Origin of the sequence: Pseudomonas mandelii (assembly GCF_024138395.1) — a bacterium.
Classification (GTDB): Bacteria; Pseudomonadota; Gammaproteobacteria; order Pseudomonadales; family Pseudomonadaceae; genus Aquipseudomonas; species Aquipseudomonas mandelii_E.
In genome coordinates, this window is the sequence record NZ_JAMYDU010000011.1 from 1 (window position 1) to 57,671 (window position 57,671).

44 protein-coding genes, 3 tRNA genes and 2 pseudogenes (1 of these 49 running past the window's edge) are annotated in these 57,671 nt (G+C 59.0%); 20 read left to right on the forward strand and 29 right to left on the reverse strand.

All coding sequences use genetic code 11. The features are described from left to right. Window positions 1–189: 189 nt before the first annotated feature. The 9 genes and pseudogenes from NHU87_RS17260 to NHU87_RS17300 all read left to right on the forward strand — a co-directional run. Window positions 190–356, forward strand: a pseudogene (locus tag NHU87_RS17260) (ABC transporter substrate-binding protein); the annotation flags it as partial. Window positions 357–613: 257 nt separating this feature from the next. Further along, entirely contained in the window at window positions 614–2,239 is a 1,626-nt protein-coding gene (locus NHU87_RS17265; protein ID WP_253551041.1) for an ABC transporter substrate-binding protein, read from the forward strand. 301 nt (window positions 2,240–2,540) lie between these two features. Further along, a complete protein-coding gene (locus NHU87_RS17270; RefSeq protein ID WP_253551043.1) occupies window positions 2,541–4,142 on the forward strand; it encodes an ABC transporter substrate-binding protein in 1,602 nt (533 codons plus the stop codon). Window positions 4,143–4,314: 172 nt separating this feature from the next. Beyond that, entirely contained in the window at window positions 4,315–5,748 is a 1,434-nt protein-coding gene (locus NHU87_RS17275; protein WP_253551045.1) for an OprD family porin, read from the forward strand. 75 nt (window positions 5,749–5,823) lie between these two features. After that, window positions 5,824–7,419: an ABC transporter substrate-binding protein gene (locus NHU87_RS17280; RefSeq protein WP_253551047.1), complete on the forward strand. Its 1,596-nt coding sequence runs from the start codon at window positions 5,824–5,826 to the stop codon at window positions 7,417–7,419. A gap of 73 nt (window positions 7,420–7,492) precedes the next feature. After that, complete coding sequence (locus NHU87_RS17285; RefSeq protein ID WP_007900379.1) at window positions 7,493–8,503, forward strand: ABC transporter permease subunit; 1,011 nt, start codon at window positions 7,493–7,495, stop codon at window positions 8,501–8,503. Window positions 8,504–8,513: 10 nt separating this feature from the next. Next, the gene (locus tag NHU87_RS17290; RefSeq protein WP_253551049.1) at window positions 8,514–9,425 is read left to right on the forward strand and encodes an ABC transporter permease subunit; all 912 of its coding nucleotides are present in this window, start codon (window positions 8,514–8,516) and stop codon (window positions 9,423–9,425) included. A gap of 10 nt (window positions 9,426–9,435) precedes the next feature. Further along, window positions 9,436–10,404 (forward strand): ABC transporter ATP-binding protein, encoded by a 969-nt coding sequence (locus NHU87_RS17295; RefSeq protein ID WP_253551052.1) that lies wholly within the window; start codon window positions 9,436–9,438, stop codon window positions 10,402–10,404. After that, a complete protein-coding gene (locus NHU87_RS17300) occupies window positions 10,404–11,375 on the forward strand; it encodes a peptide ABC transporter ATP-binding protein (protein ID WP_253551054.1) in 972 nt (323 codons plus the stop codon). The genes NHU87_RS17295 and NHU87_RS17300 overlap by 1 nt, the downstream gene beginning before the upstream one ends. Window positions 11,376–11,557: 182 nt before the next feature. Here the strand turns inward: NHU87_RS17300 and NHU87_RS17305 are convergent, their stop codons facing one another. Together NHU87_RS17305 and NHU87_RS17310 are read right to left on the reverse strand one after the other, a co-directional pair. Further along, the gene (locus tag NHU87_RS17305) at window positions 11,558–11,770 is read right to left on the reverse strand and encodes a hypothetical protein (RefSeq protein WP_253551056.1); all 213 of its coding nucleotides are present in this window, start codon (window positions 11,768–11,770) and stop codon (window positions 11,558–11,560) included. Between the two features lie 328 nt (window positions 11,771–12,098). Beyond that, entirely contained in the window at window positions 12,099–13,682 is a 1,584-nt protein-coding gene (locus NHU87_RS17310; protein ID WP_223516427.1) for a peptide chain release factor 3, read from the reverse strand. 489 nt (window positions 13,683–14,171) lie between these two features. On the opposite strand from NHU87_RS17310, the gene NHU87_RS17315 reads away from it, so the two are divergent. From NHU87_RS17315 to NHU87_RS17335, 5 genes are all read left to right on the forward strand, one after another. After that, complete coding sequence (locus NHU87_RS17315; RefSeq protein WP_253551058.1) at window positions 14,172–14,888, forward strand: ABC transporter permease; 717 nt, start codon at window positions 14,172–14,174, stop codon at window positions 14,886–14,888. Between the two features lie 20 nt (window positions 14,889–14,908). Continuing rightward, a complete protein-coding gene (locus tag NHU87_RS17320; protein ID WP_253551060.1) occupies window positions 14,909–15,802 on the forward strand; it encodes a glycine betaine ABC transporter substrate-binding protein in 894 nt (297 codons plus the stop codon). Window positions 15,803–15,814: 12 nt separating this feature from the next. Next, window positions 15,815–16,468, forward strand: coding sequence for an ABC transporter permease (locus NHU87_RS17325; protein ID WP_253551062.1), 654 nt, complete (start codon window positions 15,815–15,817; stop codon window positions 16,466–16,468). Then, the gene (locus NHU87_RS17330) at window positions 16,465–17,622 is read left to right on the forward strand and encodes an osmoprotectant ABC transporter ATP-binding protein OsmV (protein WP_253551064.1); all 1,158 of its coding nucleotides are present in this window, start codon (window positions 16,465–16,467) and stop codon (window positions 17,620–17,622) included. Before NHU87_RS17325 ends, NHU87_RS17330 begins: the two co-directional genes overlap by 4 nt. 467 nt (window positions 17,623–18,089) lie before the next feature. Further along, complete coding sequence (locus NHU87_RS17335) at window positions 18,090–19,253, forward strand: type III PLP-dependent enzyme (protein ID WP_008067252.1); 1,164 nt, start codon at window positions 18,090–18,092, stop codon at window positions 19,251–19,253. Window positions 19,254–19,388: 135 nt separating this feature from the next. Here NHU87_RS17335 and NHU87_RS17340 read toward each other — a convergent pair whose 3' ends face one another. After that, window positions 19,389–20,105 (reverse strand): tetratricopeptide repeat protein, encoded by a 717-nt coding sequence (locus NHU87_RS17340; RefSeq protein WP_253551295.1) that lies wholly within the window; start codon window positions 20,103–20,105, stop codon window positions 19,389–19,391. 57 nt (window positions 20,106–20,162) lie between these two features. Then, a complete protein-coding gene (locus tag NHU87_RS17345; protein ID WP_123721297.1) occupies window positions 20,163–20,843 on the reverse strand; it encodes a Fe2+-dependent dioxygenase in 681 nt (226 codons plus the stop codon). A gap of 206 nt (window positions 20,844–21,049) precedes the next feature. Here NHU87_RS17345 and NHU87_RS17350 point away from each other — a divergent pair, with 206 nt between their 5' ends. Both NHU87_RS17350 and NHU87_RS17355 read left to right on the forward strand, forming a co-directional pair. Continuing rightward, window positions 21,050–23,308: a TonB-dependent receptor gene (locus NHU87_RS17350; RefSeq protein WP_253551066.1), complete on the forward strand. Its 2,259-nt coding sequence runs from the start codon at window positions 21,050–21,052 to the stop codon at window positions 23,306–23,308. A gap of 229 nt (window positions 23,309–23,537) precedes the next feature. Beyond that, entirely contained in the window at window positions 23,538–26,066 is a 2,529-nt protein-coding gene (locus NHU87_RS17355; protein WP_253551068.1) for a PepSY domain-containing protein, read from the forward strand. 138 nt (window positions 26,067–26,204) lie between these two features. On the opposite strand, the gene NHU87_RS17360 is transcribed toward NHU87_RS17355, so the two are convergent. The 4 genes from NHU87_RS17360 to ptsP form a co-directional block, all read right to left on the reverse strand. Then, entirely contained in the window at window positions 26,205–27,746 is a 1,542-nt protein-coding gene (locus tag NHU87_RS17360; RefSeq protein WP_253551070.1) for an alkaline phosphatase D family protein, read from the reverse strand. Between the two features lie 165 nt (window positions 27,747–27,911). Beyond that, window positions 27,912–29,651 carry a PTS fructose-like transporter subunit IIB gene (locus NHU87_RS17365; protein WP_253551072.1) on the reverse strand — a complete coding sequence of 580 codons (1,740 nt, stop codon included), beginning with the start codon at window positions 29,649–29,651 and terminating at the stop codon, window positions 27,912–27,914. Window positions 29,652–29,662: 11 nt separating this feature from the next. Next, window positions 29,663–30,604, reverse strand: a complete 942-nt coding sequence (gene pfkB / locus NHU87_RS17370) for a 1-phosphofructokinase (RefSeq protein ID WP_253551074.1) — start codon at window positions 30,602–30,604, stop codon at window positions 29,663–29,665. Next, complete coding sequence (ptsP, locus tag NHU87_RS17375; RefSeq protein WP_253551076.1) at window positions 30,604–33,465, reverse strand: phosphoenolpyruvate--protein phosphotransferase; 2,862 nt, start codon at window positions 33,463–33,465, stop codon at window positions 30,604–30,606. The genes pfkB and ptsP overlap by 1 nt, the downstream gene beginning before the upstream one ends. 300 nt (window positions 33,466–33,765) lie before the next feature. Between ptsP and cra the strand changes: the two genes are divergently transcribed. Beyond that, window positions 33,766–34,761, forward strand: a complete 996-nt coding sequence (gene cra, locus NHU87_RS17380) for a catabolite repressor/activator (RefSeq protein ID WP_253551078.1) — start codon at window positions 33,766–33,768, stop codon at window positions 34,759–34,761. Between the two features lie 3 nt (window positions 34,762–34,764). Next, a complete protein-coding gene (locus NHU87_RS17385) occupies window positions 34,765–35,541 on the forward strand; it encodes a TatD family hydrolase (protein WP_253551080.1) in 777 nt (258 codons plus the stop codon). A gap of 120 nt (window positions 35,542–35,661) precedes the next feature. On the opposite strand, the gene NHU87_RS28665 is transcribed toward NHU87_RS17385, so the two are convergent. The 5 genes and pseudogenes from NHU87_RS28665 to NHU87_RS17405 all read right to left on the reverse strand — a co-directional run bounded on the left by NHU87_RS28665 (window position 35,662) and on the right by NHU87_RS17405 (window position 41,698). Next, complete coding sequence (locus tag NHU87_RS28665; RefSeq protein WP_437180836.1) at window positions 35,662–36,591, reverse strand: methyl-accepting chemotaxis protein; 930 nt, start codon at window positions 36,589–36,591, stop codon at window positions 35,662–35,664. Continuing rightward, window positions 36,568–37,659: pseudogene (locus tag NHU87_RS28670) on the reverse strand (methyl-accepting chemotaxis protein); the annotation flags it as partial. The gene NHU87_RS28665 and the pseudogene NHU87_RS28670, both read right to left, overlap by 24 nt. Before the next feature lie 358 nt (window positions 37,660–38,017). Next, window positions 38,018–38,854 (reverse strand): regulatory signaling modulator protein AmpE, encoded by an 837-nt coding sequence (ampE, locus tag NHU87_RS17395; protein ID WP_253551084.1) that lies wholly within the window; start codon window positions 38,852–38,854, stop codon window positions 38,018–38,020. A 2-nt stretch (window positions 38,855–38,856) separates the two neighbouring features. Continuing rightward, complete coding sequence (ampD, locus tag NHU87_RS17400; RefSeq protein ID WP_253551086.1) at window positions 38,857–39,426, reverse strand: 1,6-anhydro-N-acetylmuramyl-L-alanine amidase AmpD; 570 nt, start codon at window positions 39,424–39,426, stop codon at window positions 38,857–38,859. 64 nt (window positions 39,427–39,490) lie between these two features. Next, the gene (locus NHU87_RS17405) at window positions 39,491–41,698 is read right to left on the reverse strand and encodes a DUF1631 domain-containing protein (protein ID WP_253551094.1); all 2,208 of its coding nucleotides are present in this window, start codon (window positions 41,696–41,698) and stop codon (window positions 39,491–39,493) included. Between the two features lie 364 nt (window positions 41,699–42,062). On the opposite strand from NHU87_RS17405, the gene nadC reads away from it, so the two are divergent. Next, on the forward strand, window positions 42,063–42,911 hold the full coding sequence (gene nadC / locus NHU87_RS17410) for a carboxylating nicotinate-nucleotide diphosphorylase (protein WP_253551097.1): 849 nt from the start codon (window positions 42,063–42,065) through the stop codon (window positions 42,909–42,911). Between the two features lie 51 nt (window positions 42,912–42,962). Here nadC and NHU87_RS17415 read toward each other — a convergent pair whose 3' ends face one another. Continuing rightward, the gene (locus NHU87_RS17415; RefSeq protein ID WP_253551099.1) at window positions 42,963–43,268 is read right to left on the reverse strand and encodes a DUF6388 family protein; all 306 of its coding nucleotides are present in this window, start codon (window positions 43,266–43,268) and stop codon (window positions 42,963–42,965) included. A 284-nt stretch (window positions 43,269–43,552) separates the two neighbouring features. Between NHU87_RS17415 and NHU87_RS17420 the strand changes: the two genes are divergently transcribed. After that, window positions 43,553–44,098: a hypothetical protein gene (locus tag NHU87_RS17420; protein WP_253551101.1), complete on the forward strand. Its 546-nt coding sequence runs from the start codon at window positions 43,553–43,555 to the stop codon at window positions 44,096–44,098. Between the two features lie 9 nt (window positions 44,099–44,107). Here NHU87_RS17420 and NHU87_RS17425 read toward each other — a convergent pair. From NHU87_RS17425 to ftsH, 15 genes are all read right to left on the reverse strand, one after another. Further along, window positions 44,108–44,183 (reverse strand) — tRNA-Thr (locus NHU87_RS17425). A 213-nt stretch (window positions 44,184–44,396) separates the two neighbouring features. Continuing rightward, window positions 44,397–46,502 carry a polyribonucleotide nucleotidyltransferase gene (gene pnp, locus NHU87_RS17430; RefSeq protein ID WP_253551103.1) on the reverse strand — a complete coding sequence of 702 codons (2,106 nt, stop codon included), beginning with the start codon at window positions 46,500–46,502 and terminating at the stop codon, window positions 44,397–44,399. Between the two features lie 195 nt (window positions 46,503–46,697). Further along, entirely contained in the window at window positions 46,698–46,967 is a 270-nt protein-coding gene (gene rpsO / locus NHU87_RS17435; RefSeq protein WP_003176135.1) for a 30S ribosomal protein S15, read from the reverse strand. A gap of 142 nt (window positions 46,968–47,109) precedes the next feature. Beyond that, window positions 47,110–48,027 (reverse strand): tRNA pseudouridine(55) synthase TruB, encoded by a 918-nt coding sequence (gene truB, locus NHU87_RS17440; protein ID WP_253551105.1) that lies wholly within the window; start codon window positions 48,025–48,027, stop codon window positions 47,110–47,112. A 3-nt stretch (window positions 48,028–48,030) separates the two neighbouring features. After that, window positions 48,031–48,432, reverse strand: coding sequence for a 30S ribosome-binding factor RbfA (rbfA, locus tag NHU87_RS17445; protein ID WP_253551107.1), 402 nt, complete (start codon window positions 48,430–48,432; stop codon window positions 48,031–48,033). A 159-nt stretch (window positions 48,433–48,591) separates the two neighbouring features. Continuing rightward, window positions 48,592–51,120, reverse strand: a complete 2,529-nt coding sequence (infB, locus tag NHU87_RS17450) for a translation initiation factor IF-2 (protein ID WP_253551109.1) — start codon at window positions 51,118–51,120, stop codon at window positions 48,592–48,594. A 27-nt stretch (window positions 51,121–51,147) separates the two neighbouring features. Beyond that, window positions 51,148–52,629 carry a transcription termination factor NusA gene (gene nusA, locus NHU87_RS17455; protein ID WP_008024459.1) on the reverse strand — a complete coding sequence of 494 codons (1,482 nt, stop codon included), beginning with the start codon at window positions 52,627–52,629 and terminating at the stop codon, window positions 51,148–51,150. A 47-nt stretch (window positions 52,630–52,676) separates the two neighbouring features. After that, the gene (gene rimP / locus NHU87_RS17460; RefSeq protein ID WP_010463487.1) at window positions 52,677–53,135 is read right to left on the reverse strand and encodes a ribosome maturation factor RimP; all 459 of its coding nucleotides are present in this window, start codon (window positions 53,133–53,135) and stop codon (window positions 52,677–52,679) included. Window positions 53,136–53,273: 138 nt separating this feature from the next. After that, window positions 53,274–53,350: transfer RNA gene (locus tag NHU87_RS17465), tRNA-Met, on the reverse strand. Window positions 53,351–53,446: 96 nt separating this feature from the next. After that, window positions 53,447–53,532: transfer RNA gene (locus NHU87_RS17470), tRNA-Leu, on the reverse strand. Window positions 53,533–53,554: 22 nt separating this feature from the next. Next, window positions 53,555–53,938, reverse strand: a complete 384-nt coding sequence (gene secG, locus NHU87_RS17475) for a preprotein translocase subunit SecG (protein WP_253551111.1) — start codon at window positions 53,936–53,938, stop codon at window positions 53,555–53,557. 4 nt (window positions 53,939–53,942) lie between these two features. Continuing rightward, window positions 53,943–54,698, reverse strand: coding sequence for a triose-phosphate isomerase (tpiA, locus tag NHU87_RS17480; protein ID WP_253551113.1), 756 nt, complete (start codon window positions 54,696–54,698; stop codon window positions 53,943–53,945). Window positions 54,699–54,764: 66 nt separating this feature from the next. Continuing rightward, a complete protein-coding gene (gene glmM / locus NHU87_RS17485; RefSeq protein WP_253551115.1) occupies window positions 54,765–56,102 on the reverse strand; it encodes a phosphoglucosamine mutase in 1,338 nt (445 codons plus the stop codon). Between the two features lie 16 nt (window positions 56,103–56,118). Beyond that, window positions 56,119–56,970, reverse strand: coding sequence for a dihydropteroate synthase (gene folP / locus NHU87_RS17490; RefSeq protein ID WP_253551125.1), 852 nt, complete (start codon window positions 56,968–56,970; stop codon window positions 56,119–56,121). 8 nt (window positions 56,971–56,978) lie between these two features. After that, window positions 56,979–57,671, reverse strand: the final stretch of a protein-coding gene (gene ftsH / locus NHU87_RS17495; RefSeq protein WP_052965666.1) for an ATP-dependent zinc metalloprotease FtsH. The gene runs 1,218 nt beyond the window's last position; the window shows 693 of its 1,911 coding nt (coding positions 1,219–1,911); its start codon lies beyond the right edge, outside the window; it ends in the stop codon at window positions 56,979–56,981.

A 57,671-nucleotide genomic window follows, 5' to 3' on the forward strand; every position in this document is an offset into this window, starting at 1 on the left:
TGCCCTGATGAAAAATCAGAGCGAATACCAGCCGACCTGAAGTTGCGGGGTTGTCCTGCAACATAGAATCTCCCACACTGGGTCAGCGTACGCCTGAGAGAAATTGGTCGGCTGTCAGGTTGTCTTCGCGGGCAAGCCTCGCTCCTACAATGAAGCGGTATGTCCCGCCCCTCGCCACTCGATGCGAGCCAGCAGCGGGTCAAACTGTACCAACAGGCACAGCAACTCTCGAGTAACAGGCGCCGATTACCGATTGCGAATTCGACAGTGTTCCAGTCACTGCGCAAGGAAGTCACCGACTTCAAGATCAGCCCTTTCGGCTTACTCCCTTCTATGGAGTGGGTATAAATAAGTAACACCAGGCGCCAACCCGGTGCGCCAAACGCCTCGGCTGCCCCTTGCCGGTGCGCGATTTGCACCGTAAAAAACCTGCGCAAACGGTCAAATGCGCACGTATTTATACATATGCGACATTAAGGTACGTTCGTGCCACTGTTTAAGGTTTGTGGCCATTCAGGATCTTGCATTGGGTATGGCCCCTGCATAAGTATCCGCAGGTCGACTCACGAGGTCGTCCTCTAATTCCAAAAATGACAACAATCATGAGGCCACCATGCTTAAACACGCGGTCATTCCGTTTTTAGTCGGCGCAAGCTTATTAGCCAGCGCACCTTTCGCCGTCGCTGCGACTAACCTGGTGTTTTGCTCCGAAGGGAGCCCGGCCGGTTTCGACCCTGGTCAGTACACCACCGGAACCGACTTCGACGCCTCTGCAGAAACCATGTTCAACCGCCTGACCCAGTTCGAGCGCGGCGGCACCGCTGTTATTCCTGGCCTGGCGACCAAGTGGGACATCTCCGATGATGGCCTGACTTACACCTTCCACCTGCGTGATGGCGTCAAGTTCCACACCACTCCGTACTTCAAGCCAACTCGTGAGTTCAACGCCGACGACGTGCTGTTCACCTTTAATCGAATGATTAACAAGGATGACCCGTTCCGTAAGGCGTACCCGACTGAATTCCCGTACTTCACCGACATGGGGATGGACACCAACATCACCAAGATCGATAAAGTCGACGACCATACCGTCAAGTTCACCCTCAAAGAAGTTGATGCCGCGTTCATTCAGAACATGGCCATGAGTTTCGCCTCGATCCAGTCCGCCGAGTACGCTGCCCAGCTGCTCAAGGAAGGCAAAGCCGCCGACATCAACCAGAAGCCGGTCGGTACTGGCCCGTTTGTGTTCAAGAGCTACCAGAAAGACTCCAACATCCGCTACACCGGGAACAAGGACTACTGGAAGCCTGACGATGTGAAGATCGACAACCTGATCTTCGCCATCACCACCGACCCGTCGGTGCGTATTCAGAAGCTGAAAAAAAACGAGTGCCAGATCACTCTGTTCCCACGTCCGGCCGACTTGAAGGCGCTGAAGGAAGACAAAACGCTGAAGGTGCCTGACCAGGCTGGTTTCAACCTGGGCTACATCGCCTACAACGTGATGGACAAGATCAAGGGCAGCGATCAGCCGAACCCGATGGCCCAGTTGAAAGTGCGTCAGGCACTGGACATGGCCGTCAACAAACAGCAGATCATCGACTCGGTTTACCAGGGCGCCGGCCAACTGGCGGTCAACGCCATGCCACCGACCCAATGGTCTTATGACACCACCATCAAGGATGCGCCGTACAACCCTGAGAAAGCCAAAGAGCTGCTCAAGGAAGCCGGCATCAAGGAAGGCACCGAGATCAACCTCTGGGCGATGCCGGTTCAGCGTCCGTACAACCCGAACGCCAAGCTGATGGCCGAAATGCTGCAGTCCGACTGGGCGAAGATCGGTATCAAGGCCAAGATCGTGACCTATGAGTGGGGCGAGTACATCAAGCGCTCCAAGGGCGGCGAAAACGGCGCGATGCTGATTGGCTGGAGCGGCGACAATGGTGACCCGGATAACTGGCTCAACGTGCTGTTCGGTTGCGACTCGTTGCAGGGCAACAACTTCTCCAAATGGTGCGACAAGAAGTTCGACGGCATCGTTAAAGAAGCCAAGCGCACGACTGATCAGGCCAAGCGCACTGAACTGTACAAACAGGCGCAACACGTCCTCAAAGATGCCGTTCCAATGACACCTATCGCTCACTCGACGGTGTTCCAACCCATGCGCAACAACGTGCAGGACTTCAAGATCAGCCCGTTTGGCTTGAACTCCTTCTACGGCGTCAGCGTCAGCAAATAAGGTTTGGCAACGGCGACGTCATTCACGTCGCCGTTGCTTTATCTGCCGAGAAAGTAGGAATTACCTGACAGCTAAATCCGCCGCGTACCGCAGCAGAGGTTTAGGACGCGTCGCCTTTTCCTACGAGTCTTTCAGACTCTACACATTTACTGCCAGACCCACGGCTCATACCGTCGGGATCTGACCAGTTCATGCGTGGGCTCTCGGTAATCGCTGCACGCGATGGTTTGAGATCAATGAAGCCTCAGCGTCCCTGAACGGGACGGGCTCATTGATAAAACACTAAACAAGAGGGAGTGTCATGCGCCATACCTTGGTTTTATCCGCATTGCTGGGCACCGGCCTGCTGGCCGTCACTTCCATTAGCCAGGCCGCCAGTAACAGCCTGGTGTTCTGCTCCGAAGGCAGCCCGGCGGGTTTCGACACCGCGCAATACACCACGGCAACCGATAACGATGCCGCCGAGCCGCTGTACAACCGATTGGCAGAGTTTGAAAAAGGCGCCACCAACGTCGTACCGGGCCTGGCCACCAGCTGGGATATTTCCGAGGACGGCCTCAAGTACACTTTTCACCTGCGCGAAGGGGTGAAATTTCACACCACCAAATACTTCACCCCGACCCGCGATTTCAACGCCGATGACGTGCTGTTCACCTTCAATCGCATGCTCGATCCGCAGCAACCTTTCCGAAAGGCTTATCCAACCGAGTTCCCGTATTTCAACGGGATGAGCCTGAACAAGAACATCGCCAAGGTCGAGAAGACCGGGCCGCTGACCGTGGTGATGACGCTCAACAGCGTCGACGCCGCCTTCATCCAGAACATCGCCATGAGCTTCGCCGCGATCCTCTCCGCCGAATACGCCGACCAGTTATTGGCCTCCGGCAAGCCGAGCGAGATCAACCAGAAGCCGATCGGTACTGGCCCGTTCGTGTTCAAGAGCTACCAGAAAGATTCCAACATCCGTTACAGCGGCAACAAGCAGTACTGGGACCCGAGCCGGGTCAAGCTCGACAACCTGATTTTCGCCATCAACACCGACGCCTCGGTGCGCGTGCAGAAGCTCAAGGCCAATGAATGCCAGATCACCCTGCACCCGCGCCCGGCCGATGTGACCGCGCTGAAAAACGATCCGAAACTGCAACTGATCGAGAAACCCGGGTTCAACCTCGGTTACATCGCCTATAACGTACGGCACAAACCGTTCGACCAGCTCGAAGTGCGCCAGGCGCTGGACATGGCGGTGAACAAGCAAGGCATTCTCAACGCCGTCTATCAAGGCGCCGGTCAACTGGCGCAAAACGCCATGCCGCCGACCCAATGGTCCTACGACGACACCATCAAAGACGCCGCCTACAACCCGGAAAAAGCCAAGGAGCTGCTCAAGGCTGCCGGTGTGAAGGAAGGCACCGAAATCACCCTCTGGGCGATGCCGGTTCAGCGTCCGTACAACCCCAATGCCAAGTTGATGGCCGAAATGCTTCAGGCGGATTGGGCGAAGATCGGCCTCAAGGTCAAGATCGTCAGCTACGAATGGGGCGAGTACATCAAACGCACCAAGAACGGCGAACACGACATCAGCCTGATCGGCTGGACCGGTGACAATGGTGACCCGGACAACTGGCTCGGCACGCTGTACAGCTGCGATGCCATTGGCGGCAACAACTACTCGATGTGGTGTGATCCGGCTTACGACAAGCTGATCAAGCAGGCCAAGGTCGTCACCGATCGTGACCAGCGCACCGTGCTCTACAAACAGGCGCAACAGTACCTCAAGCAGCAGGTGCCGATCACGCCGGTCGCCCACTCGACGGTCAACCAGCCGTTGAGCGCCAAAGTTGAAGGATTCAAGGTGAGTCCTTTCGGCCGTAACGTGTTCTCGGGCGTCAGTATCGACCAATAACCGATTAGCCAAAACGCTGAGGGCGGAATTCCGCCCTCACGCAAGCGTATTGCCGTAATTCGCCAATCCGGCCTATAGCAAACGTTTGCGATGCCTGCATGAGTTCTAACCAAATAGTCGGATCACCGAAAAAGACCGGCATTAAAAAAAAAGAAAGTAAGGAGCTTCACCCATGAAACTGAGCAGCACCGCGTTATTGGCCTTGGCCATCAGCAGCGTGACCGCCACGGCTTACGCAGAACCTCAGAGCCAGGCGTTCACCCCGGTTACCGTGAAAGAGAAAAGTGCTCAAAGCGAAGCGACCGGCTTTGTCGAAGGCCAATCGATCAGCGGCACCACGCGTAACTGGTATGCCAACGAACAGTTCAAGCGGGGCGCCAAGCTCAACTACCGTCAGGGTGGTGAAACTCGCCAGACCGACCGTCGCATCAACTGGCTGCAAGGCACCATCCTCAAGTACAACTCGGGCTTCACTGAAGGCACCGTGGGTTTCAGCACCGAAGTGGCGGCCTACAACGCCATCGCTCTGGATCGTGACCGCAAGGATCTGGCATCCAATAACGGCGGCGCACCGGGCACCCGTTCTGGCGCGGGCAACAACCGTACTCTGACCGAAGAAGGTGGCGACGCCGTCGGCCAGTGGAGCAAGCTGGGCCTGGCCAACGTCAAGGCCCGTGTGTCTAACACCACCCTCACCGCCGGCCGCCAGAACTTCAGCAGCCCGATGGTCGACGTCATCGGTAACCGTGCGCTGCCTTCGAGCTTCCAGGGCGTGAGCCTGCACAGCGAAGAACTGGAAAACCTTAGCTTCGACCTCGGTACATTCGATCGCAATTCTCCGCGAACCGAACAAAGCCAGCGCAAGTTCCGCACCGAATACGCCAATGGCATCGTTGAAACCGATCACGTCAACACAGCCGGCATCACCTACACGCCATTTGCCAGCCTGACCACCAGCGTCTGGGCGACCCAGGCCGAAGACATCTGGAACCAGTACTACTTCGGCGCCAGTCATGTGCTGGGCGACAGCCAGGTTTTGAGCCTGACCACCGGCCTGAACTACTACAAAACCCAGGAAGAAGGCAAAGCCCTCATCGGCAAGATCGACAACGACACCTACTCCCTGTCGTTCGGCCTGACTCACCAGGCTCACAGCCTGACCTTCTCCTATCAGGAAGTGAACGGTAACGAGTACTTCGACTACCTGCACGAAACCAACGGCATCTACCTGGCCAACTCCCTGCTGTCGGACTTCAACGGCCCGAACGAGAAGTCCTTCCAGATCGCCTATGGCCTGAACATGGCCGAATACGGCGTGCCGGGCCTCAAGTTCAACATCTACCAGGCTCGCGGCTGGGGCATCGACGGCACTCACTACACCGGCAACGGCGGCGTGGCGGACAAGGGTTATGACGGTATCCAGAACCAGGATGGCGAACATCACTATGAATACGGCATCGGTGCTTCGTATGCCGTACAGAGCGGCCCCCTCAAGGCCACCGCTATTCGCGCGACTTACACCGCACACCGTGCCAGTGAAAACCAGGCGGATGGCAGCCTTAACGAGTTCCGTCTCGTGACCACTATCCCGTTCAACATTTTGTAAAACGCATGCCAGCGGCTGACTCATGATGAGTCGGCCGTCTGGCTTTTCTGTTCCACCGATTGCAGAGGGCTCTAGATGAAAATGCTTCCCCTACGAGCGGCCATCGCTGCCGCGTTGCTGAGTGTCGCCGTTGGCGTCTCGGCCAAACCCTTGGTGGTCTGTACCGAAGCCAGTCCGGAAGGCTTCGACATGGTCCAGTACACGACTGCAGTCACAGCCGATGCGGTGGCCGAAACCATCTTCAATCGTCTGGCGGACTTCAAGCCCGGCACCACTGAAGTGATCCCGGCTCTGGCCGAGTCGTGGGACATCAGCGACGACGGTCTGACCTACACGTTCCACCTGCGCAAAGGCGTCAAGTTTCACACCACCGATTACTTCAAGCCGACCCGCGACATGAACGCCGACGACGTGGTCTGGAGCTTCCAGCGTCAACTGGACCCGAAACACCCATGGCACAAACTGTCGAGTGTAGGTTTCCCGTACTTTGAAAGCATGGGCTTCAAAGAGCTGCTCAAAAGCGTCGAGAAAGTCGACGACAACACGGTCAAATTCACCCTGACTCGCCGTGAAGCGCCGTTCCTGGCCGACATCGCCATGGCCTTCTCCTCGATCTACTCCGCCGAATACGCCGACCAGTTGCTCAAGGCCAACAAGGCCGGCGACCTGAACAACAAGCCAATCGGCACCGGCCCGTTCGTCTTCCAGCGTTACGCCAAGGACGCTCAAGTCCGCTTCAAGGCCAACCCGGACTATTTCCGCGGCAAACCACCAGCTGATTCGCTGATTCTGGCGATCGCCACCGACAACAACGTGCGCCTGCAGAAACTCAAGGCCAACGAATGCCAGATCGCGCTGTATCCGAAACCGGATGACATCCCGAGCATCAAGAAAGACACCAACCTGAAGGTTGATGAACTCAATGCGATGACCGTTTCGTACATCGCAATGAACACCTCGCACAAGTACATGAGTGATGTGCGCGTGCGTAAAGCCATCGACATCGCCTTCGACAAGGCTGCGTACGTCAACGCGCTGTTCGGCAAAGGCAATGCGACGGTGGCGGTCAATCCGTACCCGGACACCCTGCTGGGCTACAACCACAAATTGACCAACCCGCCGCGTGATCTGGACAAGGCTCGCGCCCTGCTCAAGGAAGCCGGCGTACCGGAAGGCACCACGTTTACCCTGTTCACCCGTAACGGCGGCGGCCCGACCAACCCGAACCCGATGCTCGGCGCGCAGATGATGCAGGCCGACCTGGCCAAGGTCGGGATCAAGGTCGATATTCGTGTCATGGAATGGGGCGAAATGCTCAAGCGCGCGAAAAACGGCGAGCACGATATGGTGTCCGCCGGTTGGGCTGGCGATAACGGCGACCCGGATAATTTCCTGACGCCTATGCTCAGTTGCGAAGCGGCCAAGAACGGCGAAAACTACGCTCGCTGGTGCAATGAAAAGTTCCAGGCACTGATCGACGAAGCACGGGCTAAAGTGAACCCGGACGAACGCACGGCGCTCTACGAACAGGCCCAGGCCATTTTCAATCAGGACCAGCCGTGGATCAGCATGGCGCACACCCGTATGTTCACCGCGATGCGCACCAATGTAGAGGGCTATCACATTAGCCCCCTCACCACTAATAACTTCGCCACCACCCAGGTGAAGTAGATAAGAAACGCCCGGCATCGCTGACCCCAGCGCTGCCGGGCACGCCTAACCGGCTGATGAGGTACACCACACGATGTTTAGTTTTATTGCCCGCCGATTGGGGTTATTGATCCCCACGTTCTTCGGCATCACCTTGCTGACTTTCGCGTTGATTCGCATGATTCCTGGCGACCCCGTGGAAGTGATGATGGGCGAACGTCGGGTCGACCCCGAAATGCATGCCCAGGCAATGGAACGCCTTGGTCTGAACAAACCGCTGTATGCCCAATACCTGGACTACATCGGCAAGTTGGCCCACGGCGACCTTGGTGAATCCCTGCGTACCCGTGAAAGCGTCTGGACCGAGTTCAGCTCTCTATTTCCCGCGACCCTGGAGCTGTCCATGGCCGCCCTGTTGTTCGCCGGCATCCTGGGCCTTCTGGCCGGGGTGATTGCGGCACTCAAACGAGGATCCCTGTTCGACCATGGGGTGATGGGCATCTCCCTGGCGGGATACTCGATGCCGATCTTCTGGTGGGGCCTGATTCTGATCATGTTCTTCTCGGTGAGCCTGGGCTGGACCCCGGTGTCCGGTCGGATCGACCTGCTCTACGATATCGAGCCGCGCACCGGTTTCATGCTGATCGATACGCTGCTGGCCGATGACGTCGGGGCGTTTTTCGATGCCCTGCATCACCTGATCCTGCCGGCCATCGTGCTCGGTACCATCCCGCTGGCAGTAATCGCGCGGATGACCCGTTCGTCGATGCTCGAAGTGCTGCGTGAAGACTACATCCGTACCGCCCGCGCCAAAGGCCTGTCGCCCTCGCGAGTGGTGTTCGTTCACGGCCTGCGTAACGCGCTGATTCCGGTACTGACCGTGGTCGGCCTGCAAGTCGGCACGCTGCTGGCCGGCGCGGTCCTGACCGAAACCATTTTCTCCTGGCCCGGCATCGGCAAATGGCTGATCGAAGCCATTGGCGCACGGGACTATCCCGTGGTGCAGAACGGCATCCTGTTAATCGCCTGCCTGGTGATTCTGGTCAACTTCGTGGTGGACATCCTCTACGGCTTTGCCAACCCACGCATCCGTCATCAGCGCTGAGATCAAGACCATGACCACTCTCACTACACCGGTACCAGTCGATCAAAGCCTGCTGTACCCATCCCCGTACAAAGAATTCTGGCAAGCATTCTCGAAGAACAAAGGGGCCGTCGCCGGCCTGATGTTCATGCTGCTGGTTATTTTCTGCGCGATCTTCGCCCCATGGGTCGCACCGCATGACCCAAGCGAGCAATACCGCGACTTCCTGCTGACCCCGCCGTCCTGGCTGGAAGGCGGGCAAATCCAGTTCCTGCTCGGCACCGATGAACTGGGTCGCGACCTGCTGTCGCGGCTGATCAACGGTTCGCGCCTGTCCCTGCTGATCGGCTTGTCGTCGGTGGTGATGTCGCTGATTCCGGGCATCCTTTTGGGGCTGTTCGCCGGGTTCTTTCCGCGCGTGCTCGGCCCGACCATCATGCGTCTGATGGACATCATGCTGGCCCTGCCGTCCCTGCTGCTGGCGGTGGCGATTGTCGCCATCCTCGGCCCTGGCCTGATCAACACCATTATTGCCATCGCCGTGGTTTCGTTGCCGTCCTACGTTCGTCTGACCCGCGCCGCGGTGATGGGCGAATTGAACCGCGACTACGTGACCGCTGCGCGCCTGGCCGGTGCCGGTCTGCCACGCCTGATGTTTGTCACCGTGTTGCCCAACTGCATGGCGCCGCTGATCGTTCAGGCCACCCTGAGTTTCTCCTCGGCGATTCTCGATGCCGCAGCACTGGGCTTCCTCGGCCTTGGCGTACAACCGCCAACCCCTGAGTGGGGCACCATGCTGGCTTCGGCTCGTGACTACATCGAACGCGCCTGGTGGGTGGTGAGTCTGCCTGGTTTGACCATTTTGCTCAGCGTGCTGGCAATCAACTTGATGGGCGACGGTCTGCGCGATGCGCTGGACCCGAAACTCAAGAACGCCGCCTGAGGAGATTCAAATGTCACTGTTAGAAATCAAGAATCTCAACGTTCGCTTCGGCGACGCCAACGCCGTTCCGGTGGTCGATGGTCTCGACATTACCGTGGAAAAGGGCGAAGTGCTGGCCATCGTTGGCGAATCGGGTTCCGGCAAGTCCGTGACCATGATGGCGCTGATGGGCCTGATCGAGCATCCGGGGATCGTCACTGCTGACGCCCTGAATTTCGACGGCAAGAACATGCTCAAGCTCAGCAACCGTCAGCGTCGGCAAATCGTCGGCAAAGACCTGGCCATGGTGTTTCAGGACCCGATGACCGCGCTGAACCCAAGTTATACCGTCGGTTTCCAGATCGAAGAAGTGCTGCGCCTGCACCTGAAAATGTCCAGAAAGGACGCCCGCAAGCGCGCCATCGAACTGCTGGAAAAAGTGGAAATCCCGGGCGCCGCCAGCCGTATGAACGCCTACCCGCATCAACTCTCCGGCGGTATGAGCCAGCGTGTGGCGATTGCCATGGCGATTGCCGGCGAACCGAAACTGCTGATCGCCGACGAACCGACCACCGCACTCGACGTAACGATTCAGGCGCAGATCATGGACCTGCTGCTGGCCCTGCAGAAAGAGCAGGACATGGGCCTGGTGCTGATCACCCACGACCTCGCAGTCGTGGCCGAAACCGCCCAGCGCGTGTGCGTGATGTACGCCGGCCAAGCGGTTGAAGTCGGTCAGGTGCCACAACTGTTCGATATTCCGGCGCACCCGTACAGCGAAGCACTGCTCAAGGCCATTCCGGAACACAGCCTGGGTGCCGCGCGCCTGTCGACGCTGCCGGGCATCGTTCCCGGTCGCTACGACCGCCCGCAAGGCTGCCTGTTGTCGCCGCGCTGCCCCTACGTGCAGGACAACTGCCGCACCCAGCGTCCGGCCCTTGACCCGAAAAGCAACAGCCTCGCCCGCTGCTTCTACCCGTTGAATCAGGAGGTGGCGTAATGGCCGTCGTACTAACCGCCCGCGACCTGACCCGTCATTACGAAGTGTCCCGTGGCCTGTTCAAGGGTCATGCGACCGTGCGCGCCCTCAACGGTGTGTCGTTCGAACTGGAAGCCGGCAAAACCCTCGCCGTGGTGGGCGAATCGGGTTGCGGCAAATCCACCCTGGCACGTGCCCTGACGCTGATCGAAGAACCGTCCTCCGGCTCCTTGAAAATCGCCGGACAGGAAGTCGCCGGTGCCGACAAGGCCCAGCGCAAGCAGCTGCGCAAAGACGTGCAGATGGTGTTCCAGAGCCCGTACGCGTCACTGAACCCACGGCAGAAAGTCGGTGATCAGCTCGCCGAGCCACTGCTGATCAACACCAACCTGAGCGCCGCGGAACGTCGCGATAAAGTCCAGGCGATGATGAAACAGGTGGGCTTGCGTCCCGAACACTACCAGCGCTATCCGCATATGTTTTCCGGCGGTCAGCGCCAGCGGATCGCCCTGGCCCGCGCGATGATGCTGCAACCGAAAGTGCTGGTCGCGGACGAACCGACCTCGGCGCTGGACGTGTCGATTCAGGCGCAGGTGCTGAACCTGTTCATGGATTTGCAGCAAGAGTTCAACACCGCCTACGTGTTCATCTCCCACAACCTGGCCGTGGTGCGTCACGTTGCCGATCACGTGATGGTGATGTACCTCGGTCGCCCGGTGGAAATGGGCCCGAAAGAGGATATCTACACCCGCCCTCTGCACCCGTACACCCAAGCGCTGTTGTCGGCCACGCCGACCATCCATCCGGATCCGGACAAGCCGAAAATCAAGATCGTCGGTGAATTGCCCAACCCGCTGAACCCGCCGTCCGGCTGCGCCTTCCACAAGCGCTGCCCATACGCGACCGAGCGCTGCACCACGGAAGAACCGCTCCTGCGCCTGGTCGACACCCGCCAGGTGGCTTGCCACTACGCCGAGCAATTCCTGGATTAAAGGAACAAAAAATACTGTGAGAGCGGGCTTGCCCGCGAAGAGGCCGGCACATCCAACATATGTGGTGACTGACACTCCGTCTTCGCGGGCAAGCCCGCTCCCACAGGGATTGTGCTGCTCAACCAACCCCTTCTGCTTCGATTGCACATCAGTCCGGCAGGAGGGGTTTTTTTGTCCGTCATTTACGTTTGCGTGTCTTCCTCGTCTTCCTCATCGACGTCTGGGTCGTCCTCGTCTGCTTCGGTCGCAGCGATCATCAGTTCGCTGTGCACGCCTTGGCCGTTCAAAGCCTGTTTTTCATGGTTCTCACATTCTGCCCATGCCACCGCCGACGTGCCGAGGGACAACATCACCAAAACCTTAAGCAACATCACAATTCGTTGATAAATACTCATAGCCGATTCCATCCTTTCTTGGGTGACGCGTGGATGCCTGAAAGGTACTGAGTGAAATTTAGTTCCGATTGACCGGGTTCTCCAGACAGGACGCTACCGGGTAGCAGAAAATCCCGTTGGCGAAGAGATTGGTTTGGAATACGTGTTATGCCGAACCATTATTATTCTGGGAGCGAGCTTGCTCGCGATAGCGGTCTTTCATTCAAAAACTGTGTCGACTGACAGTCAGCCATCGCGAGCAAGCTCGCTCCCACATGTTGACCGAGTCGGGCGAAAAAAAAAGCCCCGCAGCTTTCGCATCGGGGCTTTTGGTGTTACGGCTCAGCGCTTAGTGATGCTCACGCGTCGCCCGGAATTTCACGTCCGGCCAGCGCTCTTCCATCAACGCCAGATTGACTCGCGTCGGTGCCAGGTAGGTCAGATGACCGCCACCATCGACCGCAAGGTTTTCCACGGCCTTGATCCGGAACTCTTCAAGCTTCTTCTTATCGTCGCAATCAATCCAGCGCGCGGAATAGACAGTGATCGGCTCATACGAGCACTCGACCTTGTATTCCTCTTTCAAACGGCTGGCGACCACGTCGAACTGCAGCACACCGACGGCGCCGAGGATGATGTCGTTGCTGCGCTCGGGGAAGAACACCTGAGTGGCGCCTTCTTCGGCCAGTTGTTGCAGGCCCTGACGCAGTTGCTTGGATTTCAGCGGATCGCGCAGACGCACGCGACGGAACAGTTCCGGGGCAAAGTGCGGGATGCCGGTGAAGCCCAGGACTTCGCCTTCGGTGAAGGTGTCGCCAATCTGGATGGTGCCGTGGTTGTGCAGGCCGATGATGTCGCCGGCAAACGCTTCTTCCAGTTGCTCACGCTCGGAAGAGAAGAACGTCAGAGCATCGCCGATCCGCACGTCTTTGCCGGTGCGTACGTGGCGCATTTTCATGCCTTTTTCGTATTTGCCGGAGCAGATACGCATGAAGGCGATGCGGTCGCGGTGTTTCGGGTCCATGTTCGCCTGGATCTTGAACACGAAGCCGGCGAATTTCTCTTCAACCGGTTCCACCGTGCGCTCGTTGGCGACACGGGCCAGCGGTTTCGGTGCCCAGTTGACCACGGCGTCGAGCACGTGATCGACACCGAAGTTGCCCAGTGCGGTACCGAAGAACACCGGCGTCAGTTGGCCGTCGAGGAATTCCTGTTGATTGAATTCGTGGCAGGCGCCCTGCACCAGTTCCAGCTGATCAACGAAGCGATCGTACTCATCGCCCAAATGCGCGCGAGCTTCATCGGAGTCAAGCTTCTCGATGATTTTCACATCGGTGCGCTCGTGGCCGTGGCCGGCGGTATAGACGATGATGTAATCGTCGGCGAGGTGGTAAACACCCTTGAAATCGCGGTAGCAACCGATCGGCCAGGTGATCGGTGCAGCCTTGATCTTCAGGACCGCTTCGATTTCGTCGAGCAGTTCAATCGGATCACGGATGTCACGGTCGAGTTTGTTGATGAAGCTGACGATCGGCGTGTCACGCAGACGGCAGACGTCCATCAGCGCGATGGTCCGTGGCTCTACACCCTTACCGCCGTCGAGGACCATCAATGCCGAGTCCACCGCTGTCAGGGTGCGGTAGGTATCTTCGGAGAAGTCTTCGTGGCCCGGGGTGTCGAGCAGGTTGATCATGTGATCGCGATACGGGAATTGCATGACCGACGTGGTAATGGAAATACCCCGTTGTTTTTCCATTTCCATCCAGTCGGAGGTGGCATGGCGGTCGGATTTGCGAGATTTCACCGTGCCCGCAATCGCAATCGCCTTGCCCATCAGCAAGAGTTTCTCGGTGATGGTGGTTTTACCGGCATCGGGGTGGGAAATAATGGCGAAAGTGCGGCGTTTCGCGACTTCGGCGGCCTGTTTGGTCATGGGAAATCGCCTGGCAGGTGATTCAAAAAAGGGCGGCGAGTATAGCTCAAAACGACATCTACAGACCACCGTTCGCCCTGTAGCAGCTGTCGAGCTCGCGAGGCGGCGTCCGGCGGCGAAGCCGTCGTAAAACCAGACGCTGCGGTGTATCAGATAGACCCCCGCGCTTCCACTCGACGACGGCTGCGCCGCCGAACGCCGCCTCGCGAGCTCGACAGCTGCTACATGGGTAAACCGAGATGCGGGCTGGCTAAATGCTGCTAATTATGGAACCTTTTAAAAGGTGGAGGCGTCCACTCCCCTGTTACGGCACTCGTACCAGGGGCTGAAAAATCAGCAAGTTAGCCTGACGAGGCTGCGCTTATGGCTCGATTTCATGCCGTTTTACCGGCACTGATAGAGCTGCTTTTCGCGAACACTGACTTCGGCAGCCAGGAATGGCATTGCCACACGAAGCGGTGTCCGCCGACTGAAAAAAGGAGTCCGCCTGTGGCTATCCACTATGGCAAAGGGCTGATAGGAGGCGCGCTGGTAATCGCCCTTCTGGCCCTGCTGATCCACTGGATTGGCATCAACACGATCGAACAGTACCGCGACGATTTGTTGTTTTACCTGCAAGCTCATCTGATTCTCGTCCTCGTTTCCATGCTGGCCGCCCTTGTAGTGGGCATACCCGCCGGTATCTTCCTCAGCCGCCCGACCATGGTCGGCCGCGCCGAACGCTTCATGCAGATCTTCAACATCGGCAACACCGTGCCGCCTCTCGCCGTACTGGCCATCGCCCTGGGTATCCTCGGCATCGGCAGCGGCCCGGCGATCTTCGCCTTGTTCCTCGCCTCACTGTTGCCGATTGTGCGCAACACCTATGAAGGGCTGAAAAACGTCCAGGGATCGCTCAAGGAAGCCGCCGTCGGCATCGGCATGACACCGACTCAGGTGCTGTGGCGGGTCGAACTGCCGAACGCCGTGCCGATCATCATCGGTGGTGTGCGTGTGGCGCTGGCGATCAACGTCGGTACCGCACCGCTGGCGTTCCTGATCGGCGCCAACAGCCTGGGTAGCCTGATTTTCCCCGGCATCGCCCTGAACAATCAGCCGCAACTGCTGCTCGGCGCGGCGTGCACCGCCCTGCTGGCCTTGCTGCTCGACGGCTTGGTGACACTCGCCAGCCGCCTCTGGCTCGAACGCGGCTTGCGCCCGTCTTAAGCCTCGGCAAAGGAATATTCATGAAGACATTTAGCTTTTTACTAGGCTGCGTTCTGCTGTTCGCAGGATTTGCCCAAGCCGCTGAAAAACCCGTGATTCGCATCGGCGCCCGGGTGTTCACTGAACAAACCCTGCTGGCGGAAATCACTTCCCAATACCTGCTCGCCAAGGGTTACGACACCCAGGTGACCGGTGGTCTGGGCAGCAACCTGGCCCGCAGCGCCCATGAAAGTGGTCAGCTGGATTTGATGTGGGAATACACCGGCGTATCGCTGGTGGCTTACAACCATGTCACTGAAAAGCTCGACAGCGCCCAGTCCTACGCCAAGGTGAAAGAACTCGACGCGAAAAAAGGCCTGGTCTGGCTTACCCCGTCGAAATTCAGCAACACCTACGCCCTGGCTTTGCCGGAAAACACCGCAAAAGCGTATCCGCAGATCAACACCATCAGCGAGCTGAACACGGTGCTGCAGGCTGAGGCGAAGACCAATCACCTCGTCGCCCTGGACACCGAGTTCGCCAACCGCTCCGACGGTCTCGATGGCATGGTGGATCTCTACGGCATGAACCTGACCCGCAACAACATCCGCCAGATGGACGCCGGGCTGGTCTACACCGCGCTGCGCAATGGCCAGGTCTTCGCTGGTCTGGTTTACACCACCGACGGTCGCTTGAACGCCTTCAAGCTTAAATTGCTGGAAGACGACAAGCATTACTTCCCGGACTACACCGCCGCGCCAGTGGTACGTCAGGTTTACCTCGAGGCCCACCCGAAACTCGCCGAAGAGCTCAAGCCGCTGGCCGAACTGTTCGACGACGCCACCATGCGTCAGCTGAATGCGCGGGTCGATGTCGATCATGAAAGCCCTTCATCCGTTGCTGCAGATTTCCTGCGCCAGCACCCCATCAACTGAGGAGGAAAAGCCATGGAATTTTTGAACGCCTTTTCCCATCTCGATTGGCCGCAGGTTTTGCACCTGACCTGGCAGCACATCACCCTGGTCGGCATCGCCGTGACTCTGGCGATTCTGGTCGGCGTGCCGCTGGGCATCCTGATGACACGTTTCCCGACACTCGCCGGCCCTTTGCAAGCCAGTGCCACGGTGTTGCTGACCGTGCCATCGATCGCGCTGTTCGGCCTGCTGCTGCCGTTCTACTCCAAGTTCGGTCAGGGCCTCGGCCCGATGCCGGCGATCACCGCGGTGTTTCTGTACTCGCTGCTGCCGATCATGCGTAACACCTATTTGGCGCTGACCGGCGTCGAACCGGGTATTCGCGAAGCGGCGCGTGGCATCGGCATGACCTTCGGCCAGCGCCTGCGCATGGTCGAACTGCCGATTGCCGTGCCGGTGATCCTCGCCGGTGTCCGCACCGCCGTGGTGATGAACATCGGTGTGATGACCATCGCCGCGACCATCGGCGCCGGTGGCCTCGGTGTACTCATTCTCGCTTCCATCAGCCGCAGCGACATGTCGATGCTGGTCGTCGGCGCCGTGCTGGTCAGTCTCCTGGCCATCTTCGCCGACCTGATTCTGCAATGGCTGCAACGCACGCTGACTCCAAAAGGACTCCTGAAATGATCGAACTTCAAAACCTCAGCAAGACCTTCCAAAGCAACGGCAAAGATGTGAAAGCCGTGGACTCGGTAAGCCTGACCGTCAATGAAGGCGAAATCTGTGTGTTCCTCGGGCCATCGGGCTGCGGCAAAAGCACCACGTTGAAAATGATCAACCGCCTGATCAAACCGACCTCCGGCAAGATCCTGATCAACGGCGAAGACACCACCGACCTCGACGCCGTGACCCTGCGTCGCAACATCGGTTATGTGATCCAGCAGATCGGTCTGTTCCCGAACATGACCATCGAGGAAAACATCACCATCGTTCCGCGCCTGCTCGGCTGGGACAAACAGAAATGCCACGACCGTGCCCGCGAGTTGATGAGCATGATCAAGCTCGAACCCAAGCAGTACCTGAATCGCTACCCGCGTGAATTGTCCGGTGGACAACAGCAACGGATCGGCGTGATTCGTGCGCTGGCGGCGGATGCGCCGCTGTTGTTGATGGACGAACCGTTCGGCGCGGTCGACCCGATCAACCGCGAGATGATCCAGAACGAGTTCTTCGAGATGCAACGGGCGCTGAACAAGACCGTGATCATGGTCAGCCACGACATCGACGAGGCGATCAAGCTCGGCGACAAGATCGCGATTTTCCGCGCGGGCAAACTGCTGCAGATCGACCATCCGGACACGCTTCTTGCGCACCCGGCGGATGATTTTGTCAGCAACTTCGTCGGCCAGGACAGCACCCTCAAGCGTCTGTTGCTGGTCAAAGCCGAAGACGCGGCGGACAACGCTCCCTCGGTGAGCCCGGAAACTCCAGTGGCCGAAGCACTGGAGCTGATGGATGAACTGGACCGTCGCTACGTGGTGGTTACTTGTGCCGAGAACAAAGCCTTGGGCTACGTGCGCCGTCGCGACTTGCACCGCCAGACCGGCACCTGCGCGCAATACCTGCGCGAGTTCAACGCCACCGCGGCGTACGACGAGCATTTGCGCATCCTGCTGTCGCGCATGTACGAGTTCAACCGCTCGTGGCTGCCGGTGATGGACGCCGAGCGGGTGTTCCTTGGCGAGGTGACGCAGGAATCGATTGCCGAGTATTTGAGCTCCGGCAAGTCCCGTGGGGGCAAGACCAGCATTGTTTCGCCAGCCGAGACTGCTGTCGCCTGATCTGACGTCTTCGCGAGCAAGCCTCGCTCCTACAGGTTTGGTGTCGTGCAAAAAATCAACGCACGCCACAAATCCTGTAGGAGCGAGGCTTGCCCGCGAATGGGGCACCACAGTTCCAGCCTGAAACCCCTCAAATATCCCTGCTCAGGGAACATCACACTGTCATGCAGGTCGGTTACATCAGTAGCTACCCAGGACCGCACGACGGAAGCGTGCAAAAACGCGACATTTTTTGTTGATCTCAAGCTCCTCACGCCCTAAAGTTCGCGCCGAACGTCCATGCTGGAAACGATCCATCCGGCTCAAGTACTGACGACGAGACAGCAAGGCCAAGGGAAAGCACCGCCTCCCGTGGCCTTTTTGCTTTCGGCGACATGCCTTGGGAAGTAGGCGAACCAAAGTGGGGATACGGAGGGCGTTCATTTGCACCCATTGATTACTAACGTTTGCCAGTAGGAGTTCCCAGCATGTCGATCAACGTCGAAGACTATTTCGCGCGCGATACCTTCCAGAAAATGAAGGCTTTCGCCGACAAACAAGAAACCCCGTTCGTGGTGATCGACACCGCGATGATCAGCCAGGCCTATGACGACCTGCGCGCCGGTTTCGAATTCGCCAAAGTCTACTACGCAGTCAAAGCCAACCCGGCCGTTGAAATCATCGACCTGCTCAAAGAGAAAGGCTCGAACTTCGACATCGCCTCGATCTACGAGCTCGACAAAGTGATGAACCAGGGCGTCGGCCCGGATCGCATCAGCTACGGCAACACCATCAAGAAATCCAAAGACATTCGCTACTTCTACGACAAGGGCGTGCGTCTGTACGCCACCGACTCCGAAGCCGACCTGCGCAACATCGCCAAGGCTGCACCGGGTTCGAAAGTCTATGTGCGCATCCTGACTGAAGGCTCGACCACCGCCGACTGGCCACTGTCGCGTAAATTCGGCTGCCAGACCGACATGGCCATGGACCTGCTGATCCTCGCTCGCGACCTGGGCCTGGTGCCGTACGGCATCTCGTTCCACGTTGGTTCGCAGCAGCGCGACATCAGCGTCTGGGACGCGGCGATCGCCAAGGTCAAAGTGATCTTCGAGCGTCTGAAAGAAGAAGACGGCATCCACCTGAAGCTGATCAACATGGGCGGCGGCTTTCCGGCCAACTACATCACCCGCACCAACAGCCTGGAAACCTACGCCGAAGAAATCATCCGCTTCCTCAAGGAAGACTTCGGCGACGAGCTGCCGGAAATCATCCTGGAACCAGGCCGTTCGCTGATCGCCAACGCCGGCATTCTGGTCAGTGAAGTGGTGCTGGTGGCGCGCAAATCCCGTACCGCCGTCGAGCGATGGGTGTACACGGATGTGGGCAAGTTCTCCGGCCTGATCGAAACCATGGACGAAGCCATCAAGTTCCCGATCTGGACCGAGAAGAAAGGCGAGATGGAAGAAGTGGTCATTGCCGGTCCAACCTGCGACAGCGCTGACATCATGTACGAAAACTACAAGTACGGCCTGCCGCTGAACCTGGCGATCGGTGACCGTTTGTACTGGTTGTCGACCGGTGCGTACACCACGAGCTATAGCGCAGTTGAATTCAATGGCTTCCCGCCGCTGAAATCGTTCTACGTGTAAGCGCTACTCGTGTTCAGCTGATCGTTCCCACGCTCTGCGTGGGAATGCCTCAATGGACGCGCAGCAATCGCTTCGGCAGGGACGCGGAGCGTCCCGGGCTGCATTCCCACGCAGAGCGTGGGAACGATCTACGCCTCAGGAAACACGCATTTTCCCCCGGTCCAGATCGGCACAGCGTTGCGTGTAGTCTTCGGCCAACTTACGAATTTGCGGATTCACCGCGTTCAACAGCGCCTTGCTTGCCACCCGCAAAAAATTCAGATTCCCGCCATCCAGTGCCTTGTGCAGCCAACCCAGCGCCTCGTCGATGCTCCCTTCATCTGCCAACACCGCTGCATAACTGAACTGCCCACGAAAATCCCCCCCGACCGCCGAACGTCGATACCAGTCACGGGCAGCTTGCGGGTCAGCCAGGCAAACCCGCCCCTCTTCCAGATAACGCCCCAGCAGGTTCATCGACTTTGCATGGCCCAGTTCAGCGGCGCGGCGATAAAGGCTCAGCGCTTGCACCTGATCCTCGATCACGCCACGACCAGTGGCCAGCAGATTGGCGTAGTTGTACATCGCCCAATCCAGCCCCGCTTCCGCTGCGATCCGGTAATGCCGCGCAGCCACCGAAGCATCGGCAGTGCAGCCCCAACCATGCTCATGGCATCGCCCCAGCATGTTGCGCGCCATCAAATGCCCTTGTCGGGCAGCAATGTCGAACCAGCACACCGCCAGCGGCTGATCCTGCTCAATGCCTCGCCCGTCCAGCAGGATCTGCCCGAGTAACGCCTGAGCATCGAGCACGCCTTCACGCGCGGCGATCAGGATCGCCTGAGCCGCTCGCGCCGGGCTTTCTTCGAGCATCGACTTGAGGCGGTCGCCGTCGAGGATTTCCTCGCGGCGTAACCGAAAATCCGTCACTTACACCTCGACCCAGCGACGCAACAGGTTGTGATAAGTGCCGGTCAGGCGGATCAATGAAGGGTGGTCGGGCATGTCCTGGGTCAGTTGCTGAATCGCCCCGTCCATCTCGAACAGCAAGGCGCGCTGGCTGTCTTCCCGCACCAGGCTTTGCGTCCAGAAAAACGAGGCGTAACGAGTGCCACGCGTAACGGCGTTGACCTTGTGCAGGCTGGTGCCCGGATACAGGACCATGTCACCGGCCGGCAACTTCACGCGCTGGGTACCGAAGGTGTCCTGGATTTCCAGTTCGCCACCGTCGTAGTCCTCCGGTTCACTGAAAAACAGCGTCGCCGACAGGTCGGTGCGCACTCGCTCGATGCTGCCCTTGGGCTGACGCACGGCGTTGTCGATGTGAAAATCGAAACTGCCGCCGGCCGTGTAACAGTTCAGTAACGGAGGGAAGACCTTATGCGGTAATGCCGCCGACATGAACTGTGGATTTTTCCACAACCGTTCTAGCATCGCCGCGCCGATTTCCTTGGCCAACGGATGCCCTTCCGGCAGTTGCAGATTGTGCTTGGCCTTGGCCGACTGGTAACCGGCGGTGATTTTGCCATCGGCCCAATCTGCCTGCGTCAGGGCCTCGCGAATGCGCTGCACTTCTTCTTTCGCGAACACGCCGGGAATGTGCAGCAACATGGAAAGACACCTGAGGGCAAAGGAGCGCCAATGGTATTGATTCTTATTGCCTGTGTAAAACCCGTGCGACGAATGAAACGGCAAAAACCGTAAAGGCAAATTGTAAAGAATGTAAATTAATCGCGAATAGCAACATTTCGCAATTGATACAAATACGTGTTTACCCTATATTCCGCGGCCTCAAATCCTTGGGGAGGGGAATTCACATGTCACGCCAACAACTACAATTAACGGTCGGTTCACCGCGTTTGCTCGCGTCTGCAATTGGCGTGGCGATCACTGCCAGCTCTGCGGGCCATATGGTTTTCGCAGCCGAGAAGAGTGACGAAAAAGCACCGAACAATGCGATTTCCCTGGACGCGACCAGCGTTGTGGGCGAGCAGAATGACACCTCCTACAAGACCGATACTTCGGCGTCCAAGAAGTACACCGCGCCACTGCGCGAGACGCCGAAAAGCGTCACCGTGATCCCTCAACAAGTGATTCGCGACACCGGCGCCACCAGCCTGGTCGACGCCCTGCGCACCACTCCGGGCATCACTTTCGGTGCCGGCGAGGGCGGCAACCCGGCGGGCGATCGTCCGATCATTCGCGGCTTCAACGCCGAAAGCGACACGTTTGTCGATGGCATGCGCGACCCGGCGTCCCAGAGCCGCGAGATTTTCAACGTTGAATCGATCGAAGTCAGCAAGGGCCCGGGCTCAGCCTTCACCGGCGCCGGTTCCACCGGTGGCAGCCTGAACCTGGTGAGCAAGACCCCCAAGCTGGGCAATGCCTACAACGGCGGCTTCACTTGGGGCTCGGACCAGACCAAGCGCACCACCCTCGATCTGAACCAGCAGATGACCGACACCTCAGCCTTGCGCTTGAACCTGATGAAGCACGAAGCCAACGTCGCCGGCCGTGATACCGTGGACGTCAGTCGCTGGGGTGTGGCGCCGTCCTTCGCCTTCGGCCTGGGCACCGACACCCGCTTGACCGTCGGCTACTATCACGTCGAGACCGACGACATGCCCGACTACGGCATCCCGTTGACCTTGAGCCCCAACCGCAGCAAGTACAACGTCGACAAGCCGGCCAACGTTGACCGCGACAATTTCTACGGCCTCACCGATCGCGACTATCGCCAGACCACCAATGACAGCGGCACCCTCAAGATCGAGCACGATCTGAATGAAGACCTGACTGTGTCCAACAGCTTCCGCATGTCCCGCTCGACCCTGGACTACATCGTCACCAACCCGGACGACAGCAAGGGCAACGTGGTCAATGGCAACGTGTATCGGGGTGCCAAGAGCCGTAACTCGACGTCCAGCGGCTGGATCAACCAGACCGACCTGAGCGCCAAGTTCAACACCGGATCCATTGAGCACAGCCTGGTGACCGGCCTGGAGTTTTCCTATCAGGACACCCACAACCGTCCGTACATCCTGACCTCCACCGCCAGCGGCACCCGCTGCAACCGCCCCCTGTTCAACTCCGGCGACTGCACCAGTCTGTACAACCCGACACCTGGGGATAACTGGAACGGCAGGATCACCGACAGCGCCGCGTTCACTGACACCAACACCAAAACCGCCGCGGCCTACGCGTTCGACACCCTGAAGTTCAACGAGCAATGGTCCCTGAACCTGGGCCTGCGTTATGACAACTACGAGGTCGAATCCAGCGGCTTCGCCAACGCTAGCAGCACAGCTCCAGCGGGCAGTTTCTCCCGTCAGAACACCAGCGACTTGGTGAACTACCAAATCGGCGTGGTCTACAACCCGTTGCCTAACGGCAGCATCTACGCGGCTTACTCGACCTCCAGCAACCCGGCCGGCGAAACCAGCGGCAACGGTGGCCTGGAATTGGCCGCGAACAACAGCAGTCTGGACCCGGAAAAGAACCGCAACTACGAAATCGGCACCAAGTGGGACTTCTTCGGCGACGACCTGTCGCTGACCGCCGCGCTGTTCCGCACCGAGAAAACCAACGCGCGGATCAACGATCCTGACGGCGGCACCACGCAAGTGCTGGACGGCGAACAGCAAGTCAATGGCCTGGAACTGAGCTACGCCGGCAAGCTGACGCGTAATTGGAGAGTCTTCGGCGGCTACACCTACATGGACAGCGAAGTGGTCAAGACCACCCTCGCCGCCGATGAAGGCAACCACATGCCAAGCACTCCACAGAACAACTTCACGTTCTGGTCGACTTACGATCTGGTACCGGACAAGTTGACCGTCGGTGCTGGTGCGACCTACGTCGATTCCCAGTTCGGCAACGTCGCCAACTCGGTGGAGATCCCGTCTTACTGGCGTTACGACGCGATGGCCAGCTACCGTCTGACCAAGAACGTCGACCTGCAACTCAACGTACAGAACCTGACCGACGAGCGTTACTTCGACCAGATACTCCAGAACCACTACGCCCACGTGGCAGCGGGCCGTACTGCCTTGCTGAGTGCCAACTTCCACTTCTGATCCTGTGGGAGCGAGCCTGCTCGCGAAACGGTGTCTGTCGCACTTTATCTGTGTGGCTGACATAGCCTTCGCGAGCAGGCTCGCTCCCTCACTAGAGTGGTGGGAGAAACGCCCTGGCCCCGTTCATCGAAGTGAACGGGGCTTTTGTGTGTAAAAAAGAATGCTTCTCGACAACTCACGGCATAATACGCGCCGTGACGATGACTTTTGAACGAACAAGGCGAGCGACGTGTTGAAGAAATCCCTGTTCCAGTTGCACTGGTTTTTCGGCATCAGCGCCGGACTGGTCCTGGCCCTGATGGGCATCACCGGGGCGGCGGTATCGTTCCAGGATGAAATCCTGCGGGCGTTGAACCCCTCTGTGCTGCACGTCGAGAAGCAGATTGCCGGCGTACTGCCACCTGCCGAGCTGGTAGAGAAAATCGAAGGTGCTTCGGGCAAGAAAGTCTCGATGCTCTGGGTCGAGACCGACAGCGGCAACGCCGCGCGGGTGATCTTCACGGCGCCCCCCGGTGAACGTCGCGGGCCGATGCGCTATTTCGACCCATACACCGGCGAGTTCATGGGCGATGTCACGGGCCAGGATTTCTTTGGCCTGATGTTGCAACTGCACCGGTTCCTGGCCATGGGCGACATCGGCCGACAGATCACCGGCGCCTGTACGCTGATTCTGCTGTTTTTCTGTCTGTCCGGCCTGTATATGCGCTGGCCGCGTCAGTGGAAAAACTGGCGCGCCTGGCTGACCCTGGACTGGAATAAAAAGGGTCGCAGCTTCAACTGGGATTTGCACTCGGTGGCCGGTACCTGGTGCCTGGTGTTCTATCTTTTGGCGGCGTTGACCGGGCTGACCTGGTCGTACGAGTGGTACAACAAGGGCCTGACGCGGCTGCTTTCCGATTCGCCGCAGAACGAACGAGTGCGCAGTGGTCGCGGTCCTGCGCCGAGCGGCCCGGCCCCCACCGCCGATTACGCGGCGATATGGAGCAGCATCTATAGCGTCGCCGGCCCTGGGCTTTCGTCCTACAACGTGCGTATGCCGCCCGTGGCCGGACAACCGGCAACCGTGTTCTATCTGCTGAAGAACTCACCCCACGACATGGCACGGAACCAGCTCACCCTCGATCCGGCGACCGGCATCGTCAGCCGTCATGACCGCTACAGCGACAAGAGCTTCAAGGCGCAGCTGTTGACCAGTGTCTACGCGCTGCACGTCGGCAGTTATTTCGGGATTATCGGGCGGATTATGGTGACGATTGCCGCACTGGCCATGCCGCTGTTTTTCATCACTGGCTGGTTGCTGTACCTGGACCGTCGACGCAAGAAACGTCAGATCAAGGACGCCCGCAAAGGCCTTGCGCAACCGGGCAGTGATGCGCCGGCATGGCTGATCGGCTTCGCCAGTCAGAGCGGGTTCGCCGAGCAACTCGCCTGGCAGACCGCCGGGCAGTTGCAGGCCGCCGGGTTGCCGGTGAAGGTTCAACCGTTGGCCAATGTCAGTGAACAGGACCTGCAGGATTCCAGCAACGCCCTGTTTGTGGTCAGCACCTTCGGCGACGGTGAAGCGCCGGACAGCGCCCGAGGATTCGAACGCAAAGTGCTGGGTCGTGCGTTGAGTTTCGACAGCCTGAACTATGCCGTGCTTGGCCTCGGTGACCGCCAGTATCAACACTTCTGCGGCTTCGCCCGCCGCTTGCACACCTGGCTGGGCGAGCACGGCGGCAAGACCTTGTTCGCCCCGGTGGAAGTCGACAGCGGCGACCCTTACGCCCTACGTCACTGGCAACAGCAACTCGGCCTGCTGACGGGCCAGGCACCGGTGGATACCTGGCAAGCGCCAAGCTACGACAACTGGACCCTGACCCGCCGCGAATTGATGAACCCGGGCAGCAGCGGTTCGCCCGTGTATTTGCTCGGCCTTAGCGCCCCCACTACCAGCAGCTGGCTGGCCGGTGATCTGGTGGAAGTGCTGCCGCGCAATTGTCCGTGGGCCATCGAGCATTTCCTCGACGGCCTGGGGATTGACGGTCGGGCCACGGTTGAGTTCGATGGTCTGTCGCAAACGCTGGAACAAGCCCTCGCCAGCCGCCAACTGCCCGAGAACCGCGCCCATCTGGTCGGCCTGCACGCGCAAGCACTGGCGGACGCCCTGGTGCCGTTGGCCATGCGCGAATACTCCATCGCCTCGATCGCCGCCGACGGCGTGCTGGAATTGATCGTGCGTCAGGAATTGCATGCCGACGGCAGCGTGGGCGTCGGTTCCGGCTGGTTGACCGAACATGCTCCCGTGGGTAGCAGCATCAGCCTGAGGGTACGACGCAACAGTGGTTTTCACCTACCGAACGAACCAGTGCCGATGATTCTGCTGGGCAACGGCACCGGGCTGGCCGGGTTGCGCAGTTTGCTCAAGGCACGGATTGCCGACGGGCAGCAGCGGCAGTGGTTGTTGTTTGGCGAGCGTAATCGCGAGCATGACTACCTGTGCCGCAATGAGCTGGAAGAATGGTTGATTAACGGCGATCTGGCGCGTCTGGATCTGGCGTTTTCCCGAGATCAGGCCGAGAAAATCTATGTTCAGGATCGCCTGCGCGAGTCAGCCGAGGAGTTGAAAAAGTGGCTGGCCGATGGCGCCGTGATTTACATCTGCGGCAGTTTGCAGGGGATGGCTTCAGGGGTGGACCACGCGCTCAACGAATTGCTCGGCATTGAAGAGGTCGACCGCCTGATCGAACAAGGCCGCTACCGCCGCGACGTCTACTGACACCATCGATCCCCTGTCTGATCGTTCCCACGCTCTGCGTGGGAATGCAGCCCGGGACGCTCCGCGTCCCTTTCAAGCCGAACGCGGAGCGTCCATTGAGGCATTCCTTTGCTGCGCGTGGGAACGATCGTGCAGCCCTCACACCGGCTGCAACTTGCGCTCAAACACCCCCACCCCATCCAGATCCCGCAACACCACACTCATCTCCCCCGTCTGCCCATCGATATTCACCTCGCCAAAAAACTGAAACCCGGCAAACGGCGAGGTGTTCTGCGCCTGTGGTGCCTTCTGGAACACCACTTCGGGGCCGAAGGTTTTATCCAGCGTATTCGGCCCGAAGCTCCCCGCATTCAGCGGCCCCGCGACAAACTCCCAGAACGGTTCGAAGTCCTGAAACGCGGCGCGGTCGGGGTGGTAATGGTGCGCTGCGCAGTAATGCACATCCGCCGTGAGGAAGACGAAATTACGCACCTGCTGCGCCCGCAGAAAACCGAGCAATTCAGCGATTTCCACTTCACGGCCCTGAGCCGGGCCTGAATTACCATTGGCCACCGCTTCCCAACGCGCCACACCGGGGCTGACTTCGCCATCGGGCACGCCGAGGCCGATGGGCATGTCGGCGGCAATGACTTTCCATTGGGCTTGGGAGCCTTTCAATTCACGTTTGAGCCAATCCAATTGTTCGCGACCGAGAAACGCTTTGGCAGCACCCAGGTTGTCGTCATTGGCTTGGCGATAACTGCGCATGTCGAGCACGAATACATCCAGCATCGGCCCATAACTCAGCTTGCGATAAATCCGCCCGCCGTCATCGGCACTCTGCAAACGCATCGGCGCATATTCCAGCCAGGCCTGGCGTGCGCGGCCCACCAGGCTGTGGATATCTTTGCTCTTGTAGCGCTCATCCAGTTGCTTGCCCGGCGACCAGTTGTTCACCACTTCGTGGTCGTCCCATTGCCAGATCTGCGGCACTTCGGCGTTGAAACGGCGGATGTTTTCGTCCATCAGGTTGTACCGATAATTGCCGCGATAGTCGTCGAGGGTTTCGGCGACTTTGCTCTTGGCTTCGCTGGTGATGTTGCGCCACACCCGGCCGCTCTTTGTTGTGAGCTGCGCAGGTACGGGACCGTCGGCGTAGATGGTGTCGCCGCTATGGATAAAAAAGTCCGGCAGGCGCAGACGCATGGCTTCGTAGATGCGCATGCCGCCGATGTCCGGGTTGATGCCGAAGCCCTGGCCGACCGTGTCGCCACTCCAGACGAACCGAATATCCCGCCGCGTTGTTGGCACACTGCGCAGATGACCGAACCAGGGTTCACTGGCGACACCGCTCTGGGCGTCTTCGAACGTCACGCGGTAGAAAATCGCCTGATCGGCGGGTAGGCCAGTGAGCTCGACTCGGGCAGTGAAATCGGAGCGGGCATCGGCCAATGGCGAGACGAATCGACGAGGGTTACTGAACAGGCTGCGCGTGTCCCATTCCACCACCATCCGCGCCGCACGGTCGCTACGGCTCCAGATCATTGCCCGGTCGCCCAGCAGGTCGCCGGACTGCACGCCATCGGTGAGTTGCGGCCGATCCTTGACCGAAGCAATCACCGCCGGCGCCAGGCCAGGCATCAACAGCCCGGCCCCGACGGCTTGCATGACACGACGGCGGCCGAGGTCGAATTCGCTCATGGTGTTCTCCCTGAAAAAGGAAAACTTAAGCATGGCCGTGTGAATCAGGCATGACAGATCCTTTGTAGGAGCGAGGCTTGCCCGCGAAGAGGCCATAACATTCAATATCAATGTTGAATGAAAAAACGCCTTCGCGGGCAAGCCTCGCTCCTACAGGGATTCGTATCAGGCCTTGGCCGGCTCCAGCGCCAACTCCACCGTCTCAGGCCGCTTGAGCACCGAATACGTCACCGCCGTCAGCAAACTCCCGGCGACGATCGCCAGCAGATACAACAGCGCATGGTTGATCGCATTCGGAATCAGCATCACGAACAAACCGCCGTGCGGTGCCATGAGTTTGCAGCCGAAATACATCGACAACGCGCCGGTCAGCGCGCCGCCGGCGATGCTCGCCGGAATCACCCGCAGCGGGTCTTTCGCCGCAAACGGAATCGCCCCTTCAGAGATAAAGCACAGCCCCAGCACCAGCGCCGCTTTACCGGCCTCGCGTTCAGTCTGGGCGAACTTGCGCCGGGCGATGAACGTGGCGATGCCCAGGCCAATCGGCGGCACCATGCCGGCAGCCATGGTCGCGGCCATCGGTGCATAACTTTGTGACGCCAGCAGCCCCACCGAAAACGCGTAAGCCGCTTTGTTGATCGGCCCGCCGAGGTCGACGCACATCATGCCGCCCAGCAACACACCCAGCAGAATGGCGTTGGTGGTGCCCATGCTGTCGAGGAAATGCGTGAGCCCCGCGAGCATCCCGGCCACCGGTTTGCCGACCACATAAATCATCACCAGACCGGTGAACAGACTCGCCAGCAACGGAATGATCAGGATCGGTTTCAGTGCCTCAAGACTTTGCGGCAAACGCGCATAGCGATTGATCGCCTGGGCCGCATAACCGGCGATGAAACCGGCAATGATCCCGCCGATAAAACCGGCGCCCAGGGTACTCGCCAGCAAACCACCAATCATCCCCGGCGCCAGGCCCGGGCGGTCAGCGATCGAGTAGGCGATGTAGCCCGCAAGCAGCGGCACCATCAGTTTGAATGCGGTGTCGCCGCCGATCTGCATCAGCGCAGCCGCCAGCGTGCCTTCCTCCTTGAACGCAGTGATGCCGAACACGAAGGACAAGGCGATCATCAGACCGCCCGCGACCACCATCGGCAACATGTATGACACACCGGTCAGCAGGTGTTTGTAGATGCCGGTCTTCTCTTGCTTGGCCGGGCCTTTGGCGCCGGTCGAAGCGCTTTCCTGCTTGCCTTCGGCCAAGGCTTTGTTCAACGTCGCTTCGGCCTGTTTCAGCGCTATACCGGTGCCACAGCGGTAGATTTTCTTGCCGGCGAAACGCTCGGTGCCGACTTCGATGTCTGCCGCCAACAGCACCACATCGGCATCGGCAATCGCCTCTGCGCTGAGTGGATTGCGCGCGCCAACCGAGCCTTGGGTTTCCACTTGCAGGTCGTAGCCCAGACGCTTGGCCGCTTGCTGCAAGGCTTCGGCGGCCATGAAGGTGTGGGCGACGCCGGTCGGGCACGCGGTGACAGCCACCAGGCGTGGCGCATGTTTAACCACGGCAGCCGGCTCGGCGGCGGCTTCGGGCGCGACGTAAACCTCAGCCTCTTCTACGCCACGACGCAGCACCGCTTCGACATCCTGCAGGGCCTGGGCCGGGGTGCTCTGGAATACGCGTTTACCGACGAACCGCGACATATCCACCGGCGCGCTGGTGACCAGCAACACCCACTCGGCGGCTTCGATGGTCGCGGCCGACAATTGGCGTTCCGGATGGGCCGCATCAACGACTTCGACACTGGTGCTCCAGCCCTGACGCTGGGCCGCTGCATCGAGCAGACGAGCGCACAGCACACTGGTGACCATGCCGTTCGGGCAGGCCGTAACAATGGCTAACTTCATTGCAAACCCTCTTATTGTTCTGTCAGGGGGCGCAGGCGCACGCCCTGTTCGAAGTGCGCCAGTGGCGTGGCGTCACCGATACCGAAACCGATCTGGGTGACGGCCATGGCGGCAATCGCGGTGGCGGTGCGCAAGGTTTGTTCGGGCGTATCGGCACTGAGCAATCCGTGCAGCATGCCCGCCAGCAACGAATCCCCCGCACCGACTGTGCTGATCACGCTGACCTTGGGCGGAGTGGCGTGCATGGCCGAACCGACACTGAACCAGTTCACCCCTTCGGCACCGTCGGAAATCACCACGTGCTCGATGCCTTGTGCATGCAAGCGGCTCGCTGCCTCAGCTTGGGCGCCCACGGAAACCACCTCGCAACCCAGCGCTTGCGCCAATTCTTCGGTGTTGGGTTTGATCAGCCATGGGCCGGCCGCCAGACCTGCGCGCAAGGCTTCACCGCTGGTGTCGAGCGCCACTTTCAAACCGCGTTTTTTCAAGCGCTGGATCAACTCCCGCAGCCACTGAGGATTCACGCCACGGGGCAAACTACCGGCCACGACGACCGCGTCATGCCCGGGAGCAATCTGGTCGAGACGATCGAGCAAGGCCTGCTGCGCCGCTTCACTGACCCTCGGCCCCGGACCGTTGATGTCGGTGATGCGCCCATCGCTTTCCGCCAGTTTGATGTTGCTGCGGGTCTCGCCGGGGACACGGACAAACGCATCGGTAAAACCGCGTTTGGCGAACAGGGTTTCGAACGCCTGAAGATTATCTTCCCCGAGAAAACCGCTGACGGTCACCTGATGCCCGAGGTCGGCCAGCACCTGCGCCACGTTCACGCCTTTGCCGGCGGCGTGGGTGTGCATTTCGTCACTGCGATTGACCTGACCGGGTGCAAGCAGCGGCAACTGAACGGTGAGGTCCAGCGCCGGGTTAAGGGTCAGGGTTAAGATTTTGGCCATTACAGGGCCTCCACTAATGCACGAACTTCGTTCGCACTGCCCAGGGCCAGGGCCTGTTGGGCAAGGGTTTGAGTCTGGGTCAGGCTGAGTTCACGAATGCGCGCCTTGACCTCGGCAATGCTGCGGCCCGACACGCTCAACTCATCCACACCCAGGCCCACCAGCACCGGCACTGCCAGCGGATCGGCCGCCAGTTCACCGCACACGCCGACCCACTTGCCATGAGCATGAGCCGCACGCACGGTGATGTCGATCAGTTGCAGCACCGCCGGATGCAAGCCGTCAGCCTGGGCCGACAAGGTCGGATGACCACGGTCGATGGCCAGGGTGTATTGCGTCAGGTCGTTGGTGCCAACGCTGAAGAAATCCACTTCCTTGGCCAGCACCGGCGCCAGCAAAGCGGCCGACGGCACTTCGATCATGATCCCCAGTTGCAGGTCCGCAACCGGGATTTCCAGGCGCAAACGTTCAGTCATGTCCCGAGCCTGACGCCACTCATCGACGCTGCCGACCATCGGGAACATGATCCGCAATGGACGGTTGTCCGCCGCTCGCAGCAAGGCGCGCAACTGCGCTTCCATGACCTGCGGACGTTGCAGGGTCAGGCGAATGCCACGCACGCCGAGAAATGGGTTTTCTTCTTTCGCGATCGGCCAGTACGGCAGCGGTTTGTCACCACCGACGTCGAGGGTGCGCACCACCAGCGGTCGGCCGGCCAGGCCATCGAGCACACGACGGTATTCGACTTCCTGAGTCGCCTCGTCCGGCGCTTGCGAGTGGGCCATGAAAATCAGTTCAGTGCGCAGCAGACCAATGCCTTCGGCGCCCTGCTCCACCGCGCTGGTGACACCGGCGCTTTCGCCGATGTTGGCGAACACTTCCACCGCGTGGCCATCGGTGGTCAGCGCCGGTTGATGGCGTTGTTCGGCAGCGGCTTTCAAGCGCAGTTCGCGGGTGTCGCGTTCTTCGGTGGCGCGCTGCAAGGTTGCCGCATCGGCGTCCACATGCAGGCGACCGCGTTGACCATCGATCAACAGCGGCGTGCCCGGTTTCAGCAACAACACGGCAGCACCAGCGCCCACCAGCGCTGGAATACCAAGGGCACGCGCGACGATGGCGCTGTGGGCCGTGGCGCCACCGCGAGCGGTGAGAATGCCGGCGACGCGCGCCGGATCAAGGCGTGCCACGTCGGACGGGCCGACTTCGTCCATCACCAGAATGTACGGCTGCTCTGGTTCGGCCGGCGTTTCGACGCCACTCAATTGCGCCAGCACCCGACGGCCAATGTCGCGCAAGTCGGCGGCACGTTCGGCGAGCAAGGCGTCCTGCAGCGACTCCTGTTGTTTGGCGGCCGCTTCAATCACCGCCATCCACGCCGCTTCGGCGCTTTCGCCTTGCTTGAGACGGGTGTCGACTTCGTCGGTCAGTTCCGGGTCGTCGAGCATTTCCTGATGGGTGATGAAAATCTCGCGAATCGCCTTGGACTTGCTGCGCTCGATCAGACCTTCGATGTCGCGACGCACATCCGCCAACGCTTGCTTGAGGCGTTCGCGCTCGATCGCGGCGGACTCACCACGCAGCGGGTAATCGATGACTTGCAGCACTTGAATATGCGCCGGGCCGATGGCGATCCCAGGGGCTGCAGCAATCGCCTGAATCAAACTGCCGGAGGCCGGTGCAAGCAGCACTTCGGCGACATCGGCGATGACTTCACGCTGTTGGCTCACTGCCGGCAGCGGCTCGATTTCTTCACCGAGGCCTTCTTCGATGGCCGCCAGCAAGGCCGGCAAGGCATCGGCGGCGATGGTCGGTTCGGCGATGAATTCCAGCACCTGACCGCGACGGGCGCCCAAGCTGAGCAGTTTGCTCAAGCTCTTCACCGACACCGCGCTGTCGTGGCCATCGACGATGCGCACGCGGATTTCGCCTTCAAAACTTTTCGCCAATTGCGCGAGGATCTTCGCCGGGCGTGCATGCAAACCGTGGGCGTTGGCCAAGGCAATGCGTGCGCTCGGCCAATCCGCCGGCACTTCACCGCCGAGGACTTCCAGCACGGCGCGGCTGCTGGTGGCACGGCCCAATTCATGACCACGGCCTTCGATCAGCAACGCGCAAAGGCGTTCGAGCAGCGCTTGATGGGCTTCACCGAGGCTGGCCAGGCAGAACAGCCCGCTCAACGGCTGACCGAGGTAGCGCATGGGTTTGTCCGGGGTCACGAACGCCAGGCCCGGACGCTTCACCGTTTGTTCGCTGTGCAGCCACCACAGGCCATCGCCCAGCGGCAGCGCTTCGACCTGCTGCAAGACGCCGGCAAAACCGTTGCTCACGCAATCGGCCTGACGCAGCAAGCGGGCACCGCGCCAGACCAGTTCTTCGAAGTCATCGGCGGAAACACCGAGGCCGATCATCTGTGCGTCCAGCGCCAATTCTTGCGGCGCGCCTTGCAGCAGTTTCAGCAAGGCTTCGGCGGAACTGGCTCGGCGCAGGGCCTGGCCCAGATCGGTTTCACCGAGGGCGCGGGTCAGCAGTTGCAGCAGGCGCAAGTGTTCATCGGATTTGGCGGCGATACCAATCGCCAGATAAACGATCTGGCCGTCGCCCCAGTCCACACCGTCCGGGAACTGCATCAGCCGCACGCCAGTGGCGAACACCTGATCACGGGTTTCAGGGGTGCCGTGGGGGATGGCAATACCTTGCCCGAGAAAGGTCGAACCCTGGGCTTCCCGGGCCTGCAAGCCCGCAAGGTAACCGTCGGCCACCAGGCCATCGGTCACGAGTCGGTCAGCGAGTAATTGCAAGGCGCTGGCTTTATCCACAGCCGACTGGCCCATGGATATCTGCTCTATGGTGAGCTCGAGCATGCTTTCTCCTTTTTGGCGCCGTGTGACGCCAGGTATTGTTTTGATTGATTCAGCTTAGGCCCTTGGGAGCGCCTTTTCAGGGGCAGTTTTGGCGGTTTCGCGGCAGAACCGACCAAAGCGACCTATAACGTAGAAAATACGCCTGCTGAAACGTTTAATCTAGAATGTTAGGCACGTTACTCGATAATGTCTCATCCTTGAAGTCCAATTGTCGGATGTGCTGCGACAATGGTCGCCTGCCGAATCGGGTAGGATTGGCGAAAATGTCGGGCAAGCTCGAATAAATAAGGAAAACCCGGGTTGAAACTCAGTGATATTGCACAGTTGGCCGGCGTCTCCGTGACTACTGCCAGTTATGTCATCAACGGCAAGGCTGAACAGCAACGTATCAGCAGCGCCACCGTCGAGCGCGTGCGGGCGGTGGTCAAACAACATGGCTTCACTCCCAACCCTCAGGCCGCCGGGCTGCGCAGTCGGCACACCCGCACCTTGGGGTTCATTCTGCCGGACCTGGAAAACCCCAGTTACGCGCGAATCGCCAAATTGCTGGAACAAGGCGCCCGGGCTCGCGGCTATCAACTGCTGATCGCCAGCTCCGATGATGCGCCGGACAGCGAACGGCAATTGCTGCAACTGTTCCGCGCCCGCCGCTGCGATGCGCTGATCGTCGCCAGTTGCCTGCCGGCCGGTGATGACAGCTACCGTCAGTTGCAGGCCAAAGGCATTCCGATCATCGCCATCGACCGGGTGATGGAGCCTGAGCACTTTTGCTCGGTGATCAGTGATGATCGCGAAGCCAGTCTGCAGCTTACCCGCAGCCTGCTGGACCCATTGCCCAAGCAGATCGCGCTGATCGGTGCCCGTCCCGAATTGAGTATCAGCCAGGAACGGGCGGCAGGTTTCAAGGAAGCGCTGAACGGCTTCGAAGGCGAGGCGCTGATCGAGCACGGCGAGTCGTTCAGCCGTGAGTGCGGCAAACAATTGATGGAGGAATTGCTTCAGCGCCTGGGCCATTTGCCGGATGCGCTGGTGACGACATCCTACGTGCTGCTTCAGGGCGTGTTCGATGCCTTGCATGACTTCCCGCTGAAAACCCGCCCGCTACGTCTGGGCACTTTCGGTGATACGCAGTTGCTGGATTTCCTGCCGCTGCCGGTCAACGCCATGTCCCAGCAGCATCAGTTGATCGCCGACAAGGCACTGCAACTGGCGCTGGCGGCCATTGAACAGGCCGATTACCAACCCGGCGTGCAGGCCATCGCGCGGACCTTCAAGCAGCGAATTCATCAGGACTGAGCCGTGGAACTGATCGACACCCACACTCATCTGGATTTCCCGGATTTCGACGTGGATCGTCAGGCACTGCTGGCCGAGAGTCGCGCCCTCGGCGTGCGGCGAATGGTGGTGTTGGGGGTTTATCAGGCCAATTGGCAGCGGGTCTGGGACTTGGTGCAAAGCGATCCCGATCTGCACGCGGCATTCGGTTTGCACCCGGTGTATCTGGATGACCATCGCCCTGAGGATTTGGCCGAACTGGGTGACTGGCTGACGCGTCTGGCGGGCCATCGGCAGTTATGCGCGGTGGGCGAGATCGGTCTGGATTACTTCATCGAAACCCTGGATCGTGAACGCCAGCAAGCGCTGTTCGACGCCCAATTGCAACTGGCGGCGGACTTCAATCTGCCGGCGCTGATTCATGTGCGACGCAGCCATGCGGCGGTGATTGCCACGCTCAAACGGTTTCGCTTGAAACGGGCGGGGATCATTCATGCTTTCGCCGGTAGCCAGGAAGAGGCCCGCGAATACATCAAGCTGGGTTTCAAACTCGGCCTCGGCGGCGCCGCGACCTGGCCGCAGGCCCTGCGCATGCACCGGGTGCTCGCTGGTTTGCCCGTGGAATCGGTGGTGCTGGAAACCGACTCACCGGACATGGCGCCCGCCATGTTTCCCGGTCAGCGTAATAGCCCGGCTCATTTGCCGGCGATCTGCGAGGCATTGGCCGCCATCATGGCAATCAGCCCCGAACGATTGGCTGCTGCCAGCACTGCAAATGCGTGTGAGTTGTTCAACTGGTAGTAGTCGGACCCTGTGGGAGCGAGCTTGCTCGCGATAGCGGTCTAACAGGCAACATCTCTGTTGAATGTAACGCCGTCATCGCGAGCAAGCTCGCTCCCACAGGTAATCCGGTTCGTGGCATCAAACCCGGAACGCGCTGATCAATTGCTTGAGCTCCACCACCTGCGCCGACAACGCTCGGCTGGCATTTTCAGTCTGGTGCGCGCCGTCGGCGGTGCGCTCACCGGCGCGGTTGATCTCGACGATGTTCTGGTCGATGTCGTGGGCCACGGCGGTCTGCTGCTCTACCGCGGCGGCGATCTGCTGGTTCTGGTCGACGATCATGCCGACGGCGCCGAGGATGTTCTCCAGCGCTTGCTGAACCTTTTCCGACTGCCCGACCGTGCCATTGGCCATCTGATGGCTGGTGCCCATTGCCTTGACCGCCGCACCGACACCGCTGTGCAGCTTGGTGATCATCTGCTCGATTTCTTCGGTCGATTGCTGGGTGCGTTTGGCCAGGGTCCGGACCTCATCCGCCACCACCGCAAAACCACGGCCCTGTTCCCCCGCGCGCGCGGCTTCGATGGCCGCATTGAGCGCCAGCAAGTTTGTCTGTTCGGCAATGCTTTTGATCACTTCCAGCACACGACTGATGGATTGGCTGTCGCTGGCCAGTTGATTGATCACCCGCACCGACTGATCGATCTCACTGGCCAGTGCAGCGATGCTGCCCTGCTGGGACTCCACCAACCCGCGCCCGCTAATGGTCTCGTCGTTGACGCTGTGGGCACTGCTGACGGCCGCCGCGGCACTGCGCGCCACTTCCAGGGAAGTGGCTGACATCTGGTTCATCGCCGTGGCGACTTGCTCGATCTGCGTGCGCTGCCCCGCCACTGCCTGGTTGCTTTGGGCGGACACGTTTTCGACCTGGCCGGCCTGACGCTCGACCTCACTGACGGTCTGGCCCACGCGCTCGATCAGGTCATGGATTTTCTTCACGGTGCTGGTGAATACCTCGCCCAACTCGCCCAGTTCATCGCGGCTGTTGGCGCTGAAGGTCACGGTCATGTCCCCGGCCGCCACCTTGTCCATCACCGCGCCAAGACGCTTGAGGGTGGTGCGGGTCGAGGCGTAGAAACCTCCATAGAGGTAAAAAATCAACACAAACACCACCGACAATGCCACCGCCTGCAAGATCATGTGAGTGCGGTGCTGCTCCAACCGCTGCTGCAACTGGGTATCGAGAAATTTCAGGGTGGCTTCATTGAGTTGGTAAGTCTGGTCGATCAGGCCCGTGACCTGATCGTAAAAGGCCTGCCATGGTGCATCGAGGGTGTCAGCCATCACCACCTGTTCTTCGAACAGTTCACTGGCCTTTTTCAGGGAGGCCTTGCTGCTTTCGGCCTGAGCGGCCAGGGTTTCGTGCGCCGCTTTACTGGAGCCCAGCGCATCCTGCAATTTCAGACCGTATTCGGCCTGAAGCTTTTCGATCTGCGCCAGCAACTCATCGAAACGGGTGCTCGACGCCGAATTGAGAAAGCCCTGCCCCAACGAGTAAGAACCCATCGCCCGGCCGTCGCCGAGCGTCTGGGTCACGGCTGGCGTGACGTTGGTAATGAGCTCGCTCAGCTGACGCATGTCGCTCTGGCTGTCGCGACTCAGGCCGGCCTGACTGGCAATGATCTGGCTGAAAATCTGCGCGTTACCGAGCAACTTGCCGATCAGCGCACTTTTGCTTTGCAGGGAGGTTTCCGCTTGCTGAGCCTTGAACGCGGCGATCATTTCATCGCGCTTGCCATCGAAAAAGGTGATTTGCTCCGGGTCAGTGGTCATCGCCGCCAGCCCTTGTAAACGGGTCAGCACGCTTTGCTCCAAGGCACTGATATTCGATTCGACATTGCCTGCCTTGCCGGACTGGCCAAGGGTGACGTTGATCTGCACCAGGTTGTTCAGGGTTTCCAGATCCCGGCGCAAGTTCAGGCCGCTGCCCAGCAGGTCGAGGCTCTGCAGCTCGACCCGTGTGCCCTGGAATTCGCGATAGGAATCGCGCACCAGATAGAAGTTGGTCACCAGCATCGGCACGAGGAACAGCACGCTGATCAGACTGAACTTCATGCCGAAGCTCAGGCGGTTCATCAGCGCGACGGCGGGATAGAGCAAGCTCTTCACTGTGAAGTCTCCCTTTTGAATTCTTATTTTTATGGCAGGCGCGCAGAGACAGCAGATAGCCACTATTGGCGCTATCTCTGTATAGCCTAAATCGGCGGAGGGTTTTGTAACTTAAGGTTAACGACAGACATGCAGCCTGCGTTCGACCGTAGCAGCTGTCGAGCCTGCGAGGCTGCGTTCGGCTGCGCAGCAGTCGTGAATCCGGCTGACGCGGTCTGCCTGACGCACCGCGAGTGCTGATTTGACGACTGCTGCGCAGCCGAACGCAGCCTCGCAGGCTCGACAGCTGCTACAGGGCTGCGATCTTTTTGGTACTACGCAGAAATCAGGACAAAACAGTCCACAACGCGAACCCGGCATACCAAAGCACTGCCGCGCGCAGCAACAGTTCCCAGATCCGGTCGAGGCTGTTGATGCCGTCCGGCCCGACCACCGGCGCCGGAATTTCACCGGCCACCAACCCGACCTTCTCGATCAGTTGGGCGGCGCTGATGTTCCAGTTCAGCAGCTCGTGCAGCATCACCCGGCCGACCGCGACAAAGTTGCCGACCAGCGCAAAACTCGCCGCCAGCAGTCGCACCGGTACCCAATCGAATGCATGACGCAACTGTGCCGCTCGCTCGACCACGGCCGGGTTCTGCCCATGCTCCTCGGCCAGCGCCAGCAGTCGATAGCTCAACGCAGCAACCGGCCCCAGCAGGAAATACCAGAAGATCACCGCGAAAAAGCTCTGATAGGCCTCCCACAGCAGATGACCTTCAACTCGCTCCAGCAATTGCTCGCCGCTGTCAGCGCAAATATTCAGGTCACGTTTGGCCACATGAGCGGCGGCTTGCAGGTCTTCCCGGCGCCAGGCATCGCGGAACGGCCCGAGGCCGGCCAGCAGATCACCACGGCCCAGACTGTAAATCACCACCAGCAGGTGCACCGGTAACGCCAGCAAACCGTAAGCTACCGGCTCCAGCACCACCAGTAGCAAACCCAGCAGCGCCACCGGCAACAACACCAGCACCACCAGTATCAGCCACGGACGGTTTGTCATGCGTGGGTTGGCTTCAAGCTTGTGCAGCTCGCGCACCCAACCGCCATCACGTTGAACCCGATGGCGCAGGGCCGAGAACTTCTCGATCCACACCGCCAACAGCAGCACCAGAAAACTCATTGTTACTCCTTTTTTTCCAGAGCAGCTTTTGCCAGAGCCGCGCGATAGCGTGCCCAGTCAAACGCCGGTCCCGGATCAGTCTTGCGCCCGGGTGCGATGTCGCTATGCCCGCAGATGCGTTGGGCGGTGATACCCGTAAAGGCGCTTTGCAGCTGTAAAGTCAGGGCCGTCAACGCTTGATATTGGGCGTCGGTGAACGGCAGATCATCCGTGCCTTCGAGCTCGATGCCCACGGAAAAATCGTTACAGGTTTCCCGTCCTTCGAAACACGAGACGCCAGCGTGCCAAGCGCGCTCTAGACAGGAGACAAACTGAGTGACGGTGCCGTCACGTTCGATCAAAAAGTGTGCAGACACTCGCAGGTCGGCGATCCCCGCAAAGTAGGGGTGTTCCGTGACATCCAGACGATTCTGGAAAAATTCCTGCACCTTGCCGGTCAAAAACTGCGCGGGCGGCAGACTGATGTTGTGGATCACCAGCAGGGAAATTTCGCCCTCGGGGCGCGCATTGAAGTTGGGCGAGGGGCATATGCGCACGCCCTGACACCAACCGCTCGCGGGGTCCAACTGCATACAGGTTCCTTCAACGACGACTGTGTTGGTGCCCAGTATGCCGCGATAGACCCTCGGCGCGCGATCACTTGCCGCGATTGAGACGCCGCAGGTTGCCCAGCACCGACTCCAGCGCCCGGTCGAACAATAAGGTGTCGTCCAGCGTTCGCACCGCGCCACGCCGGAACTCCAGGGCCAGACCGGTACGGCTGTGCTCCAGCACTTTCATCCCGGTACGGTTGACGAAGATGTACTTGTCGGTGGCTTCAATGATCGCCGCCAGCTTGCAGCGCAGAGTGTTTTCCTCGTCTTCCTGAAACTCGACCCAGCAACCCAGGCGCAACTGATCGACCTGAAGCAGAGCGACATCGTCCTCCGGCAAACGCATCGATGTGGCTTCGACCGGGCCTTCGTCAGCGGTGCGAAGTACGATTTCCTGCTGCACTTCAACCATCATCGGTGCGTCAGCAGCCGTGCTTTGCTGGTCCGGACGTTCGAACAACTGAACGTGCAAAGCTTCCAGTTCGCTGAAAAACTCGCCGGTGGCGAACGGGTCGAATGCCGAGCTGTTCAAACCATCGCGCAACGACTTGAGCAACCCCGGCACCAGCGACAACAAGCGCAGGCTCGCGTCGGGTTCGTCATGGCGCTGCACGCTCCAGATCAATTGCGCCATGGTCTGCACATCGGCATGCCATTCGGCGGACTGATCACCGTGCTTGAGGCAGGTCAGCAACAGGACTTTGCTCCAGGCCTCCTGGACAAACGCCACCACACTGTGCGGCAGCACCTTGCCGACCAACACCTGGTTCAGCGCCTGCTCGACGCGCTGGCGCGCCAGTTCGGTCCTGGCGCGGCCTTCTTCGGCGTCACGGGTGCGCTGCTCGAGTAATTCGCTGCGACGGCGTTCGTCATTGGTGAAGGCAAGAAAATCCGCCAGCAATTCGGAAAAGATCGCCGGGTCATCGACAAAGTCGTTCAACAAGCGCTGCACCACTTGCTCGATGCGCAGGTACAGGCTGTCGCGCTCGTGGTCATCGCACTCGCCCCAGCCCATGGCCGCAGCGGCGATTTCGTTGAGCAAACGCCGGGCGGGATGGCTGCTGCGACTAAAAAAGCTTTTGTCGAGCACCGCCACTTTCAGCATCGGAATCTGCAAACGGCCGATCAGCGCCTTGAGAGAGTCCGGCAGGTTGCGATCATCGAGGATGCATTCGAAGAGCATGGCGATCAGGTTGATCACATCTTCGTCGGCCACACCCACCACGCGCGACTTGCCGCTTTTGACGCTGACCCGTGTCAGCAGTTGTTCGAGCTGGTTACGCAGATCGAAGTCGTCCTGAGCCGCCAGCGCCGGCACGTATTGCTGCAAGTGCGAGAGCAGGCGCAGCAGGTCGCGGGTGGAAATAGGCTGGGTCTGGGCACTGACTTCAAGGGTCGGCGCAACGCTGCCACGCACGTGAAACAGCAATTCCTGCAACGCGGCGAAGACTTCCTGCACGCCTTCGTCGATCTGCGGATTGCCAGCCCGCACGCCTGTCTCGGCGCGGTCAGCACTAACACTCGCAGCCGCCCGATCGGTGGCACGCCGCGCCGGGGCGGGTTTGAGGTCCGGCAGCACGCCGGTGGCGATCAGCAGTTGATTGGCTTCGGCGTAGAGCTGATCAGCATTGCTGAGCACATAGCGTTCGAACAGCTTGAGGATGATCAGCTTGACCTTGATCTCCATGCCCAGGTTGCGCCCGGCCTGCAAGAAATACTCGCAGAGCAGCGTCGGCCCCAGGGGGTTGTGCTGTTCGACCAGGGTCTTGCTCAGCAGTGTGCTGAGTCGAGCGGTGAGCTGGTCGAGGGCGAAACCGTCGCGATTCAGCACTTTGCCGACCATGGCCTCCACCGCCACGTTGCGCTCCATGTCGTCATTGGGCCTCGCCGCCGAGGCATCGAAAACCAATGGCCGGGGCGAGACCGCGTGAGAAATGTCGTACTGCGTGAGGCTGACGAAAGCCTCGAAGAATTGCTCGAGAAATCCGCGTTCGATGCTTTTGCGCTTGAGGCGCAAATCGCGCATGGCCTCGAAGAAGATGTTTTGCTCGACATTGTTTCGGGCGCGGTCGGCCATTTCGAACAGGGTGTCGTCGGCGTTATCGAACAGCTCCTGCAAACCTTGCTTGAGCTGTTGAGCGGCCTTGTCGCGAACCTGAAGCAGAATCACGGGCAGGCGGGCGAGCGGCGAGTGAGTCGCCTGGTCGGTAGCTGCCTTGTGCAAAGGCACTACATTCCCGTCGTTGTGCATCCAAGCCTCCTGAAACGGTGATTCTTCGGTTCGGTTCGGTAAGAAAGATCGGGTACGCAGGCCACATAGCCGACGCTCAACGGGGACAGTCACCACCCGTTGTCATTCAATAATCGGGAATCCAAAGTTACGTCAAAGCTATGACGTCAAATGCAAGGCGGATTATCTGCAAAACACCTTCTTTGCGCCAGCAGACTCTGCGCTTTCCCAAGAAATAGACGTTATGAGAGGGCCGCTGCTTAACACCGATTACCCGAGTGAATCGACCAAATGCAGGTTGGCGAACGATGGAATGGCCGTTGATGCCTTGGGTTGCCTCGCACCATGGCCCTATAATCGGGCCACTTTGTTTGTGGAGCCCGTTATGCCGAATCTACGTCTCGCCGATTTGACCGCCGAAATCGAAGCCAACGTGCGCCGTGCGTTGCTCGAGGACATCGGCAGCGGCGACATCACCGCGCAACTGATCCCCGCCGAACGCCTGGCCAAAGCCACCATCATTACTCGCGATGAGGCTGTCATTGCTGGCACCGCGTGGGTGGATGCGGTTTTCCGGCAACTGGACCCGCGGGTTGCCGTTCATTGGCAGGTGCGCGACGGCGAACGGGTGAAACCCAATCAGGTGCTATTCCATCTCGAAGGCCCAGCGCGCTCGCTGCTGACGGGTGAACGCAGCGCTCTTAATTTCCTGCAATTGCTGTCCGGCGTGGCCACTCGCGCGCAGTACCTGGCCGATTTCGTCGCCGAGACCCAGGTGAAGTTGCTCGACACCCGCAAAACCCTGCCGGGGCTGCGTCTGGCCCAAAAATACGCCGTAACCTGCGGCAGCTGCCACAACCACCGCATCGGCCTGTATGACGCCTTCCTGATCAAGGAAAACCATATCGCCGCCTGCGGTGGCATTCCTGAAGCAATCAACGCCGCGCACAAGATCGCCCCGGGCAAACCGGTGGAGATTGAAGTGGAGAACCTGGCGGAACTGAAGGAAGCACTGGCGGCCGGTGCAGACATCATCATGCTCGATGAACTGAGCCTGGACGACATGCGTGAGGCCGTGCGCCTGAACGCCGGCAAGGCAAAACTGGAGGCTAGCGGTGGTATCAACGAAAGTACGTTGCTGCCAATCGCCGAAACCGGGGTGGATTACATTTCGATTGGTGCAATGACCAAGGATGTGAAGGCTGTGGACCTGTCGATGCGACTGAGTCTCTGATCACGCCTTTGATAATAAAAAATGCCAGCCTGATAAAGGCTGGCATTTTTTTTAGACCACCAGATTGTTCATCTCGCAGTACTCTTCCCACTCGACGCCCAATACCTCGGCCGCCTCTTTGTGCAGCGCCAGGCGCGCGGCCTCGAACTCTTCCGGACTTGTGGTGTACTTGAGCGTCAGCTCCCACGGCTGCAAACCCTGAGCTTCCGCCTCATCCTCGAATGCCCACTGGATCTGGTCTTTCTGATCGTCGGCTGGCAAGTCCTTGATCTCTTCGGCTAGCTGGGGCGACTCAAGCAGGTACTTTTTAAGCGCTTCTTCGTTTCTGGCTTCTTGGCTCAATTCTTTAACGGTCATGGCGTTCTCGCTGATCTGGGGAATGGAAGATGGATCTGGATCATCAAGGATCTCTCTGACGCAAAAAACCGTTTTAAGCCCGGTTTGTCTGGCCTTCAGAACCATTCGGGATCATCTGAAAACTGCTGGGCGATGCTCATGCAGACAACGAATATAGGACGTTTTGTCGATGAATTACACGGGTCTTTACATAAAAAGACACGTGCAGGGGGCCTTGGGAACATAAGTCGAAATCCCAAGTCATAGCGATGTGCCATATCGGCACTTCACAAGGAACTCCAGTGATGCGCAGTTTTTCGAAGCTTTTGTCTGCCCAGCTTGCCACCGCTACCCTGCTGCTTGGCAGCCTGTCACTAACCAGTGCCGCTCAAGCGGCTGTCGAAGTCACCTCTGATCCTGCGTTGTACTCCGACAAAATCTCCGCGCTCCACAATTCATTCGGCAAGGACACACTCGTCAGAACCAGCGTCAGCATCGATGACCTGGAAAGCCTGCAAAAAACCGTGAAGGCCAATGCCACGGAACTGGAAAGCCAGAAGCGCACCCTCAGCGAGCAGGCCCGTCAGATCGAAGAACTCAAACGCAACAGCGGCTCCAGCTCAAACTCCAGCAGCAAGGAGATTGACGATCTCAAGCGCACGGTCAATGAGCAAGAGCGCGATCTGAACAACCTTGGCAAGCAAGTGGAAGAGCTAAAGCGCAACAGCGGCTCCAGCTCAAGCTCGAACAACAGCGAAATCTCCAGTCTCAAAGGGGAGATCAGCGAACAGGATCGCGCGATGGATCAACTCAAGCGCACCGTCGAGGATCTGAGCAGAAAAGTGAAGTGAAGAAGAGAATGGTGCCCGAGACAGGAATCGAACCTGCGACCTTCGCGTTACGAGTGCGCTGCTCTACCGGCTGAGCTACACGGGCTGTGGGCTAAACCTAGCACTGGCTTCGGGGTCCGGCAACTTCGCGCATCGCAAAATCAAAAGATCGCAGCCTTCGGCAGCTCCTACATTGGGCTCGTGTAGGAGCTGCCGAAGGCTGCGATCTTTTGATCTTCCTACCACACAAAAAAATGCCCCGCCGTTTTCACGGCGGGGCATTTTTTATAACGTTGAAGCGGTCAAGCAAAGGGGGTGATTAAACGCCCGAAGCCTTGGCTGCTGCTACGTCTTTGATGGACAGCTTGATACGGCCGCGGTTGTCCACGTCCAGTACCAGTACTTCCACTTCCTGGCCTTCTTTCAGGATGTCGGTCACTTTCTCGACGCGAGCATCGCTCAGCATGGAGATGTGAACCAGACCGTCCTTGCCCGGCAGGATGTTGACGAATGCGCCGAAGTCGACGATGCGCTCAACCTTGCCAACGTAGATCTTGCCAATCTCGGCTTCTGCGGTGATGCCCAGAACGCGCTGACGTGCTGCTTCAGCCGCTTCCTTGGTTTCGCCGAAGATCTTGATCGAACCGTCGTCTTCGATGTCGATCGAAGCCTTGGTTTCTTCACAGATCGCACGAATGGTCGCGCCGCCTTTACCGATGACATCACGGATTTTGTCGGTGTCGATTTTCATCGCGATCATGGTCGGAGCGTTTTCCGACAGCTCGGTACGCGACTGGCCAATGATCTGGTTCATCTGACCGAGAATATTCAGGCGCGCTTCCAGGGCTTGGCCCAGAGCGATTTCCATGATTTCTTCGGTGATGCCCTTGATCTTGATGTCCATCTGCAGCGCGGTAACACCTTTGGCGGTACCGGCTACTTTGAAGTCCATGTCGCCGAGGTGATCTTCGTCGCCCAGGATGTCGGTCAGGACAGCGAATTTCTCGCCTTCTTTAACCAGACCCATGGCGATACCGGCAACCGGTGCCTTCATCGGAACGCCGGCATCCATCAGAGCCAGGGAAGCGCCGCAGACCGAAGCCATGGAGCTCGAACCGTTGGACTCGGTGATTTCCGACACCACACGAATGGTGTACGGGAACACGTCGGCAGCAGGCAGCATGGCCTGAACCGAACGACGGGCCAGACGGCCGTGACCGATTTCGCGACGACCAGCACCACCCATGCGACCACACTCACCTACCGAGAACGGAGGGAAGTTGTAGTGCAGCATGAACGGGTCTTTTTTCTCGCCTTCCAGGGTATCCAGCAGCTGTGCGTCACGGGCAGTACCCAGAGTCGCGACTACCAGAGCCTGGGTTTCGCCACGGGTGAACAGTGCCGAACCGTGGGTCTTCGGCAGAACGCCGACTTCGATGTTCAGCGGACGTACGGTCTTGGTGTCGCGACCGTCGATACGTGGCTTGCCGTTAACGATGTTTTCGCGAACGGTGCGGTATTCGATTTCACCGAAAGCCGCTTTGACTTCAGCGGAAGTCGGCTGACCTTCTTCACCGGATAGCTTGGTAACCACCAGGTCTTTCAGCTCGCCCAGACGTGCGTAACGGTCGGCTTTGATAGTGATGGTGTAAGCCTGGGAGATCGCTTCGCCGAACTCGGCACGGATAGCGCCCAGCAGTGCGGTGGCTTCTGGCTGAGGAGCCCAGGTCCAGGTTGGCTTGGCGGCTTCAGCGGCCAGTTCCTTGACGGCGTTGATCACCACTTGGAACTCGTCGTGAGCAAACAGTACCGCGCCCAGCATCTGGTCTTCGGTCAGCTCTTTGGCTTCCGATTCAACCATCAGAACGGCTTCCGAAGTACCGGCAACGACCATGTCCAGGCTCGAAGCTTTCAGCTGTTCGTAAGTCGGGTTCAGCAGGTAGCCGGTGCTTTCATGGAACGCAACGCGGGCAGCACCGATCGGGCCATCGAAAGGAATACCGGAGATGGCCAGGGCAGCCGAGGTACCGATCATCGCAGCGATGTCCGGATCGGTCTTCTTGCTGGTGGAAACGACGGTGCAGACAACCTGCACTTCGTTCATGAAGCCTTCTGGGAACAGCGGACGGATCGGACGGTCGATCAGTCGGGAAGTCAGGGTTTCTTTCTCGGAAGGACGGCCTTCACGCTTGAAGAAACCGCCAGGAATCTTACCGGCAGCGTAAGTCTTTTCCTGGTAGTGAACGGACAGAGGGAAGAAGCCCTTGCCTGGATCGGCTTGTTTGGCACCGACAACGGTCACCAATACGCTGACGTCGTCGTCAACGGTGACCAATACTGCGCCGGAGGCCTGACGGGCGATACGGCCAGTCTCGAGGGTAACGGTCGACTGACCGAACTGGAATTTTTTGATTACCGGGTTCACGGTGTCCTACCTTCTTTTGTGGCTCTTGGGGAACTTGTCTTCTTGCGAAATTCTTGGGCAATGTCGGGAATCGGCCCAACGCCTGTCCAGGGTAAAACGTATATCCAGATAAAACTTGAGGCTGGGAGCCTGCCATGCGCCAGCGGGAAACCCCCTGACGCACGACAGACAACCAACCTCTAGCGCAATCGCTTATTAGCGACGCAGACCCAGGCGACCGATCAGAGCCTGATAACGACCCAGATCCTTGCCTTTCAGGTAGTCCAGCAGCTTACGGCGCTGGTTTACCATGCGGATCAGACCACGACGGGAGTGGTGATCTTTACCGTTGGCCTTGAAGTGACCTTGCAGCTTGTTGATGTTGTGGGTCAGCAGTGCAACTTGCACTTCTGGCGAACCAGTGTCACCAACAGCTTGCTGGTAGTCAGCTACGATTTGAGCTTTTTCTTGAACGTCGAGAGCCATGAGGCAATCCTTTTATCAGGAAACTGTTTCAAGGAAACAGCTTCAACAGGCCAGGGACAAATCCCTGTATCTATAAATGAGTAGTGACCGTGCCTGTTAACAGCCACACTCGCCGACCTGCTGTTACACAGGCCGGTTCCGGTCATTCTGACCGAATCAGTCGACGCGGCGCGATGCGCCCGTCTTCGCTCACTTCACCGATACCGATGAAGCGACCGTTGTGATCCTGTACCCGTACCATGCCGAACTTCGGTGCATCCGGAGCGCGTACCGGTTGGCCGTTAAGCCAGTAGAACGCGCTGTGCTCCGAGAAATGCAACAGTGGCCAGTCCAGCAGGCCGCTGTCCGATGGCATCAGGAAGCGGTCGACCGCCTCGTTGCCGCCTTCGGCATGTACCGCTTCAAGCTCTTCCAGAGAGACGGTCTGTGCCAGCGTGAAAGGCCCGGCCTGGGTACGTCGCAATTCAGCCACGTAAGCGCCACAACCGAGTTGCTCACCGATATCCTCCACCAGGGTGCGGATATAGGTGCCTTTGCTGCAATCCACCGCAAGCCGCGCAGTATCACCCTCAAAGGCCAGTAATTCCAAGCGCGCAATAGTAACAGAACGCGGTTCGCGCTCCACTACTTCGCCTGCACGGGCCAGCTTGTACAGCGGCTGGCCATCACGCTTGAGCGCCGAGTACATCGGCGGTATCTGACTGATTTGCCCACGAAATTTCGGCAGCACAGCTTCGATATCGGCGCGACCAACGGTCACCGGGCGTTCCAGCAAAACCTCACCTTCGGCATCGGCCGTGGTGGTGGTCTTGCCCAGTTGCGCCAGGGTTTCATAAGCCTTGTCGGAATCGAGCAGGTATTGCGAGAACTTGGTGGCCTCACCGAAGCACAACGGCAGCACGCCAGTGGCCAGCGGATCAAGACTGCCGGTGTGCCCGGCCTTCTCGGCATTGAGCAACCAGCGGACCTTCTGCAATGCCGCGTTGGAGGTGAACCCCAGCGGCTTGTCGAGCAGGATGATGCCGCTGACGTTACGACGGATACGTTTGACCTGAGCCACCGATTACTCCTTGGCGTCTTCGGGTTCAGCCGCTACCGGGTGCTGATTGTCTTCAGCCACCGCACGCTCGATCAGGGCCGACAGGTGCGCCCCACGCACGACGCTTTCGTCGTAATGGAAGTGCAACTGCGGAACGCTGCGCAATTTCATTTCGCGAGCCAACTGCATACGCAGGAAACCGGCGGCTGAGTTGAGCACCTTGATGCTTTGCGCGATGTCAGCGGCGTTGTCCTGGCCCATCACGGTGATGAAGATCTTGGCGTGACCGACGTCACGGCTGACTTCAACAGCGGTAATGGTGACTAGGCCGACGCGCGGGTCTTTGACTTCACGACGGATCAGCTGTGCCAGCTCACGCTGCATCTGATCGCCGATACGTTGGGTACGGCTGTATTCTTTTGCCATGTCTTGTTACCTGTTACTGCCCCACGGCGAAACCCGAGGGGTCTGAAAGCGGCAAACGCCCGGCCTGACAAAAGCCAGACCGGGCGTTGCGTTTAGAGTCCGGACGTTGCGCCGCGCATCTGCATGCTGCGGCTCATCGTGGCCCTTGAAGTGCGCGAGTCAGAGGCTGCGAGCAACCTGAACCTTCTCGAAGACTTCGATCTTGTCGCCGACTTTGACGTCGTTGTAGCTCTTCACGCCGATACCGCATTCCATGCCGGCACGTACTTCGGAAGCGTCATCCTTGAAGCGGCGCAGGGATTCCAGCTCGCCTTCGAAGATAACGATGTCTTCACGCAGTACACGGATTGGACGGTTACGGTGAACAACACCTTCGATAACCATGCAACCGGCGATCGCGCCAAACTTCGGCGAACGGAACACGTCACGCACTTCAGCGGTACCCAGGATGTTCTCGCGAACATCGCTGCCCAGCATACCGGTGAGGGCTTTCTTGACGTCTTCGATGATGTCGTAGATCACGTTGTAGTAACGCATATCCAGACCTTCCTGCTCGACGATCTTGCGAGCGCCAGCATCGGCACGCACGTTGAAGCCGAACAGTACAGCGTTGGAGGCCAGTGCCAGGTTGGCGTCGGATTCGGTGATACCACCGACACCGCCACCGACCACACGCACTTGCACTTCGTCGTTACCCAGGCCATTCAAGGCACCGTTCAACGCTTCCAGCGAACCACGGACGTCGGATTTGAGGACGATGTTAAGCGTCTTCTTCTCTTCCTGACCCATGTTCTCGAAGATGTTTTCAAGCTTGCCGGCGTGAGCACGGGCCAGTTTGACTTCGCGGAACTTGCCTTGACGGAACAGAGCCACTTCACGGGCTTTCTTCTCGTCGGCAACAACGCTCATCTCGTCGCCAGCGTCCGGGGTACCGTCCAGGCCGAGAATCTCGACAGGGATGGAAGGACCGGCTTCCTTGATTGGCTTGCCGTTCTCGTCGAGCATGGCGCGAACGCGGCCATAGTTCGAACCGACCAGCACCATGTCGCCTTGGCGCAGGGTACCGTCTTGAACCAGAACGGTTGCAACCGGGCCACGACCTTTGTCGAGACGCGATTCAACCACGACGCCACGGCCAGGAGCCGAAGGGGTCGCTTTCAGTTCTAGAACTTCAGCTTGCAGCAGAACAGCTTCGAGCAACTCGTCCACGCCAGTACCGACTTTCGCCGAAACCGATACGAACGGGGTGTCGCCGCCCCACTCTTCCGAGGTCACGCCGTGAACCGACAGTTCGCTACGGATGCGATCGAGATCGGCACCCGGCTTGTCGATTTTGTTCACTGCAACCACCAGCGGAACACCAGCAGCCTTGGCGTGCTGAACGGCTTCAACGGTCTGCGGCATTACGCCGTCGTCCGCTGCAACCACCAGGATCACGATGTCGGTCGCCTTGGCACCACGGGCACGCATGGCGGTAAACGCTGCGTGACCTGGGGTGTCGAGGAAGGTGACCATGCCGCGTTCGGTTTCAACGTGGTACGCACCGATGTGCTGGGTGATACCGCCGGCTTCGCCAGCAGCTACCTTGGCACGACGGATGTAGTCGAGCAGCGAGGTCTTACCGTGGTCAACGTGGCCCATTACGGTCACAACCGGTGCACGGGAGAACGCTTCACCTTCAAACTTCAGGGACTCGGCCAGGGAATCTTCCAGGGCGGTGTCGCTGACCAGGGTCACTTTGTGGCCCAGCTCTTCGGCAACCAGTTGGGCAGTTTCCTGATCCAGTACCTGGTTGATGGTCGCTGGAGTACCCAGTTTGAACATGAACTTGATGATTTCAGCAGCCTTGACCGACATCTGCTGGGCGAGATCGCCAACAGTGATGGTCTCGCCGATCTTCACTTCGCGCACAACAGGGCCGGTTGGGCTCTGGAAACCGTGGGCGTTGCGTTTCTTCAGCTTGGCCTTGCCGCGACCACCACGACGGAAGCCATCGCTTTCTTCGTCGGTAGTACGTGGCGCAACACGTGGAGCAGGCGCTTTTTCCTTGACCGAAGCACGATGCGGAGCGTTTTTGCGCTCGCCATCGCCACTGCCACGACGACTGTTATCGTCGGCACGTGGTTTGTCCGGACGGCGCTGTTCGTTCTGCTTGTTGCGAACATCGGCAGACGGCGCTGGTGCAGCAGCCACAACCGGCGCGCTTTCACGCACTGGCTCGGCAACGGCAGCAGGCGCTGCAACGGCGTCGTTAGTAGCGGTTTGCGCAGCAGCAGGCTGGCGACGCGCTTCTTCTTCGGCGCGACGCTTGGCTTCTTCTTCAGCCTTCTGACGTGCAGCATTTTCTACTGCGCGGCGTTCATCCAGTTCACGTTTGCGCTCGGCTTCGATTTCTTCCGGGCTGCGTTGTACGAAGACTTTCTTCTTGCGTACTTCAACGCTGATGCTCTTGCTACCAGCAACACGCAGTGTGCTGGTGGTTTTGCGCTGCAATGTAATCTTGCGCGGTTCTTCCACTTTCGCCTTGTGGCTGCTCTTCAAGTGAGTCAGCAAAGACTGCTTCTCACTATCGCTCACACCTTCATCGGCGGCGGTGTGCGGCAGACCTGCCTCACGCATCTGCTGCAACAGGCGCTCTACCGGTGTTTTGACCTCATCGGCCAGTTGTTTCACCGTGACTTGCGTCATGCACTTCTCTCCTCAGGCCGCGCCTAATTACTCGAACCAATGGGCTCGGGCGGCCATGATCAACTTGCCGGCACGATCATCGTCAATGCCGTCGATGTCGAGCAGGTCGTCAATAGACTGCTCGGCCAGGTCTTCGCGGGTAATTACGCCGCGCACCGCCAGTTCCATCGCCAAATCCTTGTCCATACCCTCAAGTGAGAGCAGGTCTTCGGCCGGATGGGCGTCTGCCAGCTTTTCCTCAGTAGCGATGGCTTTAGTCAACAAACGATCCTTGGCGCGAGCGCGAAGCTCGTTGACGGTTTCTTCGTCAAAGCCGTCGATGTTGAGCATTTCTTCCAACGGTACGTAGGCAATCTCTTCCAGGCTGGTGAAGCCTTCATCTACCAGCACCTGTGCCAGGTCTTCGTCGACTTCCAGCTCGTCGATGAAGTTGCGCAGGATGTCGCCGGTTTCTGCTTGCTGCTTAGCCTGGATGTCCGATTCGGTCATCACGTTCAGGGTCCAGCCAGTCAACTGGCTAGCCAGACGCACGTTCTGACCACCGCGACCGATGGCCTGAGCCAGATTGTCTGCGCCAACGGCGATGTCCATTGCATGGGCATCTTCGTCAACGATAATTGCCGCCACTTCAGCTGGCGACATTGCATTGATCACGAACTGAGCCGGGTTATCGTCCCACAGGACGATGTCCACACGCTCACCGCCCAACTCGCCCGACACTGCCTGGACGCGCGAGCCGCGCATACCGATGCAAGCGCCTTGCGGGTCAATGCGTTTGTCCTTGGAGCGGACCGCGATCTTGGCGCGCGAACCCGGGTCGCGGGACGCAGCCATTACTTCGATCAGGCCTTCAGCGATTTCCGGGACTTCGATGCGGAACAACTCGATCAGCATTTCCGGCGCGGTACGCGACAGGATCAGCTGAGGACCGCGGTTCTCGGTGCGGATTTCCTTGAGCAGCGCACGCAGACGCACGCCAACCCGGAAGGTTTCGCGAGAAATGATGTCTTCACGAGCCAGCAACGCTTCAGCGTTATTGCCCAGGTCGACGATCACGTTGTCGCGGGTGACTTTCTTCACGGTGCCGGAGATGATTTCCCCTAGGCGCTCGCGATAGGCATCAACGACTTGAGCACGCTCGGCTTCGCGTACTTTCTGCACGATGACTTGCTTGGCAGTCTGTGCAGCAATGCGGCCGAACTCGATGGATTCGATCTTTTCTTCGACAACGTCACCGACCTGGGCGCCAGGATGCGTTTCTGCAACCTTGCTCGGCCAGGTTTCGATGGCCGGATCGTCCAGGTCTGCTTCTTCGACAACCGTCCAGCGACGGAATGTCTCGTAAGCACCGGTGTGGCGATTGATTTCCACACGCAGATCGACTTCGTCCTCGAAACGCTTTTTGGTAGCAGTGGCCAGAGCCAGCTCCAGCGCTTCAAAAATTACGTTTGCCGGTACGCCCTTTTCATTGGATACCGACTCAACAACCAGCAGTACTTCTTTGCTCATCGTACGCCTCGCCTTTCGCAAGCCATTGGATCCGCGGGATCCGCGTCTCAGTCAAAACTGGGAATAATGTTGGCCTTGTCGATCATATCGATCGGCAACAGGAACTCATGGTCTTCAACCTGCACCACGACGTCCTGCTCTTCTACACCGCGCAGAAGGCCCTGAAAGTTGCGCCGACCTTCAAAAGGCGAGCGCAACTTGATCTTCACTTGTTCACCGGCAAATTTTGCAAACTGCTCAATAGTGAACAGTGGGCGTTCCATGCCAGGCGAGGAAACTTCAAGGGTGTATTCAACGGCGATCGGATCTTCAACATCCAGCACACCGCTGATCTGACGGCTGACGATGGCACAATCGTCCACCAGCACGCCGCCCTCTTTATCAATATAAACGCGCAACATTGAGTGGCGACCTTGAGCCGAAAACTCAATACCCCAGCATTCATAGCCTAGGGCCACGACCACCGGGGCCAGCAAGGCCTGCAACTCTTCTAGCTTGCTCGACACCTGAACCCCCTCGTGCATGTATGTGCATGCTGTGCAAAATAAAAAAATGGGCGAAACGCCCATCCTTGAAACGCCGTTGAACAGCGGCGTTGAAAGTGTCCAGCTAACAAAAAGCCCCTTAAAAGGGGCTCCTTAAACTGGTTGCGGGGGCCGGATTTGAACCGACGACCTTCGGGTTATGAGCCCGACGAGCTACCAGACTGCTCCACCCCGCGACAAAGCTGGGGCGGAAGTATACGACCGATCCCTGACAGGGTCAATGTAACCTTCCACCTACAAGAAAGCCCGCAACAGCGGGCTCTCCTGATAATTGGTACCGAGAAGGGGACTCGAACCCCTACACCCTATGGGCACAACCACCTCAAGGTTGCGTGTCTACCAATTCCACCACCTCGGCAATACTACGTTTGAAACCCTTCTTACTTCTGCTCTTGAGCTGGAGGCACGTCAGTCGCTGGAATAGCCGACTTTTGCTCTTGAAGCACCGGGACATCATCAGAAGCCGGTTGTTGCTTTGGAACTTCCAACACTGCTGGATTTGGCAAACCTACTTGAGTCAGCTCTTGAGCCTTCTCTTTAGCAAAGTAACCTAACCCTAAGCTGGTTATGAAGAAACCGGCGGCAAGTATAGCAGTAAACTTACTAAGAAAGGTAGAGGAACCTTGGCTTCCGAACACAGTATTTGAAGCACCTGCTCCGAAAGACGCGCCAGCATCCGCACCTTTACCCTGCTGCAGCAAAACCAGAGCAACTACGCCCAATGCACCCAGCAGATGAAAAACGACTACGACTGTTTCCAGCATTTTTTCAGTTTCCCGCGGCGCGACAAATCGCACCGAACTCATCTGCATTCAGGGAAGCCCCACCAATGAGCCCCCCATCGATATCCGGCATGCCGAACAGTTCGACCGCATTGGCCGCCTTCACGCTGCCGCCGTATAGAAGCCGCACACCTTGCGCGACTTCAGAATTCTCTGCCGCCAACTGAGCGCGAATGGCTGCGTGCACATCCTGCGCTTGTTGCGGCGAAGCAGTCAGCCCGGTTCCAATGGCCCAGACCGGCTCGTAAGCGATTACTGCCTTTGCAAAGACACCTACACCCAGCCCCTCAATGATACTGCCAAGCTGACGCCCGACAACCTCAAGAGTTTTTCCAGCCTCGCGCTCTTCAAGGGTCTCCCCTACGCACAACACCGGAATCAAGCCACATGCCTGCGCCGCTGCGAACTTGCGAATCAGCATTCCATCCTGCTCGCCCATTATCTGGCGGCGCTCGGAGTGCCCGACAAGCACCAGGGAACAACCTGCATCCACTAATTGACTCGGAGCAATTTCACCGGTCAATGCACCTTGCATGGATTCCACTGCAGAATTCTGCGCGCCGACCGAAATCGACTTGCCTTTCAAGCCATCAATCACTTGATTGATATGCAAGCAAGGCGGGAATACCGCGACATCAACACCGCTCGGCAAGGCCAGATGACTAAGGCCGTTGATCAGCTCAGCGACGCTGGCGCGGGTACCGTGCATCTTCCAGTTACCAGCTACCATAGGGCGACGCATGCTGTACCTCGTCGGTCAAAGTGGGCGCAGATGTTACCCAACACAATCATGGCTGGCAAGCCGAAATCAGACAGAAACTTCAGTTACCAGTTTTGCCAGCTCTTCGGCATAACCGCGAACCTGCGTTTCGTCCTCGCCCTCGACCATGACCCGCACCAGCGGCTCCGTCCCGGACTTGCGTAACAGTACGCGCCCACGACCGGCCATCGCCTGGGTGACTCGGTCACTGGCCTCCTTGACGGTCGGATGTTCGATCGGATTCTCACCACCGCCAAACCGGACATTGATCAGCACCTGAGGACACTTGCGCAGCGCCTGACGGGACTGAGCCAGGCTTTCTACGCGCCTCTTCAGCGCCATCAATACCTGCAACGCGGCAATAATTGCATCACCGGTGGTGGTATGACTGAAGCAGACAATGTGCCCCGAGTTTTCTCCACCCACCTGCCAATCGCGCTCCAGCAACTCGGAGATCACGTAACGGTCGCCTACGTTGGCGCGCACAAAAGGAATCGCCAGATCCGCCAGGGCCAATTCCAGCCCAAGGTTACTCATCAGCGTACCGACCACGCCGCCCTGCAACTTGCCGCGATCTTGCAGATCGCGAGCAATGATGAACAACAACTCGTCACCGTCGACGACAGTGCCAGTGTGATCGACCATCTGGACCCGGTCACCATCACCGTCAAAGGCAATACCCAAATCGGCGTGCTCGGCCAATACGGCAGCTTGCAGTGGCTCCATATGGGTCGAACCGCAATTCTCATTGATGTTCAGGCCATTGGGATGAGCAGAAAGCACAACGACATCGGCCCCCAGCTCACGGAACACACTCGGCGCCACTTTATAGGTCGCACCATGAGCGCAGTCGATCACGATCTTCAGCCCGGCAAAACTGGTACCGGTAGGGACGCTGCTTTTGCAGAATTCGATATAGCGGCCCGAGGCATCATTGATTCGCGATACCTTGCCGATTTTGCTCGACTCAACCACGGTCATCGGGGTGTCGAGCAACTCTTCGATCATCAGCTCGACTTCATCCGGAAGCTTGGTGCCCTTTCCGGAGAAAAACTTGATGCCGTTGTCGTCATGGGGGTTGTGCGAAGCGCTGATCACGATGCCGGCTTCGGCATGAAAGGTCCGCGTCAGATAGGCGATGGCCGGTGTCGGCATCGGCCCCAGGAGCATCACATCAGCACCTGCCGAAGTCAGCCCGGCCTCAAGCGCCGATTCGAACATGTAACCGGAGATCCGGGTGTCCTTGCCCACGAGCACCTTGCAGGCACCCATGCTGCGAAAAGCCATGCCTGCCGCCCAGCCAAGCTTGAGCATGAAATCAGGAGTAATCGGGTATTCACCGACCCGACCACGAATGCCGTCGGTGCCAAAGTATTTTTTGCTCATAAGTACTCCATCATTCTTATTCGGCTGATTCTACGGCGGCGATCATCCGCACCACATCGACGGTTTCGGCCACATCATGGACGCGCAATATACGCGCACCCTTGATCGAAGCCAGTGCCGCGAGCGCCAAACCACCATGCAGGCGCTCTCCCACAGGCCGATTCAAGGCCTGCCCGATCATGCTCTTTCGCGAAACCCCGACCAACAGGGGCCGCCCCAAGGCATGCAGAGCTTCCATATGCTTGAACAAGCTTAGATTGTGCTGCAAGGTTTTCGCGAAGCCGAAGCCCGGATCGAGAATAATCCGCTCAGCGGGAATGCCCACCGACGCACATTGAACCATGCGCTCAGCGAGAAACTCGCCGACCTCTTTCGTTACATCCTGGTATTGCGGATTGTCCTGCATGTCGCCCGGTTCGCCGAGCATATGCATCAGACATACCGGTAAGCCAGTGGCTGCTGCCGCATCCAGAGCGCCATCTCGGCGCAACGAACGCACATCATTGATCAAACCCGCCCCCAGCCTTGCGGTTTCACGCATGACTGCCGGCGTGGAAGTATCGACCGAGATAATCACATCGAGCTCACGATGAATACGCTCGACGACAGGCGCTACACGTTCCATCTCTTCAAGGGGGGAAACCGCCCTGGCACCGGGCCGGGTCGATTCGCCACCAACGTCGATCAGCGTCGCACCAGCCGCCACCATCGCCTCGGCGTGGCGCAGGGCCGCATCGAGCTGACTGTATTGGCCACCATCGGAAAAGGAATCGGGAGTGACATTGAGAATGCCCATGACATGCGTCTGGGCCAAATCAAGAACCCGGTTGCCACAAGGCAACCGGGTCGAGGACTGAACAGAAGTCATTTCAAACCTTATACGTCAGCAGCCGGGCCACCGATTGGTGTTTCCGGACGCCCATCCTGCACCGCCGGAGGCGTACCGGATGTATCACTGCCGCCAGACCAGTCGCGAGGTTCGCGAGGCGTACGACCTGCCATGATGTCATCGATCTGATCGGCATCGATCGTCTCGTACTTCATCAGGGCATCCGCCATGGCGTCGAGCTTGTCACGGTTATCTGTGAGGATCTGCTTGGCCGTGCCGTAACACTGGTCAATGATGCTACGTACTTCGGAGTCGATCAGCTTGGCTGTCTCGCCGGAGAAGCTGGCATGCTGACCACCGCCGCCACGACCGAGGAACACTTCGCCCTCTTCTTCGGCGTACATCAACGGGCCGAGTTTTTCCGACAAGCCCCATTTGGTCACCATGTTCCGTGCGATCTGGCTGGCACGCATGATGTCGTTGGATGCACCGGTGGTGACACCGTCGAAGCCCAGGGTCATCTCTTCAGCGATACGACCGCCATACAGCGAGCAGATTTGGCTGATCAGCGCACGCTTGGACAGGCTGTAGCGATCTTCTTCCGGCAGGAACATGGTCACACCGAGCGCACGACCGCGCGGGATGATCGACACTTTGTAGACCGGGTCATGCTCAGGCACGACGCGACCGACGATAGCGTGGCCAGCTTCGTGATAAGCGGTGTTCTGCTTCTCTTTCTC

Bases quoted from the DNA above. Each gene is read 5' to 3' on its own strand.
- NHU87_RS17285 (WP_007900379.1), top strand. From the start codon at position 7,493: ATGTTTAGTTTTATTGCCCGCCGATTGGGGTTATTGATCCCCACGTTC.
- NHU87_RS17330 (WP_253551064.1), top strand. From the start codon at position 16,465: ATGATCGAACTTCAAAACCTCAGCAAGACCTTCCAAAGCAACGGCAAA.
- ptsP (WP_253551076.1), bottom strand. From the start codon at position 33,465: ATGCTCGAGCTCACCATAGAGCAGATATCCATGGGCCAGTCGGCTGTG.
- NHU87_RS17325 (WP_253551062.1), top strand. From the start codon at position 15,815: ATGGAATTTTTGAACGCCTTTTCCCATCTCGATTGGCCGCAGGTTTTG.
- secG (WP_253551111.1), bottom strand. From the start codon at position 53,938: ATGCTGGAAACAGTCGTAGTCGTTTTTCATCTGCTGGGTGCATTGGGC.
- NHU87_RS17290 (WP_253551049.1), top strand. From the start codon at position 8,514: ATGACCACTCTCACTACACCGGTACCAGTCGATCAAAGCCTGCTGTAC.
- NHU87_RS17345 (WP_123721297.1), bottom strand. From the start codon at position 20,843: ATGTTGCTGCACATTCCCGGCGTGTTCGCGAAAGAAGAAGTGCAGCGC.
- NHU87_RS17305 (WP_253551056.1), bottom strand. From the start codon at position 11,770: ATGAGTATTTATCAACGAATTGTGATGTTGCTTAAGGTTTTGGTGATG.
- NHU87_RS17360 (WP_253551070.1), bottom strand. From the start codon at position 27,746: ATGAGCGAATTCGACCTCGGCCGCCGTCGTGTCATGCAAGCCGTCGGG.
- NHU87_RS17405 (WP_253551094.1), bottom strand. From the start codon at position 41,698: ATGCACAACGACGGGAATGTAGTGCCTTTGCACAAGGCAGCTACCGAC.
- NHU87_RS17335 (WP_008067252.1), top strand. From the start codon at position 18,090: ATGTCGATCAACGTCGAAGACTATTTCGCGCGCGATACCTTCCAGAAA.
- ampD (WP_253551086.1), bottom strand. From the start codon at position 39,426: ATGCAGTTGGACCCCGCGAGCGGTTGGTGTCAGGGCGTGCGCATATGC.
- NHU87_RS17310 (WP_223516427.1), bottom strand. From the start codon at position 13,682: ATGACCAAACAGGCCGCCGAAGTCGCGAAACGCCGCACTTTCGCCATT.
- NHU87_RS17280 (WP_253551047.1), top strand. From the start codon at position 5,824: ATGAAAATGCTTCCCCTACGAGCGGCCATCGCTGCCGCGTTGCTGAGT.
- NHU87_RS17415 (WP_253551099.1), bottom strand. From the start codon at position 43,268: ATGACCGTTAAAGAATTGAGCCAAGAAGCCAGAAACGAAGAAGCGCTT.
- NHU87_RS17365 (WP_253551072.1), bottom strand. From the start codon at position 29,651: ATGAAGTTAGCCATTGTTACGGCCTGCCCGAACGGCATGGTCACCAGT.
- NHU87_RS17275 (WP_253551045.1), top strand. From the start codon at position 4,315: ATGAAACTGAGCAGCACCGCGTTATTGGCCTTGGCCATCAGCAGCGTG.
- nadC (WP_253551097.1), top strand. From the start codon at position 42,063: ATGCCGAATCTACGTCTCGCCGATTTGACCGCCGAAATCGAAGCCAAC.
- infB (WP_253551109.1), bottom strand. From the start codon at position 51,120: ATGACGCAAGTCACGGTGAAACAACTGGCCGATGAGGTCAAAACACCG.
- nusA (WP_008024459.1), bottom strand. From the start codon at position 52,629: ATGAGCAAAGAAGTACTGCTGGTTGTTGAGTCGGTATCCAATGAAAAG.
- ampE (WP_253551084.1), bottom strand. From the start codon at position 38,854: ATGAGTTTTCTGGTGCTGCTGTTGGCGGTGTGGATCGAGAAGTTCTCG.
- NHU87_RS17270 (WP_253551043.1), top strand. From the start codon at position 2,541: ATGCGCCATACCTTGGTTTTATCCGCATTGCTGGGCACCGGCCTGCTG.
- NHU87_RS28665 (WP_437180836.1), bottom strand. From the start codon at position 36,591: ATGACCGTGACCTTCAGCGCCAACAGCCGCGATGAACTGGGCGAGTTG.
- NHU87_RS17340 (WP_253551295.1), bottom strand. From the start codon at position 20,105: ATGCTCGAAGAAAGCCCGGCGCGAGCGGCTCAGGCGATCCTGATCGCC.
- NHU87_RS17320 (WP_253551060.1), top strand. From the start codon at position 14,909: ATGAAGACATTTAGCTTTTTACTAGGCTGCGTTCTGCTGTTCGCAGGA.
- rbfA (WP_253551107.1), bottom strand. From the start codon at position 48,432: ATGGCAAAAGAATACAGCCGTACCCAACGTATCGGCGATCAGATGCAG.
- glmM (WP_253551115.1), bottom strand. From the start codon at position 56,102: ATGAGCAAAAAATACTTTGGCACCGACGGCATTCGTGGTCGGGTCGGT.
- NHU87_RS17265 (WP_253551041.1), top strand. From the start codon at position 614: ATGCTTAAACACGCGGTCATTCCGTTTTTAGTCGGCGCAAGCTTATTA.
- pfkB (WP_253551074.1), bottom strand. From the start codon at position 30,604: ATGGCCAAAATCTTAACCCTGACCCTTAACCCGGCGCTGGACCTCACC.
- folP (WP_253551125.1), bottom strand. From the start codon at position 56,970: ATGACTTCTGTTCAGTCCTCGACCCGGTTGCCTTGTGGCAACCGGGTT.
- NHU87_RS17420 (WP_253551101.1), top strand. From the start codon at position 43,553: ATGCGCAGTTTTTCGAAGCTTTTGTCTGCCCAGCTTGCCACCGCTACC.
- rpsO (WP_003176135.1), bottom strand. From the start codon at position 46,967: ATGGCTCTCGACGTTCAAGAAAAAGCTCAAATCGTAGCTGACTACCAG.
- tpiA (WP_253551113.1), bottom strand. From the start codon at position 54,698: ATGCGTCGCCCTATGGTAGCTGGTAACTGGAAGATGCACGGTACCCGC.
- NHU87_RS17295 (WP_253551052.1), top strand. From the start codon at position 9,436: ATGTCACTGTTAGAAATCAAGAATCTCAACGTTCGCTTCGGCGACGCC.
- NHU87_RS17350 (WP_253551066.1), top strand. From the start codon at position 21,050: ATGTCACGCCAACAACTACAATTAACGGTCGGTTCACCGCGTTTGCTC.
- NHU87_RS17300 (WP_253551054.1), top strand. From the start codon at position 10,404: ATGGCCGTCGTACTAACCGCCCGCGACCTGACCCGTCATTACGAAGTG.